The 56,418-nt window shown below is 51.0% G+C and carries 54 protein-coding genes, 3 tRNA genes and 7 pseudogenes; 10 read left to right on the top strand and 54 right to left on the bottom strand.

Translation table 11 applies throughout. From position 1 onward, the window contains the following. Positions 1-258 precede the first annotated feature (258 nt). The 10 genes and pseudogenes from QWV57_RS08510 to QWV57_RS08465 form a co-directional block, all read right to left on the bottom strand. On the bottom strand, positions 259-681 hold the full coding sequence (locus QWV57_RS08510; RefSeq protein WP_020755373.1) for an NUDIX hydrolase: 423 nt from the start codon (positions 679-681) through the stop codon (positions 259-261). A gap of 29 nt (positions 682-710) precedes the next feature. After that, complete coding sequence (locus tag QWV57_RS08505) at positions 711-956, bottom strand: hypothetical protein (RefSeq protein ID WP_020755374.1); 246 nt, start codon at positions 954-956, stop codon at positions 711-713. A gap of 86 nt (positions 957-1,042) precedes the next feature. Then, on the bottom strand, positions 1,043-1,366 hold the full coding sequence (locus QWV57_RS08500; RefSeq protein ID WP_216367745.1) for a hypothetical protein: 324 nt from the start codon (positions 1,364-1,366) through the stop codon (positions 1,043-1,045). A gap of 619 nt (positions 1,367-1,985) precedes the next feature. Beyond that, positions 1,986-2,738 carry an IS21-like element helper ATPase IstB gene (gene istB, locus QWV57_RS08495; RefSeq protein ID WP_020755377.1) on the bottom strand — a complete coding sequence of 251 codons (753 nt, stop codon included), beginning with the start codon at positions 2,736-2,738 and terminating at the stop codon, positions 1,986-1,988. Next, positions 2,735-4,241 (bottom strand): annotated as a pseudogene (istA, locus tag QWV57_RS08490) (IS21 family transposase). The gene istB and the pseudogene istA overlap by 4 nt, the downstream one beginning before the upstream one ends. A gap of 31 nt (positions 4,242-4,272) precedes the next feature. After that, on the bottom strand, positions 4,273-4,578 hold the full coding sequence (locus QWV57_RS08485) for a LysR substrate-binding domain-containing protein (RefSeq protein WP_020755379.1): 306 nt from the start codon (positions 4,576-4,578) through the stop codon (positions 4,273-4,275). Between the two features lie 130 nt (positions 4,579-4,708). Further along, a pseudogene (locus QWV57_RS08480) lies at positions 4,709-5,585 on the bottom strand (IS982 family transposase). 327 nt (positions 5,586-5,912) lie between these two features. Continuing rightward, the gene (locus QWV57_RS08475) at positions 5,913-6,338 is read right to left on the bottom strand and encodes an NUDIX hydrolase (RefSeq protein WP_015374844.1); all 426 of its coding nucleotides are present in this window, start codon (positions 6,336-6,338) and stop codon (positions 5,913-5,915) included. A 764-nt stretch (positions 6,339-7,102) separates the two neighbouring features. Then, positions 7,103-9,313 (bottom strand): catalase/peroxidase HPI, encoded by a 2,211-nt coding sequence (gene katG / locus QWV57_RS08470; protein WP_081212630.1) that lies wholly within the window; start codon positions 9,311-9,313, stop codon positions 7,103-7,105. A gap of 369 nt (positions 9,314-9,682) precedes the next feature. Further along, positions 9,683-9,883, bottom strand: a pseudogene (locus tag QWV57_RS08465) (short chain dehydrogenase); the annotation flags it as partial. Between the two features lie 589 nt (positions 9,884-10,472). Between QWV57_RS08465 and QWV57_RS08460 the strand changes: the two are divergent. Then, entirely contained in the window at positions 10,473-11,819 is a 1,347-nt protein-coding gene (locus tag QWV57_RS08460; RefSeq protein WP_223810907.1) for an arsenic transporter, read from the top strand. A 276-nt stretch (positions 11,820-12,095) separates the two neighbouring features. On the opposite strand, the gene QWV57_RS08455 is transcribed toward QWV57_RS08460, so the two are convergent. Together QWV57_RS08455 and QWV57_RS08450 are read right to left on the bottom strand one after the other, a co-directional pair. Then, complete coding sequence (locus QWV57_RS08455) at positions 12,096-12,764, bottom strand: DUF2642 domain-containing protein (protein ID WP_301101848.1); 669 nt, start codon at positions 12,762-12,764, stop codon at positions 12,096-12,098. Between the two features lie 46 nt (positions 12,765-12,810). Next, on the bottom strand, positions 12,811-13,980 hold the full coding sequence (locus QWV57_RS08450; protein ID WP_081212632.1) for a hypothetical protein: 1,170 nt from the start codon (positions 13,978-13,980) through the stop codon (positions 12,811-12,813). A 354-nt stretch (positions 13,981-14,334) separates the two neighbouring features. Here QWV57_RS08450 and QWV57_RS08445 point away from each other — a divergent pair, with 354 nt between their 5' ends. Then, positions 14,335-14,817, top strand: a complete 483-nt coding sequence (locus QWV57_RS08445; RefSeq protein ID WP_020753963.1) for a hypothetical protein — start codon at positions 14,335-14,337, stop codon at positions 14,815-14,817. An 81-nt stretch (positions 14,818-14,898) separates the two neighbouring features. On the opposite strand, the gene QWV57_RS08440 is transcribed toward QWV57_RS08445, so the two are convergent. Next, entirely contained in the window at positions 14,899-15,624 is a 726-nt protein-coding gene (locus QWV57_RS08440; protein WP_020753962.1) for a hypothetical protein, read from the bottom strand. Continuing rightward, positions 15,581-16,216, bottom strand: a complete 636-nt coding sequence (locus QWV57_RS08435; protein WP_033004781.1) for a BMQ_0737 family morphogenetic spore coat protein — start codon at positions 16,214-16,216, stop codon at positions 15,581-15,583. Before QWV57_RS08435 ends, QWV57_RS08440 begins: the two co-directional genes overlap by 44 nt. A gap of 201 nt (positions 16,217-16,417) precedes the next feature. Between QWV57_RS08435 and QWV57_RS08430 the strand changes: the two genes are divergently transcribed. Next, a complete protein-coding gene (locus tag QWV57_RS08430; RefSeq protein ID WP_033004780.1) occupies positions 16,418-18,079 on the top strand; it encodes a cytosolic protein in 1,662 nt (553 codons plus the stop codon). Between the two features lie 79 nt (positions 18,080-18,158). Here the strand turns inward: QWV57_RS08430 and QWV57_RS08425 are convergent, their stop codons facing one another. Genes QWV57_RS08425 through QWV57_RS08415 form a run of 3 tightly spaced genes read right to left on the bottom strand, consistent with a single transcriptional unit; the run spans position 18,159 to position 20,201 of the window. Then, positions 18,159-18,290, bottom strand: coding sequence for a hypothetical protein (locus QWV57_RS08425; protein ID WP_317889386.1), 132 nt, complete (start codon positions 18,288-18,290; stop codon positions 18,159-18,161). Continuing rightward, the gene (locus QWV57_RS08420) at positions 18,287-19,729 is read right to left on the bottom strand and encodes a PH domain-containing protein (RefSeq protein ID WP_033004779.1); all 1,443 of its coding nucleotides are present in this window, start codon (positions 19,727-19,729) and stop codon (positions 18,287-18,289) included. Before QWV57_RS08420 ends, QWV57_RS08425 begins: the two co-directional genes overlap by 4 nt. Further along, positions 19,719-20,201: a PH domain-containing protein gene (locus QWV57_RS08415; protein WP_033004777.1), complete on the bottom strand. Its 483-nt coding sequence runs from the start codon at positions 20,199-20,201 to the stop codon at positions 19,719-19,721. Before QWV57_RS08415 ends, QWV57_RS08420 begins: the two co-directional genes overlap by 11 nt. A gap of 93 nt (positions 20,202-20,294) precedes the next feature. Here QWV57_RS08415 and QWV57_RS08410 point away from each other — a divergent pair. Next, a pseudogene (locus QWV57_RS08410) lies at positions 20,295-21,446 on the top strand (amino acid permease); the annotation flags it as partial. A 130-nt stretch (positions 21,447-21,576) separates the two neighbouring features. Here QWV57_RS08410 and QWV57_RS08405 read toward each other — a convergent pair. From QWV57_RS08405 to QWV57_RS08390, 4 genes are all read right to left on the bottom strand, one after another. Then, on the bottom strand, positions 21,577-22,143 hold the full coding sequence (locus QWV57_RS08405; protein WP_025950592.1) for a YdhK family protein: 567 nt from the start codon (positions 22,141-22,143) through the stop codon (positions 21,577-21,579). A 192-nt stretch (positions 22,144-22,335) separates the two neighbouring features. After that, positions 22,336-22,893: a TVP38/TMEM64 family protein gene (locus QWV57_RS08400; RefSeq protein ID WP_033004775.1), complete on the bottom strand. Its 558-nt coding sequence runs from the start codon at positions 22,891-22,893 to the stop codon at positions 22,336-22,338. 31 nt (positions 22,894-22,924) lie between these two features. Beyond that, complete coding sequence (locus QWV57_RS08395; protein ID WP_014195790.1) at positions 22,925-23,605, bottom strand: response regulator transcription factor; 681 nt, start codon at positions 23,603-23,605, stop codon at positions 22,925-22,927. A 2-nt stretch (positions 23,606-23,607) separates the two neighbouring features. Beyond that, the gene (locus QWV57_RS08390) at positions 23,608-24,981 is read right to left on the bottom strand and encodes a sensor histidine kinase (protein WP_301101839.1); all 1,374 of its coding nucleotides are present in this window, start codon (positions 24,979-24,981) and stop codon (positions 23,608-23,610) included. A gap of 215 nt (positions 24,982-25,196) precedes the next feature. On the opposite strand from QWV57_RS08390, the gene QWV57_RS08385 reads away from it, so the two are divergent. From QWV57_RS08385 to QWV57_RS08375, 3 genes are all read left to right on the top strand, one after another. After that, positions 25,197-27,290, top strand: a complete 2,094-nt coding sequence (locus QWV57_RS08385) for a DNA topoisomerase III (RefSeq protein ID WP_033004773.1) — start codon at positions 25,197-25,199, stop codon at positions 27,288-27,290. 120 nt (positions 27,291-27,410) lie between these two features. Then, on the top strand, positions 27,411-27,608 hold the full coding sequence (locus QWV57_RS08380) for a hypothetical protein (protein WP_011231182.1): 198 nt from the start codon (positions 27,411-27,413) through the stop codon (positions 27,606-27,608). Continuing rightward, positions 27,608-28,435, top strand: coding sequence for a serine/threonine protein kinase (locus QWV57_RS08375; RefSeq protein ID WP_033004772.1), 828 nt, complete (start codon positions 27,608-27,610; stop codon positions 28,433-28,435). Before QWV57_RS08380 ends, QWV57_RS08375 begins: the two co-directional genes overlap by 1 nt. 149 nt (positions 28,436-28,584) lie before the next feature. Here QWV57_RS08375 and QWV57_RS08370 read toward each other — a convergent pair whose 3' ends face one another. From QWV57_RS08370 to QWV57_RS08360, 3 genes are all read right to left on the bottom strand, one after another. After that, entirely contained in the window at positions 28,585-29,364 is a 780-nt protein-coding gene (locus tag QWV57_RS08370; RefSeq protein WP_301101833.1) for an enoyl-CoA hydratase/isomerase family protein, read from the bottom strand. Between the two features lie 41 nt (positions 29,365-29,405). After that, positions 29,406-30,176, bottom strand: a complete 771-nt coding sequence (locus QWV57_RS08365; protein ID WP_301101831.1) for an SDR family NAD(P)-dependent oxidoreductase — start codon at positions 30,174-30,176, stop codon at positions 29,406-29,408. A gap of 74 nt (positions 30,177-30,250) precedes the next feature. Further along, positions 30,251-31,003, bottom strand: coding sequence for an SDR family NAD(P)-dependent oxidoreductase (locus QWV57_RS08360; RefSeq protein WP_301101829.1), 753 nt, complete (start codon positions 31,001-31,003; stop codon positions 30,251-30,253). Positions 31,004-31,338: 335 nt separating this feature from the next. Between QWV57_RS08360 and QWV57_RS08355 the strand changes: the two genes are divergently transcribed. Continuing rightward, positions 31,339-31,545: a hypothetical protein gene (locus QWV57_RS08355; protein WP_129447563.1), complete on the top strand. Its 207-nt coding sequence runs from the start codon at positions 31,339-31,341 to the stop codon at positions 31,543-31,545. A gap of 287 nt (positions 31,546-31,832) precedes the next feature. Continuing rightward, positions 31,833-32,983, top strand: a pseudogene (locus tag QWV57_RS08350) (Ger(x)C family spore germination protein). Between the two features lie 90 nt (positions 32,984-33,073). Here QWV57_RS08350 and QWV57_RS08345 read toward each other — a convergent pair. The 7 genes and pseudogenes from QWV57_RS08345 to chrA form a co-directional block, all read right to left on the bottom strand. Continuing rightward, on the bottom strand, positions 33,074-33,856 hold the full coding sequence (locus tag QWV57_RS08345; protein WP_129447562.1) for an ABC transporter ATP-binding protein: 783 nt from the start codon (positions 33,854-33,856) through the stop codon (positions 33,074-33,076). Then, positions 33,853-34,011 (bottom strand): annotated as a pseudogene (locus QWV57_RS18000) (nitric oxide synthase oxygenase); the annotation flags it as partial. The gene QWV57_RS08345 and the pseudogene QWV57_RS18000, both read right to left, overlap by 4 nt. A gap of 15 nt (positions 34,012-34,026) precedes the next feature. Then, positions 34,027-34,290 (bottom strand): annotated as a pseudogene (locus tag QWV57_RS17995) (nitric oxide synthase oxygenase); the annotation flags it as partial. Positions 34,291-34,304: 14 nt separating this feature from the next. Further along, positions 34,305-34,469, bottom strand: coding sequence for a hypothetical protein (locus QWV57_RS08335; RefSeq protein WP_227456637.1), 165 nt, complete (start codon positions 34,467-34,469; stop codon positions 34,305-34,307). Between the two features lie 140 nt (positions 34,470-34,609). After that, positions 34,610-36,727: a YhgE/Pip domain-containing protein gene (locus QWV57_RS08330; protein WP_129447560.1), complete on the bottom strand. Its 2,118-nt coding sequence runs from the start codon at positions 36,725-36,727 to the stop codon at positions 34,610-34,612. Positions 36,728-36,814: 87 nt separating this feature from the next. Continuing rightward, positions 36,815-37,249, bottom strand: coding sequence for a DMT family transporter (locus tag QWV57_RS08325; RefSeq protein WP_081133222.1), 435 nt, complete (start codon positions 37,247-37,249; stop codon positions 36,815-36,817). A gap of 246 nt (positions 37,250-37,495) precedes the next feature. Continuing rightward, the gene (chrA, locus tag QWV57_RS08320) at positions 37,496-38,704 is read right to left on the bottom strand and encodes a chromate efflux transporter (protein ID WP_081133223.1); all 1,209 of its coding nucleotides are present in this window, start codon (positions 38,702-38,704) and stop codon (positions 37,496-37,498) included. Positions 38,705-38,778: 74 nt separating this feature from the next. Between chrA and QWV57_RS08315 the strand changes: the two genes are divergently transcribed. Beyond that, positions 38,779-39,282 (top strand): QueT transporter family protein, encoded by a 504-nt coding sequence (locus tag QWV57_RS08315; RefSeq protein WP_129447559.1) that lies wholly within the window; start codon positions 38,779-38,781, stop codon positions 39,280-39,282. Positions 39,283-39,394: 112 nt separating this feature from the next. On the opposite strand, the gene QWV57_RS08310 is transcribed toward QWV57_RS08315, so the two are convergent. The 23 genes from QWV57_RS08310 to QWV57_RS08200 form a co-directional block, all read right to left on the bottom strand. After that, on the bottom strand, positions 39,395-39,652 hold the full coding sequence (locus QWV57_RS08310; RefSeq protein WP_014195772.1) for a hypothetical protein: 258 nt from the start codon (positions 39,650-39,652) through the stop codon (positions 39,395-39,397). Continuing rightward, positions 39,649-40,650 carry a DMT family transporter gene (locus QWV57_RS08305; RefSeq protein ID WP_014195771.1) on the bottom strand — a complete coding sequence of 334 codons (1,002 nt, stop codon included), beginning with the start codon at positions 40,648-40,650 and terminating at the stop codon, positions 39,649-39,651. The genes QWV57_RS08310 and QWV57_RS08305 overlap by 4 nt, the downstream gene beginning before the upstream one ends. 83 nt (positions 40,651-40,733) lie before the next feature. Next, a complete protein-coding gene (locus QWV57_RS08300; protein WP_129447558.1) occupies positions 40,734-41,081 on the bottom strand; it encodes a hypothetical protein in 348 nt (115 codons plus the stop codon). A 41-nt stretch (positions 41,082-41,122) separates the two neighbouring features. Next, positions 41,123-42,322 (bottom strand): ABC transporter substrate-binding protein, encoded by a 1,200-nt coding sequence (locus QWV57_RS08295; protein ID WP_014195769.1) that lies wholly within the window; start codon positions 42,320-42,322, stop codon positions 41,123-41,125. A 131-nt stretch (positions 42,323-42,453) separates the two neighbouring features. Next, the gene (locus QWV57_RS08290) at positions 42,454-43,161 is read right to left on the bottom strand and encodes an ABC transporter ATP-binding protein (RefSeq protein WP_129447557.1); all 708 of its coding nucleotides are present in this window, start codon (positions 43,159-43,161) and stop codon (positions 42,454-42,456) included. Continuing rightward, positions 43,154-43,918 (bottom strand): ABC transporter ATP-binding protein, encoded by a 765-nt coding sequence (locus tag QWV57_RS08285; RefSeq protein ID WP_013145367.1) that lies wholly within the window; start codon positions 43,916-43,918, stop codon positions 43,154-43,156. The genes QWV57_RS08290 and QWV57_RS08285 overlap by 8 nt, the downstream gene beginning before the upstream one ends. Beyond that, a complete protein-coding gene (locus QWV57_RS08280; protein ID WP_129447556.1) occupies positions 43,918-44,958 on the bottom strand; it encodes a branched-chain amino acid ABC transporter permease in 1,041 nt (346 codons plus the stop codon). The genes QWV57_RS08285 and QWV57_RS08280 overlap by 1 nt, the downstream gene beginning before the upstream one ends. Beyond that, positions 44,958-45,821, bottom strand: coding sequence for a branched-chain amino acid ABC transporter permease (locus QWV57_RS08275; RefSeq protein WP_020279658.1), 864 nt, complete (start codon positions 45,819-45,821; stop codon positions 44,958-44,960). The genes QWV57_RS08280 and QWV57_RS08275 overlap by 1 nt, the downstream gene beginning before the upstream one ends. A 59-nt stretch (positions 45,822-45,880) precedes the next feature. After that, positions 45,881-46,507 carry a TetR/AcrR family transcriptional regulator gene (locus QWV57_RS08270; protein ID WP_129447555.1) on the bottom strand — a complete coding sequence of 209 codons (627 nt, stop codon included), beginning with the start codon at positions 46,505-46,507 and terminating at the stop codon, positions 45,881-45,883. Positions 46,508-46,527: 20 nt separating this feature from the next. After that, positions 46,528-47,697 carry a thiolase family protein gene (locus tag QWV57_RS08265; RefSeq protein WP_015374785.1) on the bottom strand — a complete coding sequence of 390 codons (1,170 nt, stop codon included), beginning with the start codon at positions 47,695-47,697 and terminating at the stop codon, positions 46,528-46,530. 94 nt (positions 47,698-47,791) lie between these two features. Next, the gene (locus tag QWV57_RS08260; RefSeq protein WP_015374784.1) at positions 47,792-48,196 is read right to left on the bottom strand and encodes a MaoC family dehydratase; all 405 of its coding nucleotides are present in this window, start codon (positions 48,194-48,196) and stop codon (positions 47,792-47,794) included. Beyond that, complete coding sequence (locus QWV57_RS08255) at positions 48,193-48,642, bottom strand: MaoC family dehydratase N-terminal domain-containing protein (RefSeq protein ID WP_129447554.1); 450 nt, start codon at positions 48,640-48,642, stop codon at positions 48,193-48,195. Before QWV57_RS08255 ends, QWV57_RS08260 begins: the two co-directional genes overlap by 4 nt. An 18-nt stretch (positions 48,643-48,660) precedes the next feature. Further along, positions 48,661-49,425, bottom strand: coding sequence for a beta-ketoacyl-ACP reductase (locus QWV57_RS08250; protein ID WP_129447553.1), 765 nt, complete (start codon positions 49,423-49,425; stop codon positions 48,661-48,663). A gap of 36 nt (positions 49,426-49,461) precedes the next feature. Continuing rightward, entirely contained in the window at positions 49,462-50,640 is a 1,179-nt protein-coding gene (locus tag QWV57_RS08245; RefSeq protein ID WP_013523725.1) for an acyl-CoA dehydrogenase family protein, read from the bottom strand. A 179-nt stretch (positions 50,641-50,819) separates the two neighbouring features. Further along, positions 50,820-51,563: an NAD-dependent protein deacylase gene (locus QWV57_RS08240; protein ID WP_011231148.1), complete on the bottom strand. Its 744-nt coding sequence runs from the start codon at positions 51,561-51,563 to the stop codon at positions 50,820-50,822. Positions 51,564-51,752: 189 nt separating this feature from the next. Continuing rightward, positions 51,753-52,502: an oxygen-insensitive NADPH nitroreductase gene (gene nfsA / locus QWV57_RS08235; protein WP_021321363.1), complete on the bottom strand. Its 750-nt coding sequence runs from the start codon at positions 52,500-52,502 to the stop codon at positions 51,753-51,755. Between the two features lie 95 nt (positions 52,503-52,597). Further along, positions 52,598-53,431 (bottom strand): pirin family protein, encoded by an 834-nt coding sequence (locus QWV57_RS08230; RefSeq protein ID WP_129447552.1) that lies wholly within the window; start codon positions 53,429-53,431, stop codon positions 52,598-52,600. Positions 53,432-53,886: 455 nt separating this feature from the next. Next, positions 53,887-54,216, bottom strand: coding sequence for a type II toxin-antitoxin system PemK/MazF family toxin (locus tag QWV57_RS08225; protein ID WP_011231143.1), 330 nt, complete (start codon positions 54,214-54,216; stop codon positions 53,887-53,889). Further along, a complete protein-coding gene (locus QWV57_RS08220; protein ID WP_011231142.1) occupies positions 54,216-54,485 on the bottom strand; it encodes an AbrB/MazE/SpoVT family DNA-binding domain-containing protein in 270 nt (89 codons plus the stop codon). The genes QWV57_RS08225 and QWV57_RS08220 overlap by 1 nt, the downstream gene beginning before the upstream one ends. Positions 54,486-54,722: 237 nt before the next feature. Beyond that, a tRNA-Ser gene (locus QWV57_RS08215) sits at positions 54,723-54,812 on the bottom strand. A 9-nt stretch (positions 54,813-54,821) separates the two neighbouring features. Continuing rightward, positions 54,822-54,894: transfer RNA gene (locus QWV57_RS08210), tRNA-Ala, on the bottom strand. 10 nt (positions 54,895-54,904) lie between these two features. Next, positions 54,905-54,978 (bottom strand) — tRNA-Pro (locus QWV57_RS08205). A 330-nt stretch (positions 54,979-55,308) separates the two neighbouring features. Beyond that, on the bottom strand, positions 55,309-56,364 hold the full coding sequence (locus tag QWV57_RS08200; protein WP_011231141.1) for an RNA-guided endonuclease TnpB family protein: 1,056 nt from the start codon (positions 56,362-56,364) through the stop codon (positions 55,309-55,311). Between the last annotated feature and the right edge of the window lie 54 nt (positions 56,365-56,418).

Here is a 56,418-nt window from a genome sequence, read left to right as displayed (position 1 = left end):
TACATCTATTCTAACCAAGGAATCGGGTTCATGTCTCCTTTTTTGTTTAGTTGTCAATTTATGTCAGTGAATTTGCTCATCTACAGTATTTTATTAAGCAATTGGTAGATATGGTTTGTGTGTTGGAAGTTGAGATTGTGACCCGATAAAAAGCACCTGATCTTTTATCAATCCGTCAAACCATCTTGTTTGGATAGCGCGGTCCGCGGATCTTACTCGGCATGAACTGAACTCATTTAGCTATCTTCCATCTCTACTCTATACCCATTCTTCCAACGAAAACACGTCATTTCTTTCAAAGTCGTGAAGAATGGCCGGAGGCAGCAGTTCACGCACTCTCTCTTTAGTCGACCAGCAATAATCGATATGCTCTTCCGAAAGAACAACTTCATGATGATCGCTTTTGCATAAGTATGTAAGAATGACGACTTGCCGCGTTGCGTGCGTTTGAAACGTCGTCGCATATAAAATCCGCTCCACCGTCACATCCAATCCAACTTCTTCTTGGATTTCTCGCAACAGCGCCGCTTCTAAATCTTCTCCAAAGTGTATTTGCCCTCCGACTAACTCCCACGTTCCGCCGCCCACTTCGTCATCATTAGCGCGTTGTACAATTAATACTTTTCCTTCGTGTAAAATAAACCCTTTCAAAACTACAACCATTTCACTGTAGATGAGCATTTTTCATTACACCCGTTAGTTCAAGAAGTTTACTTTTGAAAATCTGCTATATTCCAATTCATTTTAGGATTAACTGTATCCATAAACTTCTTAATTTGTTCTTCACTTAAATCTTTTTCACCAGTCGAATTTTTCGCATATGATACAAGTTCCCAAGTTTCATCATAAGGTTTCTTCGGTGCTTTCCACCTAATGCTAAATGTATAATCAACGCCATCAATCTTTACTTTCATAATCAATATATCGCCAAGAAGTATAAACTTACTCATTTCCATTTTTATATGCCACCTACTTTTGTGTATTTACAGGAGAAAAAGAAAGATTGCAACTACGGGCAGAATCTTTGAATAAGAATATTTTTTTATGGTTCACTAATCCCCATTGCCAATAGCAAAAGAAAAGCAATGGCCAAAACCGCTCCATTTCCTATCAAGCTGATAATTGGCAGAAAGAAACGTTTCGTCATCAACCACGAGAACACAGCGAATAAAATACCAATAATTGATAAGATGCCATAAATTGTGATCACGAAATAAACATCAGCATCTGGACCTCTTTCAACATAGAAAATAATGATACTTATGATTACAGGAAACAAAGACGTGACACCTAATATATTTCCTACTTTTTTCTTGTCTAACACTATTACCCCCACCTTTTTGTTGATAATAACTTTTTGAATCATAGCCACCCATGCTGCATTTCGCGGCACTACAGATGATGGAAGTTCATTCGTTCTTCCATGAGAGACAACCATGCCGCATCTACACGGCACCATCAGAAGAATGAAAATATTAAGAATGATGTCTCTTTTTGATTCCTTTTGTGGCAGAAGTATCAATTCTTTTTTACCTTACTGTTTCTTTCTCAATGTGTGTTAACTTTGATTTAAGATAAGTTCTTGTTCCTCTACATTATTTAACTCTCTTCTAGGAATTATATAGGCACTTACTGAGCTAAAGATAGAAATTATATTTGTCCTCTTTGAAATTTTTGATGCCAGATCAGTCTTTTCATGTTTATACAATTATTTGGACTTAAAATGGAACTCAAACTCTGTATGGTTCACCAATGAGTTCTCGCTTTACTCATGTTGGTGTCCCCCACATTTAACGGTTTGCTTGACCTAAAAGAGATCATTCCAATCATGCTGGTTAAAGAGTGGAATGACAGATTTTTTCATTAGATCAATAAACGCATGTACAGTTGGTGATAGATTGTCACTTTTCCAAGCAAGGTGTTTTTTGCAAGCAAAAAATGCAGAGAAGTGCAAGAAAAAATACATAGGCTTGCCAGCTCAAGACTTAAGGTTCCAGACCGGGGGCAGAGGACGGCTGGATCGCGGAGAGAGCGTTCCGCAGTCGATAGCTCTCTCCCGTGAAGGCCAAGATGTGGGCATGGTGAACCAAGCGATCCACTAACGCTGCCGTCAAACGGTTGTCCCCAAACACCCGATTCCACTGTCCAAATTCTAGATTCGATGTCACCATGACGCTTTTTCGCTCGTAACAGTCGGCGATAATATGAAACAACAGTTCCGATCCTTGCTTTTGAAACGGCACATAGCCGAGTTCATCCAAAATCAACAGTTCGCATGGGTCGAGGCTTCGTTTCAGCCGTCCGAGCGTGCCGTTTTTCAACGCCTCTTCCAGCTGGGCGACAAGATCCGCGACGCGGAAAAACCGAACCTCATGGCCTTGTTGGCACGCCTGAATGCCAAGTGCTGTGGCGAGATGGGTTTTCCCCGTTCCAGGTGAACCTAAAAGCAGAACGTTTTGCTTTCGCTCCAAAAAGCGAAGGTCACACAGTTCCTCCCTCAATGTCGTGGCTGGCCAATGGATATGACCCGACCATTCGTAATCCTTCAGCCATTTCAACTCCCGAAACTTGGCTTTCTTGATCAGCCGAGCCTGTTTCGCTTCTTGGCGGCACGACAGTTCCAGCGCCAATACATCCCGCAAAAACTGTTCTTTCGTTTCGAATCTCACCTCCTCGAATCGATCTGCGATATAGGCCAAATGCAGCGCTTTACAAATCTCTTTCACCTCTGCTCTCATTTCTGGACACTCCCTTCCCGAGCGGGATGAAGACGTTGATCATACACCGTTAAATCCGTTTCATAGTCGATTAGAACGGAAGGGGTGTATGATTCTTCCCACTTGTCCGGGTAATAGGAGTGCTTCGCTTCCATCAACACGCCGATTTCATGAGGAGTCAAGTCCCATCGCTGACTCTCCTCGAGCCACTGGGCGATTTCGTAAAGCGTGTGCCGATCCAACAGCGCTCGCAGTCCTTTTAAACGGGCCACCACCTGGGGCGGGGGGGCCAGCCAGATACATTCGGATCGCCTCCGGCAAGTACGTCCGGTAGCGGGAATGTCCGACAACCCGGGGTTTGGTCTCCCACTCAGCGAAAATCTCTTTCCAAGGGATTTCGCGTTTCACGTTCGTATACGGCCTTGGCGCTTCAAGATGGACGTCTCCATCGGAAGAGAACACAACGAAACGATTCCATTCTTTCTTCACCAACACCCGGTTGGGGACGGACAGGCCATGGACGACGAACGCCTTCCCATCCACCATCACTTCTCCGTATTTATTCACGTAAGCGTGATCGAGGGAGAAGATCGGAAGATCTTGTTCCGGCAACGCCAACAGCTCTGGTTGTTCTTCCTGCCATAGTTCCTCGATCCACCGCCCCTTTTCATAATGAGGACGGTTTCGGTCCTCGACCATCTTGCGATGCAGCCACTCCACCAGCTCCGGATCCGACTCCATCAATGGAGCGGGGATGAAACAAAGGTTGCGAGTGTAATAGACTTTTCGCTCCGCATTTCCTTTCTCATGTCCACTGTATGGATTGCACACTTGTACATCAAACCGATAGTAGAGTTGGAATTTCTCAAAAGCCTCGGTGAATCGGCGTTCTCCCCCTTTTCGAATCGACACAATGGCCGCGGACAAATTGTCAATGCGCAATGCCTTTGGCACTCCCCCAGCCTGACGAAACAGCTGCGTCAACCCGTGGAGGAAGCATTCACTGTTTTCCGCCGGCAGCGGATAAGCAAACGCAGCGTTGCTATAGGGAAAGCTCATGATCAAAACCGATCGCTCTTCTTCCTTCCCCTCCTTCGTCACCACCGTCATCTTCCCGAAATCCACCTGCGCCTCGCCTGGAGGGTGCTCCAGTCGTTCATAGCGCTGTTCTTTCTCGAGCTTGAGCTGCGGTCTTCGTTTTTGCACGTACGCGCAAACGGTGCGATACGAGCCTTGAAATCCATGGTCACGACAAAGCGCTTCAAACATCGTCTTGTTCGTTCGCCGTTGTTTTCTCGGCAGCTTGGCATCCTCCTCCAACCAGTCATCAATGATTTGCCCGTACCCTTCTTCCTCCATCATCCCCTTTTTGCGTTTGATGGTTGGTTGGACAGAAATGTCTTCATCTGCGTATTTCTTGACCGTTCTCCAGTTATATCCCGTTTCACGGGAAATTTCCGCAATCGATAACCCTTTCTTTTCACGCAGTTTTCTGATACGATTAATTTCGGGCATTGCCAGCATCCTTTCGCTCCTCCACTGTTTGGTTATGTGTTCACAACTTCCACAGTAGAGGAAATGTTAGAGGCTGGCAAGCCTTTTTTTCTTTGCCTTCAGCTCTGCACTTTTCGTTGCAGAACTCTGTATTTTTATTTTGCAATAAACAAGCAAGGGCCATCGTAGTGGTAAATGGATTATTCTGAATGTCACGATAAACAACTTTATTTTTGAATACATATTGCATCGAAGCTGGTACAAGAGCTACGCCCATTCCTGCTGAAACAAGAGAGATGACAGTAGGTAATTCTTGTGTTTCTTGTACTACCTTTGGATAGAATCCTGCCTGATAACAACCATTCATCACTGTATCATAATACCAAAATGTAATTCTTCAGCCACTGTTATGAAATATTTCAAATGACGTAGTTCCAACGCGTTGCCTCTCCTTTTTAAACTTATTAATACTTATTACCCGTGGTGCTAGTTGAGCGTTAGAACTCAACTAGCCCTAGTGTGACCAGCGAATAGGCTAACAATATGCCGTCGAGCGCTACTTCAAATCCGATCATGGAATTTGCTCGGATCCCTGTGATCCGGTATTGGTCAACTAGAACCGAGAACACCGTCTCGATCACTTTGCGTTTTTGTTGGATCCATTTCTCCCATGCCTCGGACGAGCAATGTTTCTGGTTTTTTCGAGACGGAGTCCAAAGCGCCATTTGGTACTCTTCGTACAGCCTTTTTTGCAACTCACGGCTAATGAATCCTTTGTCCCCAAAGTTATAGGGATGAGGAATTTGAGTCATCACGCTTTCAGCGGCGATACGATCATGGCAGGATGCTTCCGTTACCACATAGCCCATGGGCAACCCTTGATCGGTCACTTGAAGGTGCAGCTTCAACCCATAGTACCATTGCTTTTTTGAAGCGCAATACCCGATGTCTGCGATCTCTTGAAACCGTTTGACGCGATGCATTCTTGCGGTATGGCACAACGGGAGCGGCAAGCTGTCGACGACGGCATAGGCATGATGTTGGCCGCGTTTTGCTCACGACGGCGATCCATTTGATGGCGAAGCGCAGCGCCCGGCAACGGCGGTTGTACCGGGAACGTTCGAGAAACGAGCCATTTGTGAACAAATTTCCAGTGACAAAGCGATGCCATGCCCGTTCGGATGTCAAACCGAGCAACTTTCCTAAAAGATGAATCGCGATGACCACGGCGTCTTCCTGTTTGACCAAATGGCGGTTGCGACGCTGTAGGTACATCTGAATCGATGACAGTTGGGCAGAGACAAAAAAGAAAATGGCGGCATATTGCTTTTGAATCTTTGCTTGATCTGTAGTAAAATGAAAGTGCTCTTGCATAGGGATTCTCCTTTTCAATGTTTGGTTGCACTTTCATTTTAAGGAGATCCTCATGCAAGGGCTATTTTTATGCTTGTTTGAGTTTATCTAGCACCACGGGTTTATATAAATTAACTCAATTTATTTTTTGGCTACAATTATCATTTTTTTATACGAATTATCAAAGTTTATACCTGATTATTAAGTAAACTTACTGACTTATCATTTTTTTATCCTTCACTTTATATTATGTTAACTTAAGATGGGAAAAAGAGAGAAAGGAACGTCACGATTCCCTCTACTCCCCCCACGACTCGCTGCAACCGCAGCGCAGTGAAAAGCAGAAAACTATATGTAGTTCAATATTTCACGAGGCGCAAAGTTGTCGATTTTCTGCAATTCGTCTTTGCTCCACCATTTGAGTCCTTTCAGTGTGTCTTTTTCGTTCTTTGTCATATGTTCGATAGACAACACCGTATCGGATTGGATCGTAACGTGATAATAAATTTCCCGGCTAATAAAAGAACCTTGTTTTCCTTCAATCCATACATCCAGTTGGAATATGGGGCCACCGAGAAGATCAACCACTATGCCTAGTTCTTCGTATAATTCCCTTTTTAAAGCTTCAGCTGGGGTCTCGTTTTCTTCAATGCCCCCTCCTGGAGTAACCCATAACACTTTGTTCCCTACTACATCCCGAAATTCAAATTGCTGAAGAAGAATTTCGTTTCGCTCATTGATGATCACTGCTCTAGCACATTTGCGTATCCTCATCGGGCGCTCCTTTCCAGATCTATTTTACAGATGAAGCCGGCCATGACTGCCGAACTCGGGTTTCATAAATGGCCCGAATTCGAACGTCCATGATGGGAAAACTCCTTCTTTTCTTTGTGTGTCAAAGATTCATATTTATTGATAAAAAAAACTAACTAAGAGAATCATAAAATAGAATAATTCCTACCCCACCCTTCAATCTGATCCTTGTATCCGATCAGTGTGTTCTTCATGGTATTCGGATAGCCTGCCTTGAGTCTAAGCTCTTTTAGAGGCATCGCTGGATTCTCAATCATGATCTTTTGAATTCGTATTATTTCTTGTGAATCATATGCTGCTTTATAAGCCCATACATAAATTCATTTTGTGTTGACTAAAACATGTTTATACCTTACAATCATAAAAAGAAGGTGTTGTTTTCCCCGCCACCGTCGGGCAGGGCTGAGCTGTCTTTTTATTTTGACGTGAACGTTTGTCCTGTCCCTTTCCCTATGCTATTTGATCTTGATTTGATTCTGCCGCAATCATACTGAAAAACACATAATTTGTCAATAAAATACATACTATTCTCAAAGATTCTCCGAAGGCTCTTTTCTTTCTGCAAATCTCTGACACATAAGCATAAAAACAGGTAATTGAGCGCTCTAGTTTCCTTTCAACGAATCTTTCCCTTTTGATCCACAACAAGTCTAAGAAAGAATCCCTGGATATGAATATAAAAAAGCAGCTTGCCCCTTAAACGGACAAGCTGCTTTTTTTGTTGGTTAAACTGTGACCGACTCTTTGGCTTGTTTCAAATGAATGTCAAAGCGGTCGGCGTTCATGACTTTCACCCAAGCGTTGATAAAGTCGCGGACAAATTTTTCTTGGTTGTCGTCTTGGGCGTAAAATTCGGCGTACGAACGAAGGATCGAGTTGGCTCCGAAAATAAGGTCAACCCGGGTGGCCGTCCACCGCACTTCGCCCGTTTTCCGGTCGCGGATTTCATAAATGCCGCTGTCTGTCGGCACCCATTCATAGTTCATGTCGACTAAGTTGACAAAGAAGTCGTTCGTCAGCACCCCGATGCGGTCGGTGAAGACGCCGTGAGGCAGATCGCGATAGTTCGCGCCTAACACGCGCAAACCGCCAACTAAGACCGTCATTTCTGGGGCGGTCAGCCCAAGGAGCTGCGCTTTGTCAACGAGCAGTTCTTCCGGTGGAACGCTGTACTCTTGCTTTTGATAGTTGCGGAAGCCGTCCGCAAACGGTTCTAATACCGCAAAGCTCTCGACATCGGTTTGTTCTTGTGTCGCATCGCCGCGGCCGGGGGAAAATGGCACTTTGACATCAAAGCCAGCGTCGCGGGCTGCCTTTTCCACCGCAGCGCTGCCGCCAAGGACAATCAAATCGGCGATGCTTACTTTTTTCGGCAGTTCGCGTTGAATGTCCTCATAGATGGACAGCACTTTCGCGAGCCGCTCCGGTTCGTTCACTTCCCACTCGTTTTGCGGTGCAAGACGAATGCGGGCACCGTTGGCTCCGCCGCGCTTATCGGAGTGACGGAACGTGCTGGCCGAGGCCCAAGCTGTTTTCACAAGTTCACTGACCGTCAGCCCGGAGTTCAAAATTTTGGCTTTGATTTCTTCAATTTCCGCTTCTGTCAATTCGTAATTGACTTCTGGAATCGGATCTTGCCAGATGAAATCTTCTTTCGGAACTTCCGGGCCGAGATATCTCGTTTTCGGTCCCATATCTCTATGGGTAAGCTTGAACCATGCCCGGGCAAACGCCTCCGCAAATTCTTCTGGATTTTGATGGAAACGGCGGGCGATTTTTTCGTATTCTGGGTCAAACCGCAGCGCCAAGTCGGTCGTCATCATCATCGTCGGCACTTTCTTCGACGGATCCTCGGCATCAGGCGCCAAATCCTTTTCATTCGGATCGACCGCCATCCATTGCCATGCCCCGGCTGGGCTCTTCGTCAGCCACCAGTCATAGCCAAACAGCATGTCGAAATACGACATATCCCATTGAGTTGGCGTCGGCGTCCAGGCACCTTCAATGCCGCTTGTGATCGTGTCGCTTCCTTTCCCTTTTCCGTAAGAACTCATCCACCCTAACCCTTGGGCTTCAATCGGTGCGGCTTCCGGCTCAGGACCGACGTGTGTGGCAGGACCGGCGCCATGCGCCTTGCCGAATGTATGGCCGCCGGCGATCAAGGCGACCGTTTCTTCATCGTTCATCCCCATGCGACGGAACGTCTCGCGAATATCACGCGCCGCTGCTTTCGGATCCGGCTTGCCGTCCGGCCCTTCTGGATTGACATAGATTAACCCCATGACTGACGCGGCGAGCGGATGTTCAAGCTCACCATCGTCGGAATGGCGTTCAGAGGCGAGCCACTCTTTTTCCGCTCCCCAGTAAATATCTTCTTCCGGATGCCAGACATCGACACGACCGCCGCCAAACCCTATCGTTTTTCCGCCCATCGATTCAATGGCGACATTGCCGGCCAAAATCATCAAGTCAGCCCAAGAAATTTTGTTGCCGTATTTTTTCTTGATCGGCCACAGCAACCGCCGCGCTTTATCCAAGTTGGCGTTATCCGGCCAGCTGTTTAACGGGGCAAAGCGCTGCGTGCCGGTCGAACCGCCGCCGCGGCCGTCGCCGATGCGGTACGTTCCCGCCGAATGCCACGCCATGCGGATGAACAGCGGGCCGTAATGGCCATAATCGGCCGGCCACCAATCTTGGCTTTCGGTCATCAGTTTGCGCAAATCTTCTTTGAGCGCCCAATAGTCGAGTTTTTGAAACTCCTCGGCATAATTGAACTCTTCATCATGAGGATTTGTTTTTCGGTCGTGTTGATGGAGAATGCTTAAGTTCAGCTGGTTCGGCCACCAGTCTTTATTGGTTGTTCGATTTGAGTTGTAGCTTGTGACGCTGCCGTGATACGGGCATTTGGAAGTGTTGTGTTGGTTTTGGTTTTTCATTTCCTCTTCCCCTTTCCATATTCAAATATCACCATTATCTTTCTAGTTGCTTTTTCTGCCAACTAGAATTGATAATGATTCGTACATTAAAATTATAATAAATTAATATTTAGTAGTAAAGGATAAAAAATATTTTTTACATACAATATTTGTTTGCGACTGGCGCTTGGCCAACGAAAAAGGAGCAGAGGTCAAATAAGCATGGAAACGGGTTCATTTCATAAAAAGGAGGATATACAACTGCTATGACAGCAACCAGTCCATCCATCCATGGGTTCGCTTTTGCGAAACCGCTTTATTCAAACGATTATGACGGCCGGGTTATTCATTCAAATCGACATTTGGATTCGCAACTTTGCGATTTTATTCATTCGGTCCATAAAAATCAGGAAAATGGCAAATAAGAGTTGGCACTCCTCTCTGATGCGCTTCTATAAGCATCCTATTCAGCTGCAAGCGAATTTTTCCTTTCTTGGTATGGGGGTTTTTCGGCGTATCCTCTGTTACCTTTCTCCCTGGGCTGCGCCCATAAACATAAATGTTGTCGACGAACACAACCTTTGCCCCATTCCCTTCCAAATGCGGCACGAGATCAGCCTGCCGCCTTTTTTTGTTAAAGCGCTCTTTTCAGGTTAGAATCAACGACCATCACTTTTTATTTACATATAACACGGGCTTTGTACTCTAACATCTGACGGAGTTGATGGAAAGATCATGCCACTGTTTCATATCGGTCATGGATGCGCACACGTCCCGTTTTTTCACGCCTTTTTTGGTTCAGACGAAGCTTCGATGCGTCCTTCTTAACGTATGGACAGAAAACATGAACAGGCATATGACCTGCCGAGACATTTGCCTCTCGTTTTACTGTACTTTGCCTTTGTCAGCTTTTATTCACGCAAGCTCTATTGCTTGGCTGAGAAACGTTTGTTCATCCCATGCTTGAAATAATGCTGCTGTCTTTCTCCTGTACGTCCACTTTCCTTGGACTATCAACTTTGGCGAACAAATGCGGATTTTGCAGAAATTGCACGAATAGCACAGGACAAGATGATTTTAGGACACATATATATACAGTACAAACAAGCTATATAGACATATATAGACAATGGAAAGAGATGAACGGAACAAAAGAAATCGGAAAAACGCGAAAGGAGTGATGTCTATTACACCAGCTATGGTCCTCTTTGCCTTTTTCTTTACGATCATGCTCATTTACTGGCGCCCTAAAGGAATGAATGAGGCCATTCCCGCAACCATCGGTGCGCTAATCGTCATCGCCAGCGGAGCGGTGAACGCGTCTCATCTCATGGATATTAGCATCAAAGTAAGCGGGGCGGCCATGACCATCATTTCAACTCTTGTCATGGCACTTGTGCTCGAAAGCATCGGTTTTTTTCATTGGATCGCTTCTCTTCTTGCCCAGCGTTCCAATGGGTCAGGGATCCGGTTATTTTGGTACACCAACGCTCTTTGTTTTCTGATGACGCTTTTTTTTAACAATGACGGCAGCATCATGATCACGACGCCGATTTTACTGTTGCTTTTAAACAGCTTTCAGCTAAAAAAACATCAGAAATTACCGTATCTCATCAGCGGAGCGTTGATTGCCACCGCCTCGAGCGCCCCGATCGGCGTAAGCAACATGGTCAATTTAATTTCATTAAAAATCATCGATATGAACTTATACATGCAGACAGCGATGATGTTTGTTCCCTCAGTGCTTGGGCTGTTGTTTTTGCTGGGGTTGTTGTTTCTCGTTTTTTATCACGATATCCCGAAAACATTGCCACCAATGGCGGTTCCTATTACTCCCCTCTCGTTTTTTCATCATCCTTTGCAGAACCGTTCCGCCTACGATGAGATGAAAGTATCGGAAAACAAAATGAAGATGATTCTTCTGTTCGTGCTAACCATCCGGTTGAGCCTGTTTGCCGCTTCATACATGCATATTCCCATTGAAGTGGTCGCGCTCACAGGATCATGTGTACTATTAGGATGGCGATGGTATGCTTTAAAGATGAGCCCGTACGATGTATTGAGAAAAGCACCTTGGCACATCCTTGTGTTTGCTTTCGGGATGTATGTCATCATTTACGGTCTGAACCACATCGGGTTGAGCCATTATGTGACAAAGCTGTCGGGATTGCACGCGTCGGATATGTTTCCCTCGATGTTTGTCATGGGATCGATGCTGTCTGTCTTATCCAATCTATTTAATAACCATCCTGCCCTCATGATTGGAACCTTGTCGTTGACAGAAATGAGCATGGATCCGCTTATTGCCAAGGCCGCTTACGCCTCGATGATCATCGGCAGCGATATCGGTTCGCTCCTTTTGCCGACGGGAACGCTCGCTACCTTGCTATGGATGCATATTTTACATCAACATCGCTGTCCCGTTTCATGGACAGCCTATATCAAAATTACCTTGCTCGTCATTCCACCGACTGTTGTCTTTACGCTTGCTATGCTATATAGTTGGATTTCCATTCTATTTATGTAAACCCATAAAAAATCCCTCCTTTTGCTTCATGATGCTAGGAGGGATTTTTTGCATGCCAACACAGTAGTGAAACGCTTCTCAGTCGAATGTGCCACGCGCCATCCTGTCAACCCGTTTCTGTTTGGAATAGGGAGAAAGTCGGTGATGCGCATGTAAATCTCCGGTTCATTGTACAGCCTTGTTCGCTCCATTCTCTTGCAGCGTCCTCCTTCTTTATGGATCATCCTGATCGAGAAAACCCGCCCTTCTTAAACGAAGAAACCGTAAGGAGGGGGGTCAAGATGGAGAATGGATGGTCTTTAAATGAATCACCTTCCAATAAATCGAATCTCCACCCGCTGTGACAAGTTCGGCAATATTGTTTTGTACGCGTTTTAACAGGCCGATTTTCATCGGGTGATCACCCAAATCGAAAACGACTAATTGTCCTTCCATCTTTTTGAGCTGTTCCTCCAAGGACCGTTGCAGCGAAAGCGAAGTTGGCTGCACCGGCAGCACATCGTTTCCTAATGTGTAAGGCGTGATATTTTTCTGGTAAGGAGTCAACCATTTTAAATGATTCAGCGAAATGAGCATGGCTTTATAAACCGGTGAATAAAAAACGAAGTAATCATTGAACACATTGGTAATATAGCCATGGATTGATTTATTTCCAATGACATAAATTTCAACAAATCGACCTTTGGCATTTAATAACGTTTTTCGATAAGAGATTCCCGATTCTTCCTGCAACGGGACTTCTGGAAAAGGACTAGCGATTTCGAAAGAGGGATTGGTGTGGCGTTTAATGTAATGAATATGCAAATGGGGGACATACAAATATTCTTTTCCTGTATAGATCACCACAATATCCAACCCAAAGTCGACAAGAACCCCTTGAACCGTTGTCCCCCCGGAAATCTCCATTTTCACATGTTTTCCTAACAGTGTTTTTAATGGATCCATTGCCTCTCATCCTTTTTGATTTCAGGTGAATGCCGCCTGTTGCACGTTAGTCATGTTTGTGGTTTTGATCCTCTTTTTTCGGCTTCTCCTCATCTTTTTTCTTTGATTTTTCATGAGGGTCGCCTTTTTTCTCTTTATTCTTGTCTTCCTCGTGTTTTTTCATCTTGTGGTTTTCTTCCTTTCCTTTCTTCTCCTTTTCACTCTTCTCTTCTTTTGTCTCAGCGGAATCTGTTTTCTTGTCGTCTTTGGCCTTTTCCTCCCCCTTCTTTTTCTTTTCTTTCTCCTTCTTATGCTGTTCGTCTTCCTTTTCCCCTTTTTTCTCCTGGTGGGATGCTTGCGACTCCTGCTGTTTTTGTTCTCCCTGGTTCTCGCCGTCTCCTTGGCGTTCTCCCGCCGTCACCGCTTGAAATGCTCCCTTGGGGCCGCAACTGATGCTTTTGATGTGATGAGGATGAACTCGAATAATTTCATTTCCATTGACAATCGTATAATATCCGCTGCCGCCGGGAACAAGAATCCCTTCAATCGCTTCAGGTCCTCCTCGGTTTATGGCCACCCATGTATGCGTTAAATGGGCTAATAAATCCGACAAATTTTGTGCGTTGACATATGGAGGAGGAGAGAGCGTTTCCTGATGTTTAGAGGCGTCCTCTGGTGATGGAGAAACATGATCTGCCGATGATGGAGAAACGTTGTCCGCCGCTTCGTTTGCTGATGAGCCGGCTTCTGGTGTGGTTTCTTCACGTTTGATAAGCAGGCTGATACTTTTAATATGCTGAAGATGATAAAACACCACCCCATCATCCTGGGTGAACAGGACAATATGGTCGTCATTGACGCCTAATAATGTCCCTTGTTTAGATTCAGGCCCACCTTGATTGACTTGAATATAAGCATCGACCAAATGTTGTAACAGTTCATGAAAGCAACTGAACCTCGCAGGGATCTCCGTATCGGGCAGGTTGGCCAAATCGGAAGCAGAAGGGATCGAATTCTGTTTGGCGTTTTCGGTGATGCTTTGAACATGGTGCAGTGCATAATAAATGACGGATGACCCGTCCATAAGGGAAAGATAGTCGGATTGGGCATCAAGCAATTTACCGGTTTTGGATTCCGGACCTCCACGATAAATAGTGACGGTCTTCCCAATTAACGGCGCCAATTCATCGTTGGAGCGCGAAGGGATGGAATGGTCATTCATGCCATATAACGTCATATCTCAATAACGCCTCCCTGTTTTTTTATCCATAAGGGGTGTTCATACTGTATATATACGTATCCTGTAAACATTATGCATAGGTCCATCGCCTAATATGAAAAAATAAGAACCTAACATCACTCTCCGGAAATCGGTCTTGATCATGCATCCAAGCTAAAAGTAATTAACCTGATTTCTTTTAAAGCGTGGTGCCAAAAGGCTGACGTCCCGTTGCTCGTCATACCCACCCTCTTACATCATGGATGATTACACCATTTTATAGAAAAATAGTTATTAATCTTAATCATTTTTTTAAACATTATCATTTAATACAGTAGTACCAAATCTAAACTAGGAAAGGATGATAGACGAATGGTTTGTGTGTGCAATGGTGGATTGTTTCCCCAATTGTTCTTTACGCAGTCTTCAACGGATTTGCCCATTACCATTCCTCTGACCGGAACTGCCGTCACGGAAGTGCTTCGTTTGCAGCCGATTACGACCCTCAGCGGCGACCGCGTCAAGCTCGATTCGATGGTTGAGTTGGAACTGGCTGTTTTAGCCCTTCTATCCGGCGCTACTTTGACAGGGATCACCTATAGGCTGGAACGGTCAACAAACGGAGGAGCTTTTGTCCCAATTGCGTCACTTGATGTCGAATCCCTTCTACCCGTACTCTCACTCGCTGCGAATACAACACTTTTCCCGAACTTGACATGGGTCGACGCACCGGGCGTAGGGACGCATGTCTATCGCATTGTCATTGAAACGAACGGTGGGATTTTATCCACCTTGCTAAGCGGCATCACAGCAGAAACTCGCGCCTTGAACGCTCTTGTTGTTCGCAGCGTATAACCCAGCAAAACCGGCTCAGCGAAAGGCGATTGCCCTCTGAGCCGGTTGTTTTTGCTTTATGGCGCGTAGGTCTTCAGGCTGTCAAGCATGGACGACAATATGGTTCAATGCTCGCACTCCATTAGGCAGCTGTTGGCAGAAAAAAAATCCGTCCGCTTTGTAAGTGGTCGAGATTTCACGCTTACCGACTTGAAATTGGAAATTAGAAAAAGAGAGCGTTTGCCCTGGCTCAATGCGTGACACATGAACCGGCTTTAGCCAAAATTCTCCCTTCTCTTCCGCGATGTTCTCTGCCTCCTCATTCATATATTGCCAAGCTTCCATGACAAGCGGATTGAGACGGCGATCGTATTGAATGCCGCCTCCTAACTTTGCCGATAACGCCACGTGTTCTTTTGGGGAAACCCGCAGGCAAATATAGGGGTTCTCCAAAGGAGAAGATCCCATATTGCGGATCACAAAGTTCCCGGCAATGATCCCTTTTTGCCCGCCTGCCTTCGGAAGCAATAAGGAATAGGTGAAGTAGCAAATCACACAAATTTCATCTGATAAGACTTGTTTCGGCAACTGTCTCATTTCCGTTACGGCTTGTTTAACAGCGCGAAGTTCTTTCTCAATCGATTGTATTTTCTGTTCCAACTCGAGAATCGAATCCATCATCTTTCCCCCTCTTATGACGTCACTTTTCCATTTCTTAAATGTATATGTATGAAAAAAAGAGGAGAACATCTCCTCTTTTTTTCCGCAACTAGAGACGTGTTTTTTACATTGCAGGAAACACAGCGGGGCATTGCGGCGGAAAGACATCCACCGGGCATTCTTCTTCGCAGATGATTTCCGGGCGGGGTTGGCAGAACCGTGCAGCGACTTCCAAAATAACTTCAAAGGTCACGACAATGCTTTGGCAAATGCGGATCGAAATATTCGCCGTAATGCTGTTTCCGCTTTGCGTAAACGCCCCGACCCGGCAACTATTAAAGGTGTTTTGTACAGCGTTGCAGCACACCGTTGTGCCTTCTGGAGCGCAAAGGATGACTTCCTCGCTGGTTGTGATTAACGCGGGGTTGCTGACGACGGTCACTTGAGCGCCCGTTGCGTTCGTTCCCGTTACCTCCAACACGACTTGAATCGTTTTGCTTAAGGTGACGGCTTGCAGCGTCACAATTTGATTGCCGACCGTGCACTCAATATCCCGGCGAGGGGCGTCTTCCCCACACTCCAACAATGTGACCGAACAGCTGACTTGGGAAACCGTGACTCCATCCAACGAACCGCTTGGGAATGTGAATGTGATGTCTTGCGCCAGCTGTACAACGTGTGTCGTCCAGTCATAGACTTTGCACACTTGAATGCACTCTGGATCAAATTGTTGAGCAAATTGCTCTAAATTGATAGGCATAGAACCAATCCTTTCTTTCATGAATTTTTGTCAGGCTACTCTATAGTATGATGGGGAGAAATACAAGTTATAGTAAAAACAACTATTTTTATTCATTTTTGAAAACAAAAATGATATGGTTCATGCATGAGCAAGCAGGGCACCCGTTTTTCAATATCTGCATATAATGGCTACCATGACATGCGGAAAAAGGTGATGGACATGAGCAAGGAGCAAAAAACCACCCAATTGCAGCAAAAAATCATCCATCTGAAATCAGAATTGGACAAATACAAAACACTGCTCGCTTCATTAGGCTCTCAAGAAGAATGGGAGCGTCTTCACATGGAAAAGGATGAACTCCAGGCGAAGCATGATGAACTCATCGGACAATGCCGCCGTTATGAAGAGCTGCTGTCCGAGCAAAAGAATGAGATCGAGCGCTTATCGGAAGCATTGAAAACAATGGAGGAAGAAAAAGAATGGCTGCGGCAGGAGATGGAGCAATGGAAAACAACATGCGCCTACTGGCAAGAACAAGCGGAAGCCAATCAAAAACACATCCAGTCTTTAGAAGCGACACTGAAGGCGTTTCAACAAAAGGAAACGGAATGGAATGAAGAACGAAAAAAAACAAAAGAAAAAAATCGACTGCGAAAGGACGGGACCCTTTCGTTTATGAACGAATCGATCGATTCATGGGCATCTTGGCTAGAGCGACTAGAAAAAGATTACAATACGATGAAGGGACAAATAGAGAAAATGGCCAAAGATGTTTCCAACCTGCAAAACAATGTAAGCAACATCCCGAAAATTGAAGCATTGGAAAAAGACATCGGAGTGTTTACGAAGCAAATGCAACAAATCCAAGACAAACTATCCAAAATCGAGATCGAACGACAAAAAGACTCCTTGACGCTGCAAAAACATATTTTCACCCAACAAATGGAGCTGGAGTTGATGATGGAAAAGGTCACGAGTTTTGCCAGTGAGATCAAACATCTCTCGAACCAAATCGCCGACTTAACCCGATCGCGGAATGACCCACCCAAGGAATCGCCAAATGACGATACAATTGAATTGAAGGAGATGCTGTCCCGACTCATGGAGCGGTTAACGGCATCCTCTGATGAGAAATCGAAAGAACCGGCAACATCACCGATCCAATCAGCTAATCCCTTTTCAACAAACATGCAAACGGAAAAGGCGCCGCCACCCCCTAACAGTTTTTTAAAATTACAGGAGTTTATGGATGGAACCAACCAACCCATTGTTGTCTCACCTGTGAAACGCAAAGAAACTCATGCATCCCATCTATATTCACAAAAATCGATCCCAATCAAACGCGTCCGAATGGAACATCCATCTTCCCATCATCGCCACCCATCCCAGCATTCATCACCACCTGCAGAGGATGAGGACAATCGATTGAATATCAGCGTTCAGAACGATCATACTGATCCAAATCCAGGAAAACGCTCAGACGCTTCAAGGCTGGAACAGAAAAAGGACCACCAATTGTTTACACAGACAGATGAAGTAAGGTTTGAAAGCACTCATAAAGCAGCGGACCCGTTAAAAAACGAGGATGAACGACCTAACAAAACAGACCCAAACATGGAAATCAAAGAGAAGCAGGAATCTCTAGTTTCTCCCGGCAGCCAAGAGGCGGTGACGCAAGATCCAACATCGGCATCCGACATTTCAGCCGACGGGCAGCAATCAGATTCCGAAACCTATGAAGCGACGGCATTCCTTCCTTCCGCCTCCGTTTTGATCCAAGATGACGCCATCATTCATGGAGAAGACTCTTTTATGGGGGAAGGGAAACCGTCAAAATGGGGATTATGGTCTCTATTCAAAAAGACGAAAACCTCTCAATAGCGAAGAGGCGGGAGTGTTCCCGCCTCTTCGCTTTGGATTCAAGGGAGTAAAATCCACAACGCATCACACAACGACGCGGTCAGCACCGCCGGCAAGGCGTGCCGTCAACGCCGCTGGATCGTCCTTGGGTCCAAATGAACACGTTTTGCACCCCCAGCGGCAACATGAGCCCAAACGCAAGGATGATCCCATGAAAAGAGGCTCTCATCATGTTTGCTTCCTCCTTTTCCCTTGCAGCCAGCGGTAGACCGAAGCCGCATCCGCTTCATCCACATCCACGACGCGGACGCGGGTGCCAAGCGGCATGACGGCAATGGAAATGGTCGCCAGCCGTTTTCGCTTTTGCCACCACGTCGCTGATGTTTCAAGCGATTGAACGTGACGTTTCAAGATATACGTCGTCGTTTGCCGAAACCATCCGCTTCGAAGCGCCAGCTGCTTCGACGAAAGCGACCATCCCGCGATTTGAAAGCGACGGATGCCGATCCATGCCCCGAGCGGCAACACCACCAACACAGCCGCCCCCCATGGGCGTTCTATATATGCCGCCAAGATGGCGGGAATCACGAGCCAAACAAGCGGACGAAGCATGTAACGGCGTTTCGCGCGCTTGGGCAATGGAGAAAAAGGAACGCCGAGATCGTACTCGGGCAAACAAGCTTGAATGATCGACGCAACTCTCCTCTTTTCGACAAACGGACAAAGAACAACATCCCCTGCTCCGCCGCCATCGAGCCTCCCACCGGCATGAATCAAGGACACAGAGGCGTACCCAAACAAACGGCGCAGCCAATTCTCATGAATCACGACACCTTGGACGCGGGCAACTGGGACGGACACCGCTTTTCGTTCCAGCCATCCGCGGGCAATGACAATCGTGTCTTCTTGTTTCCGCACGACAAACGAAGCGTACCGGATCATGTTTTGTACGATAGCTACTCCATAAGCGGCCAAGAGAAGCGACAAGATGAATAGGGCAATATACCATCCTCCATGTCCGTTCCATGTCGACTGAAGATCACGGATGAGCGCCTCATATGGAATGAAGTCGCCTAATTGTGACAAAAACGCACATAACGCGGCAACCACGCCAAGCGTGCCGCCGCTTGTCAACGAAGCCATCCATACTTCTTTCATCGATAAGGTAAACAGAGCAGGATGTGGGCGGTTCGCGGATGGTTCCGGATGGGCGGCGTTTTCCGCCTTGTTTTTCGCCTGTTCCACGCATCGTTGCAGGCGGCGGGCTTCTTCCTTTGATATGGCCCGAAGCGTCACTTCTGCTTCACCGAGGGCATCGCCCGCCGCCTCAACATGTACTTGAACCACTCCCGCCATCCGTTGCCATATGCCCTCTGTCACCGAAATCCCATGGATGCGCTCGAACGGAATCGAACGTCTTTTGCGGACAAACACGCCTTCTTCCACGAGCAAGCGGTCTTCATCCCAAGCGTACGTAAAGCGGATCCAAGAAAGAACACCCATCACCACCGTGTATACGACAGCCGCCAGCGGCACGATGAAATCCCTCCAAGAGAAGCGGTTGCGGCTGCCAGCCACCATGATCACAAGGAGCGGAATGACCATATTTTTCAGCTCTTTTCCGACTCCCGCCATAATCGCAACAGGATGAAGGCGGCGTCTAGGCGTCATCGTCATCCGCCACCTTCGCCCACTCGGCAATCAAGCGGCAAAGCTGCTCCGCTTCTTCCATCGGAAGAGCGGGAATTTCATGGGCAGCCGCCGCTGTGAACACCGCGATGGAAGCCAACCCGTACCGCTTGAGAAGCGGACCTTGTCGCACATCGACGTACTGAACGCGAGCCATCGGGATCAAAGTCCGTCTCGTAGACCAGACTCCTCGCTGAATGTCAATCTCTTCTTCGCGAATGCCATAGCGCCAACGTCTTTGGCGCAACGGCGGGAGCCAGACGACCCATACAATGGCTTGCACCACCCAAACGCCGACCAACACTATCAATAACCAAGGAGGAGCATGGAACTGCGAGAGCAACCACATGACTCCCCCGATCGCCACGCCAGAAGCCAATGCCCCAAGCGCCCCAGTGAGGCGCCACACGATGACTGCTTTTGATGAAATGGGTTTGCCTCTATGAGGAAGCATTCTCTTAATCTCCTTTTTGCACATCATTTCTATTTCCAGTATAACGAAACATTTCCATGTTGGCGATGCCTTTTTTCGACAATCGTTGACAGAGGTTCGAACGTTCAACATTTGATCCGCCGGGCGTTTGGCTTTCGCCTGTCATGGATCGTCGGCTGGCTGTATTGGATCAATTGGACGTTGGTCACTGTTGTCGAACTGCTGGCTGCCGGCAGTTTCCTGAGCTATTGGTTTCCGTCTGCGCCGTTATGGCTGCTTGCCCTCCTGTGCGCGTGTCTGATCATGGGGTTGAATCTTTTCCCTGTGAAGTATTACGGGGAAGCGGAATTTTGGCTGGCCGGCCTGAAAGTGGCGGCGCTAGTGGTGTTTATCGTGCTCGGGGCGGGCGTATGGGCTGGCGTGATCCCAAGCGGCATAAGCGGCTCGTTTCCGTCTGCCGGCGACGGCGGATGGTTTCCGCACGGGTTTGCCGGAACGCTCAGCGCCTTGCTTATCGTGATGTTTTCCTATGGCGGAGCGGAGCTGATCGGGGTGGCGGTGACGGAGATGAAAGACGCCGAGCAGGTGCTGCCGCGCGTCATTCGCACCACAATCTGGCGGGTTGTCGGCTTTTATCTTTTGCCAATGGCCATCATTTGCGGCATTATGCCATGGAACACCGTTTCGGAAACGAACAGCCCCTTTGTCCAAGTGTTGGAAGCGATCGGGTTGCCCGGCGCGGCCCATGTCATGAACGCGGTGTTGCTCATTGCCGTCTTATCGGCGGCCAATACAGGCGTCTATGCGACTTCTCGGTTGCTGTACACCATGGCTGAACAAGGAGAAGCAAGCCGCCGCTTGCAGCGGACGACGAAACACGGGGTTCCGCTGTACGGGATGGGCATGGTCGCCATCTGCATCGCCGCTGGCGTGATCGGCGCCTACTTGGCGCCCGGGCGGATCATCGGGGAATTGATGACGATTCCTGGGTTTACGGTGCTCATCGTTTGGATGATGATCGGCGCCGCTCAGCTGAAGCTGCGGCCGCACTACAAAACGAAGCCGTTTTTCCGAACGAAAGGGTTTCCGTACACAACGATGGCGGCGGTCGGGGCGCTCGGGGCGATTTGGCTTGGCTTTTTGCTTCAAAGAGAGCATCGAATCGGTTCGCTTCTCTGCGTGGCCGTCTTGGTTCTCTTATTCATCTATTCCACTGTCAAAGAAAAGCAGCATCAAGCAACAAAAGCGCCCGGGCGAACGGCGTAACCAAACCGCCTCTTTTCGCTCGGGCGACAGCTAGAGACGGGCGTCCTTTCATCATAGACGGCGCCCGTCTTCCTTTTTCCGCTCCAAGGGAAATGGCTGTGCGTTTTGCGGAAACACCGATGATGATTCGTTAGTTGGCCGGCGACAGCTCATCTTCGGTCACCCACTTATGGTTGGTCACTTTTTGACCAGTTTCCGTATCGACGTAATCGACCATATACACCGTCGTTTGTTTCGCCGAATCAATGATTGCTTTGGCGCCTTTCATCCCTTCCATGTGATCGGCATTCAAGACAACTTCGTCGCCCGGCTGGAACGGTTTGTCACCGGCGTTTTCGATTTCCTCGTGGATGACCCATTTATGGTTTTTCACTGGTTTCCCGCCTGTGGTTGGGGTATATGTGACCGTATAGACGATCGTGTCAAAGGCACCAGTGACAGTCGCCTTGGCTCCATCCATCCCCGGCATATGGTCGGCGTGGATGATGACTTGGCTTCCGACCGGATACTTTGGATGTTTCGCTTCCTTCAATCCGGCCGGCACCTCTTTGGAGCCCGAGTGATTCATTCCTTCATGCCCGGTGTGAGAAGCCGTATGTTCCTTTGGCGCTTTGTTGTCGTTTGCACCGGTGCAGGCAGATAACAAGAGCGCTGCCATGACCGAAGTTGTACCTAACAACATTTTCCAGTTTTTCATCGTTTTCACCCTCCTTGCCTTGTTAGCATACCCGACATTTGTGCAGATTTTGTGGAGAAACCGCTTTTGTTTCCATTCCCCGCCATCGCGGCGGGCGCACAAGTCGTGACGATCATGCCGACGGCGTCCGGCCATTTGCCGCTAAAGGCCGTATGGCGCCTAGGCTGACTGTCCTTTTGGGCGGGGGCTGTTTCACCCCGCTGCTTTTTGCCCTATCTTTCGCCAGACGAACCACAAAAGAACGATCGATGCAACAGCGAGCATCAGTTTGCCCGCCCAGGCGGCCTCGAGGAATTGATGGACGGCATACGCTTCCATCCATAAAGCCGGGAGCTTGCCGAGCGAGCTAGCCGTTGCAAACACAGAAAGAGACGTGCGGCCGACAGCAGCAACGAACGTCACCGCCCCGGATGGCACAAACGGCAACAGTCGAAGCGCGAAAATAAGCCCAAACGCCTCCTTGCCACTTGCATGAAGCAACGGCTTCACCTTGGGATGGGAAAGCCATGTCGTCTCGCTCCATCGGCGAAGTCCTTTTCGATACAAGACAAACGAGACGACCGCTCCGATCGCCTCGCCGGCAAACGACACCCAAAAGCCGGGCCAAAATCCGAAAACGGTCAAATTGGCGGCAGTTAAAAAGGCGCTTGGGACGACTCCGAGCACGCTGATCACCACATTGCAGGCTAGACTCAAGAAGTACGCCGCTCCGCCGTATGCTTGAAGGAACTCAATCATCCGTTCTTCCATTTGACCCAAACGCCTCTCTTTCCGAAAATGGTTATGACTTGCGCCCTTCCCATTTGTAGCCGACGCCCCAGACCGTCTGCAAATATTCGTCCACTGGGAACCCCGCTTTCCGCAATTTTTCGCGGATGTTTTTCATGTGGGAGTCAACGGTCCTCTCTTCCGTATCAGCGAGATAGCCCCATAGCGATGCGATGATTTGCCCGCGGCTGAACACCTGATTCGGGTGCTTTAACAGCAGCCCCAAAATGGCAAATTCTTTCGGCGTCAACGCAATCGGCTTATCTTCGTAGCGGACCGTATGTTCCTCTTCGTCCCATACAAGCCCGGCCGCGCGAATGGCGGAACGACCGCCAGCTGTACGGCGCAGCACCGCTTCAATGCGAGCAAGCAGTTCCGCCTCGTCAAACGGTTTCGTCACATAATCGTCCGCTCCGATTTTCAATCCTTGGACAATATCCGCCGTCTCATCGCGAGCGGTGACCATCATGATCGGCACATTCGAAAACGAACGGATGCGGCGGCACGTTTCCCATCCGTCGAGTTCTGGCATCATGACATCAAGCAGCACCAAATCGGCGTGATGGCGCCGCAAATAGTCAATGGCTTCCGCCCCTGAACGCCGTTTCACGCAACGGTAGCCGTTCGGCGCTAAATACAATTCCAATAAATCGAGCATCCGCTCTTCATCATCAACCAACAGCAAGGTATACATCATTATCCCTCCGGCAGCGTAATGAGGATGGTCGTTCCTTTTCCTTGTTCGCTTCGAGCAGCGATCGTTCCCCCGTGCGCCTCGACGATTTCTTTGGCAATCGCCAAACCGAGTCCGGTCCCGCCGCTTGTCCGCGACCGCGATTTGTCAACCCGATAAAACCGCTCGAAAATCCGGGGCACATCTTCCGGCGGAATGCCGGTTCCTTCATCGGATACGGCAATGACGATTCCTTGCTTTTGAAGGTGAACGGCGACGGCCACCGTCGTGCCAGAAAACGCGTACTTTCGTGCATTGTCAAGCACATTGATCATCACTTGCTCGAACCGCTGCCGATCAATCGCAGCCATGACCGAACCGGGGCACTGGCACACAAGCGACAACGATTTTTCCTGAAACGCGGGGCGCAGTTTTTCACACAATTTTGTCAAAAACGAACAAAGATTTGTCGGTTGCTTTTCAATCTGGAACGAGTGTTGCTCCAGTTTGGCTAATTCAAACAAATCTTTGACCATCTTTTCGATCTTTTCCGCTTCTTCGTAAATGATCGCCATATAGTTCGCCCGTTGTTCCTCAGACAGATGCGGACGTCGGGCAATGTCGGCGTATCCTTTCACATACGTCAGCGGCGTGCGCAATTCGTGAGAGATGCTCGCTAAAAATTCGCTCCGCTCTTGTTTCAAATACGCCAAATCGTTGGCCAGCGTTTGAATGGCGTTGCCTAACTGCGCCAGCTCATCGTCTCCTTTCACTTCGACGCGCACGGAAAAATCGCCTTGGCTGAGCGCTTCGGTCGCTCGCTTCATGCGAAGAAGCGGCATCGTAATGGCGCGGGAGAAAAAGGCGATCGTCATCATCGTAATCGCCACGGACAACATACCGACGACAACAAAATGATGTTTCAATTTATACACCATCGTCCGGATCGAGCGGGTGTCTTGAAACATATACACATATCCCCTTGTTCCACCCCTGATTTGAATCGGGCTGACGGCAGCAATATGTGACGCCCGCTTCCAGTCGGTTTCAACCATCATTCCCCGGCGGGGAATATGGCGGCCGTTCGTTAAAGGAATGAGGCGCTTGGCAAACGGAACAATGCCGCTAGACGCCGATACAATCCGGCGCCGGGCGTCCGTAATGGCGACATCGGTTTCCGCCTCTGATTCCATCATCACGACATGCGCCAACGTCGTTCGATCGTAATTTTTTTCCAATACATTGCGGTGGCTGTTTCCCCGCGCTATAAGTTGCGCGAATTCTTCCTCGATGCGCGCATGGACGAGCGTAGCGTAGAGGGAAACGAACAGCGCCATTTCAATGGCCAAGACAAAGGCAAAAAACAGCATTCCGAGTTTCCATGACAGTTTTCGCACGGATTCCTCTCCTCATCCAGCAAGCCCGAGTGTCATTTCAATTTTACTATTTTATTTGACAAATGTGCAGAAATTGTGGAGATGCGGCTTTGCGCCGCGCCAAGGCGTCTTGTCCTGCCAAGGAGACAAACCTTGGCGGATGCGTCTTTTTCCTTCTTCCTTTATACTAAGAAGCAGACTGTGCTCATGTGGAGACGACAGAAAGGGGTTTATCGATGAAATCGCTCGTGTTAGCGGAAAAGCCGAGCGTCGCTCGCGACATCGCCCGCGTGCTCGGCTGCAAGCAAGCGCATAAACATTATTTTGAAGGAAAGCAGCATATTGTCACCTGGGCGCTCGGCCATTTAGTGGAGCTGAAGATGCCGGAAGACTACGACCGGAAATACGAAACATGGCGGCTGGAGGACTTGCCGATCATCCCAAAGAAAATGGGCTTGAAAGTCATCCGGCAAACGAGCCACCAGTTTCGCGCCATTGAACGGTTGGCGAAACGACCGGATGTGAAAGATGTCATCATCGCGACCGACGCGGGCCGCGAGGGGGAACTGGTGGCGCGCTGGATTTTAGAGATGATCGGTTGGACGAAGCCGATTTGGCGGCTATGGATCTCCTCGCAAACCGACCGCGCCATCCGCGACGGCTTCCGCCAACTCAAGCCCGGGGCGCAGTTTGACCGGCTGTATCAATCGGCCGTCTGCCGCGCCGAAGCCGACTGGCTGATCGGGTTAAACGTCTCGCGCGCCTTGACGACCAAATACAACGATCCGCTTTCCGCCGGGCGCGTGCAGACGCCAACGCTCGCGATGATCATCGAGCGCGAACGCGAGATCCAATCGTTCGTTCCCGTGCCATATTGGACGATTCGGGCCAAGATCGGTTCCATCACGGCCGTATGGAAGCGGCATGGAGGACATCGTCTGTTTGACCAAGACGAAGCGAAGCAGCTGCTCGCCCGCCTTGACGGTCAGCCGGCGCGCGTCGTGTCCGTCAAGCGGAAACGAAAAAGCGAGCCCGCCCCGCTGCCGTATGATTTAACCGAGCTGCAGCGGGACGCGAACAAGCGGTTTGGCTTTTCGGCGAAAAAGACGCTCTCGGTGTTGCAGCGGCTGTATGAACAACACAAACTCGTCACGTACCCGCGCACCGATTCGCGTTATTTGCCAAGCGATATGGAAGCGACGATGACCGAGCGGTTGTTGGCGATGAAATCCGGTTATGAGGACGTCATCGCTCCGCTCCTTGCCAAAGGCAAAGCCAAAGCAGCCAAGCGGGTATTTAACGATGACAAAGTGACCGATCATCACGCCATCGTTCCAACGGATGAGCGGCTCAACCTTAGCAGGCTGTCGACTGATGAGCGCAAGCTGTATGATCTCATCGCCCGTCGCTTTTTGGCGCTGTTTTTCCCGCCGTATGAATCCGAAACAACGACAGCTGTCTTTGACATCGGCGGCGAAATGTTTGTCGCCAAGGAGACGGCGGTTGTGAACTTCGGATTTAAAGCGGTTCTCGGCAAAGAAGAAACGGATGCCAAACCGACGTTGTCACACCTCGCAGAAGGTCAGACGCTCCCATCGGTGCAGCTTGAGAGGGAACAATCGTTCACCGAACCGCCCGCTCGTTATTCGGAAGCCGATTTGCTCGCGCAAATGGAAAAATACGGGCTCGGCACGCCAGCGACAAGGGCGGACATCATCGAACGGCTGGTCGAAACCGAAGTGGTCGAGCGAAAAGACGGACGGTTTTATCCGACGAAAAAAGGGAAACAGCTGATTGAGCTCGTCAATAAAGAGCTGAAATCGCCGGAATTGACCGCCCGCTGGGAGCGGGAGCTGGAGGCGATCGCCCGCGGGAAAGGAAATCCACAACAATTTTTGGCCAACATCCGCCGGCAAACGCAGCAACTCGTTGCCGAAATCAAGCAAAGCGAGCAGGTATACAAAGCGCCAAACCTCACGAATCTCACATGCCCAGAATGCGGTGCGCTTTTAAAAGAGCGGAAAACGAAAGACGGACGGATGCTTGTCTGCTCGAACTTAGCGTGCCGCTACCGCCGCCGGCGCGACCCGAAACTGTCGAACCGCCGTTGCCCGCAATGCCACCGGCGTATGGAAATGCATGAAGGAAAAGCAGGACTTTATTTCCAATGCCGCCCGTGCAATATTGTCGAAAAAGCGGACGAGACCAAACGCATCGCCGCAAAAGGAAGCGAACGGGCGCTGCTGAAAAAATACAGCCCGGCCAACGAATCGTTTGGCACGAGTTTAGGGGAGCTCTTCAAGCAGGCGTTGAACGAAAAAAAGGAATGAGGTTGCCGCACCGCGCTAGGGGCTAATGCCCCTGGCGGTTTCTTTTTCATCTTTGAATCTGAAACCTCCCTCTCATTGCCTCGTATATATAGATAAATCTATCGCAAAGGAGCGATCACGATGTTGAAAAAATGGCTAAAATCCCTTTTCGGCCATCCCCATCATCCGTCGCACTACCATAAACATTACAGCAGCAGCGACCACCATTATTACAACCCGACGTATCATTCGCACCACCACCCGTCCCAGTACGGGCATCATCACTACAAAAAGAAACATCATAGCGGCAGCTTCTTCTCAAGCTTTTTCGGCAGCTGATGAAACGGTTTTTTGAACGCCATCCGTTCGTTTCCCGCTGGGTTGATCGGCCGCATCGGGGCGGGAAGGTGCTTTTGGGCCGCTATGAAATCATCGAAGAGCTTGGGATGGGAAGCTACGGCATCGCCTACAAAGGGCGCGATCACCTGACAGGCCGTCTTGTCGTCATCAAACAAGCGCGGCGGACAAAAGGCGAAGACGGCCGCCGCTTGCTTCAGCGCGAAGCTGACGTGCTCGCCCACCTGCGCCACCCGCAAATTCCGAGGCTGTATGATCGGTTTGTGGAGCGCGGACAGCCGCATCTCGTGATGGAGTATATCGACGGAGAAACGGTGGAAGACCAGATTTTCAAGCTGGAAGCCAAGTACACGGAACAAGAGGCGTTTCGATTGTTAAAGAAGGTGCTTGAGGTCGTCCGGCACGTCCATGCTTTCGGCATCGTCCACCGCGATTTGCGCATCCCGAACATCATTTGGCGCGATGGAACGGCGGCGATCATCGATTTCGGCTTGGCCTGCCGCATCGGCGAACCGGTGGATTTCCGCGATGACGACCCGCTTGAGAAGCGGCTGCGGCGCGAACCGCATCCACGAAGCGATTTCTATGCCCTTGGACACTTCACCTTGTTTTTATTGTATTCTGCCTATGAACCGACCAGTGACGAGGAAAAAAGCTGGGAAGAAGAGCTCGATTTATCGCCAAACGCTCGTCGGATCTTGCGGAAAATGCTGCAGCTGGATGCGCCGTATGACCATGTTGACGAGTTGATCGACGACGTGGATCAGTTGCTCGCAGAACCCATCCGGAATCAAGCAGGGGCGCTTTGACGTTTGATCGCACCGTTCCCCGACCAGCCACCCCTTTTCCCCATTTGGAAAGGGGGCTGTTTCATTTGAGGCGAAGTGAAAACAAAATACGCCCCGTTTCTCGCTGATGGAGAAACAGGGCGCAGCGCTCTTTTGGCACTGCCGCTCGCTTATTTTCCTTGGAACACCGGGCTCCGTTTCTCTTTAAACGCCGCCACCCCTTCGCGATGGTCTTCGGTTTCCACCATCAGCCCTTGAACGAGACGCTCTTCTTCGAGAATCTCCTCGAGTGTCGCGGTCAGCGCGTGCTCAATCAGCCGTTTTTGTTTTCCGATGGCTTTCGTGGGCCCGCACGCCAGCTTCGAGGCGAGCGATTCTGTCGCCTCGCGCAGTTTCTCAGCTGGGACGACCTCGCTTAGGACGCCCAATTCATACAGGCGACGGGCTGGAATCGGATCGGCGGTGAAGAAAAACTGTTTCGCCAAATGCGGACCGACAAGCCGCGGGAGCCAATACGACCCGCCACCGTCGGAGACAAGGCCGACTTTCGCAAAGCTCAAAATGAATTGACTGTCTTCGGCCGCGAGGATCAAATCACACGCCAGCGCGAGGTTAAATCCCGCCCCGGCAGCGAATCCGTGCACCGCGGCCATGATCGGTTTTTCGCATCGTTGCATAGTCAGAATGAGCCGATTCAGTCGGCCGATATGCTCATACGCCTGCGGGGCGCTCGACTGCCCCATCGTTTTCACATCCCCGCCGGCGCAAAACGCCCGCCCAGCGCCGGATAAGACGATGACGCGGACGGCATCATCCGCCGCGGCCCGTTCGATTTCATCCGTCAGTCCGGCAATCATCTCCGGGCTGAAGGCATTGAGCCGCTCCGGGCGATTCAGCGTCAACCATAATACAGAACCGGATTGTTCCACAAGCAAATGCGAGGTTTCCATATTCCTTCCCTCTCCTTTTCCATTTTTTGGGCTTTTCAATTTCATTTGATGAGCCATCCGCCATCGACCAACACATCAGAGCCGGTCATGTACGACGCTTCCGAAGAGGCAAGAAACGCAATGACGTTGGCGATCTCTTCCGGCGCTCCCACCCGGCCTAAGGCGGTGTTGCGCTCGATGGCTTTCACAAACCGCTCGTTTTGCAGTCCGCGCTCGGTAAGCGGCGTCTCGACAAAACCGGGCGAGACGGAATTGACGCGGATGCCATACGGCGCCAGCTCCAAAGCGAGCGATTTGGTCAAGTTGATGACCCCTGCTTTCGCCGCGCTGTAGTGCGGAATTTCCGCCCCGGCCTGATGGCCGGACAATGACGCTACGTTCACAATCGCCCGATTGGCGCGCTCGCGTTTTGCCCCTTCGATCATCAGCGGAGCGAGCGCCTGCGACACAAGAAACACACTTTTGATGTTGATGCGTTGGACGTCATCCCACTCTTGTTCCGTCAACTCCAGCCATCTCGCATGAGTGGAGATGCCGGCGTTATTGACAAGCACATGCAAGTCGCCGTACCGCTGTCGGACATACTCGGCCAATGCTTGCACTTGTTCGCGGTCGGTGACATCCGCCGCAAACCGGTCAACGCCCCCCGGCGTCCCGAGACGTGCGATTTCTTCTGCAGCCTCCTCCAGTTTCGCTGCTGTACGGCCGACAAGCACGACTGTGGCGCCTTCTTTCGCCAAACGGAGAGCCGCCGCCTTGCCGATTCCGCTGCCTCCTCCGGTGACCACGGCCACGGTATTCAAAAAACGCATCGTTTTCCTCTCCCCTCATTTCTGTTGCTAGCCTAGCGGTTAGGGCGTGCCCTTCTCTTTTCAAACTTCGGCCGCTAAAACGTCAGCCCGCCGCCGTCGACCGACAATATCGCGCCGGTGATAAACGACGCTTCATCGGACGCCAAAAACATCACCGCGTTCGCCACTTCCTCTGGCGTCCCGATGCGGCCGAGGGCGTTCGCCTTCGAGATGATCGGCCATTTGCGCTCATCTTGTTTCCACGGAGTAATGATGTTCGTATCAATGACCCCCGGCGCAATGGCGTTGACGCGAATGTTAAATTTCCCATATTCCAATGCGGCATTTTGAGTTAACAAAATGACACCTGCTTTTGATGCGTTGTAGGCGGCTTGATATTTTTTTCCCTTCAGCCCGAGCAGGCTGGCCGTGTTGACAATCGCCCCACCCCCGGATGCTTTCAGTGCCGGCACCGCATATTTGATGCCAAGAAACACGCCTTTTAAGTTGACATCGATGACCCGGTCCCACTCTTCTTCAGACAAGTCGGTGCTCCGCACTTCCGAATGGCCGATGCCGGCATTGTTAAAGAGAATATGTAGGCCGCCAAAGACATCAACCGCCGTTTGGACAAGGCGGCTCACTTGCTTGGAATCGGCGACATCCGTCTGGACAAAAATCGCCTCCCCTCCTTTTTCCCGAATCAGGCGGACCGTTTCTTCCCCTCCTTCCTCATTAATGTCGCTCACCGCCACTTTGGCGCCTTCTTCCGCAAAGCGGATCGCCGTCGCCCGGCCGATGCCGCTCGCGCCGCCGGTGACAATCGCCGCTTTTCCTTGTAGCCTCATGATTTTCCCTCCTTTCGATCGGATTCTGAATCCGTTTTCAAAAGATGATATACCAACCGGTTGGTATGTTACTTCTTTTATTATACATCATAGTTAGAATATTTGAAACATTTTTTATGACCCGTTCGAAAAAGATTGCACGTCCAAACAAAGACGAAGCCAACGACAATCGAGCCTGCTTCCCCTCATGATGCGTCTCCTTCCTTCAATGAACATTCCCCCCTTAAGTTAAGGAAAAACAGAGCTCCATAAAAGAAAGTTAGCAGGAAAAGATGTAATTTCGATTTATACAGTTCCCATGAATGTCCATACTAAAAACATGGAGGTGTTGATCCATGAGAGAGCCTTGGGAAGAAACTGGCGCCGCTTCCAGCCTGCCGCGCTATACGCCAGGGATCGGCGTTCCTGATGAAATGAGCCCGATTCGCGACATCGCCCGCGGTTTTGAAAACGGTCGGCCGCCGGTGATCGAAGTGACGCCAGCTGACAGCCGTCAAGAGGCGGATGGCATCCATCTTCCGCTTGTTGACCGAACATTTTGAGGCGCTAAGAAGTGGAACGCTCTCCCACCTACGCAAAGGCGGAAAGGTGGGAGATTCTGGGGAACACCTGTCCCACGGCAAGCTGCCCGCCTAGCCATTCCCTCGTCTCATGGTTGGATTGTTTGACTTACAAAGACGGCCAATCCAGCCTTCGTGAGAATCTATTCTAGGAGGGCTTATGGCGATCCTCTTTCTCCCACTTGCGCTCATTCATGGAAGATGGGGGCCTTCTCGGTTCAAAATGATAAAATGGATCAATGTGAAAAATGGGAGGAGGACCGTTTTCTATGTACCTCCGTCTTGTTGCCGTGGGGCTGATGATGTTGTTGCTCAGCGGCTGTTGGAGAAACCGGAATATTGACCAAATCGTCTATATTCACTCAATCGGCATTGACTATGATCATCGCCAATTCGTCTTGTACGTACAGCTCATCAGCTTCACTGGATTGGCAAAAGCAGAGTATGGCGGCGGAAGGCAGACCGAAACCGTGGTCATTGGACGGTCAGCAGGAGAAACACCGGAAATCGCCGCCCATGAACTTTACACGTCCATCCAGCAAATGGTCTCGTGGGGACACGTCAAAAGCATCGTGTTTACGAAACGGGCGCTGAAAAAGGAAGTGGTGCGAGGAGTCATCGATTTATTAACAAGGTATCATGAGATCCGCCACACCATTTGGGTTTACGCGACCGACGCTCCTTTGAGCGATTTGTTTCAAGCGACTCCATTATTGCATGCTTCTTCGTACTTTTCCATGCTGGCGAATCCTGAAGAACTATTCAGGCAAAGCTCCTTTATTCGCCCGCTTCGATTTAACCGTCTGATTGCGATCAGTGATGAACATAGCGCAACGCTTCGAATTCCGTATATGACTCTTGACCCTTCCAGATGGGCAGAGGATGGAAAAAAAAGAAAATGTTGTCCCTCAGCGGTGTCTGTTTTTTGCATGATTACAAACTCCAACAATGCACGGACCGTGAGAAGCTGTTAGGCGTTCGTTGGACAGAACGGGATGTGATCCGAACGCCCATTTACGTGAAAAAAGGGCAGCAAACAGTTGCTTCTCTCGTCGTTCGTCATCCAAAAGCGAAGTGGTCGGTTCTTTCGACCAAAGATGGCCCTGCGTTTCAGTTGACCATCCAAGCTCAAGGAAGCCTGATCGAGCTGCGCCGGCCGCTGTCAAGAGAACAGTTGGCCAAGCTGGCGGCGCAAACGGTGAAACAGGAAATTCAACAAGCCTATGAATGGGGAGTCAATCGAAACATTGACGTGTTGAATGTATCAGACCAATTATACCGCTACAACGTCCATCAATGGAGACAATGGGAACAAAACGGCATCATCCCATTGAAAACGAATACCATTCGAAACATTTCCGTCCATCTTTCCATCGGCTCTTCTGGCAAGGAAAAACTGGATTATCGTGCAGGCGGCTAGATGGTTGTGACATGCTTTTGCGCATTTTTACGGTTGGAAGGGCTCCCGGTATGGTTTTCGCACCTTAGGGAGCCGGTAGTCCATCCGTCTTCAACGTCCAATCGACACCCACGGCCGGCCGTCTTCCCAATGAACGCGGATCGGAAGGCGAAACGCTTCTGAAAGCCGCTCGTCGGTTAACACTTCCTCTTTTTGGCCAGCCGCAAGGATGCGCCCGTCTTGCAAAAGCAAGACATGGGTAATGGAGTCGACGATTTCTTCGATATAATGGGTGACGTATAAGAGATGGCACGGCTGAGTGACGATCTGTCCGATCAATGCTAAAATTTCTTCGCGGGCCAATAAGTCAAGGCCGACCGTCGGCTCGTCCAAAATGAGCAGCTTCGGATTCGCCATCAGCGCCCGGGCGATCAACGTTTTCCGTTTTTCCCCCTGCGACAGCGTCGCGTATCGCTTCCCTTTCACCGCTTGCAGGCGGAACGATTCCATCAATGCCTCCGCTTGATCCCGGTCCTCGCGGGTTACCGCATCATACAGGCCAATCGTCGCAAACTTGCCGCTTACGATCACATCTTCAACCGTCTCGGTTTGCAGCGTGTCGTGAAACTGATCGAGCGCGCTGCTGACAAATCCGATGTGCCGGCGCATCTCCGGCAAACTCGCTTGCCCAAACCGATACCCCAACACCTCGACCTCGCCGCGCGTCGGGTACTGATAGCCGGTGACGATATTGAGAAGCGATGTTTTCCCGGAGCCGTTTAGGCCAAGAATCGCCCATTGCTCGCCTTCTTTCACCTCCCAGTTGATATCACGCAAAATCATGCGCCCTCCTCTTGCCCATGACACATCGCGCATGCGGATGATGACGGTCATTGTTCCTCTCCCCTTTGTCGTTCGTATGGACGGTCCTGATAGAAAAAGTTGGGCAACATGGTCGTGTTGTCATAAGTTCGGTGAAAAATGTGCGTTGTCGCCGGAGAAAGAGGCGGAATCAGCCATGTCCAATCGCCGGTGACATGGCGGCCGGCTACGGTAACCGCCTCTCTCGCATCGATGACATGGAGCGATTGCCAAAACAAGCGGCCGATGCAACGGTTGCTGTGGCGCCAAGCCATCTTCGCCCCATAGCTTAACTCTTCGTACGTATGGCGGTACGTGCCGGTTTGTTCCACTTCCCAACGGATTTCGTTCAACCGCCGCCTCATTTCTTGCTCACTTTTTCCAAGCTCCCGATAGCTTGCCATGATAAACTGTTCTGCTTTTGTCATCAACTGCCCATCATGCTGTCTGACCCTTGTTTGATTCATATCACTCTCGATGTTTACCATATATGCTTCTTTTTCCTCCACTTTCGATCGATTGGACTTTTCGCCGTCATTCCAATTCCAATCAAGAGGCAAATTCCCCCGACCCACCACATTTGCTCGATAAACATCGAAATCGCTAAAAAAATGAGCGCAAAACCAAGCAGTCGACGGATCGACATGATTCTCTCCCCTTTTCCCCGCCATTCGTTCTCTCATCTCGCAAAACGAGAAGCATGCATCCTACGGGGCCATTGAACAGGAAGCAACGCTCTCGTCCTTATTGTAGCAGATGCTTCCAAAAGAAAATAGAGCAAATGTTTCAATGAAACAACCCGCTTAGGGCGGCTTTCTCTTTCAGCACGCGCATCCATGGGCTTAACGGGCCTTTCAACACAAGCCCGGCCAAAAGGGCGGAAACGGCAAACAAGAGAAGCCGCTTGACATCATGCTCAACACGTTCCCATACGATCCCGCCGACCGCCTCGCGCATGATGTCAATGGCGTAGGTGAACGGCAACCAAGGGTTTAATTGCTGAAAGAACGGAGGGATCAGCTCAATCGGATACGTGCCTCCCGCTCCGGCAATTTGCAAGACAAGCAGCACAATCGCCATCGCTTTTCCGACATTGCCGAACAAAGAAACAAGCGAAAAAACCACTGCCATAAAGACAAAGCTGCACAAAAGGCCGAACGTCATGAACCATCCCGGCTCACGGACGAAAATATTCGGCAAGATGAAAGCCGCTCCAGCCGTCACGACCATCGCCTGCAAAGCATTCAGCGTCCAAAAGGTCAACAGCCGTCCGGCATATCGTTCCCGCTCATTCGCTTCCGAAAACGAAGAAGGATCGGTCGACAAGACGGAAACAAGCAACAAACATCCTACCCATATGGCCAGCACCGTGTAAAATGGATTCATGCCTGAACCATAGTTCGGCAGCGGGAAAAGGCGGAACGTTTTGACGTCAACCGGATGGGCCAAAAAGGCGCCTTTCGCCTGTGGATCTTGTTTCAACAAGCGAATCAGTTCGTCGATGTTGGTTTCTCTTTTGATTTTCGATAGGAAGGCGGCCAGCTCGCGGACCTGGCGGGCAAGAAAGGGATATTGCGCCAGCGCGGTCTTTAGCGCTTGTTGCGCGGCCGCTAAATCACGATCTGTGTTTGACAACCATTGCTCTGCCTCATTTAACGCTTGATTCATGTGAAGAAGCGTTTGTTTCGCTTGTCGCACCTGTTCCCCTGTTTGATTCCATTTTGCCCGCAGCATAGGCAGCAGCCGTTGGCGATATGCTTGATCAAGTTGCTGCGCCTGTGCGTCCAATAAGGCCATTTGTTCACGCAGGTGAGTGATCTTCCCTTCGACGCCTGTTGGATGTTGTTTCACTAGCGCCGCTGTTTCTTGAATAGACGCTAGCGTCTGCTCGATACGGCTGATGGTGCGCTGCACAGCTTGAAGCGAAGAGGAATCAATCGTCCCCTCCCATGTTCTCAACGTTCGGCGCAATTGCTGAACCAATGGGCTCGCGTCTGTTGCAGCCTGTTGGATGAGAGTCGCCCAACGCGCTTGCTTTTCCGGTGTATCGAGAGACTCTGGCGTCTGCTCTGCAAAGGAATAGAGCGCATGAACCACCATTTCCACCGGCTTTTCCCATAAGTGCGATGAAGCATTGACTTGCATGAACAACTTCTCAACGCGGCCTGTCCATTCTAAACCGCGCCGCACCGTTGCTCTGGCAGCCGGCAGAAGCTCGCGGCCTGTACGAACTAGTGATCTTGCCTCTCCCACATCGCGATCTAGGGCTTTCAATTGTCGTTGAATCGTTGGCAATTCGTTTTCCAAACGAAACACGAACGCTTCAACGCGGCGAATGGTGGGAAGCTGCTGTTCGAGCGTCACTCCCGCTTGGTGGAACAAGGAAAACAATGCGGTATTGACCACCCTCACAAACTCATCGCTGACTCGCGCTGACAATGTACTTGCTCCGCGCTCCGTGATTTTGGGAGCGATGGCGTTCCGTTTGTCGTTTTCATAATAGTAAATAACCGCCCTTTTCGGACGTTTCTGCACTACAGTGGCTAATTTAGCCGAGAAATCAGCCGGAATGACGATCGTCGCAAAGTAGTCTCCCCTCCGAACGCCTTCCATTCCTTTTTTCCGCGTGACAAATCGCCATCCCAACTGGTGGTTGTTTTTTAAGGTCTTGACGATCTCATCGCCGGCGTGAAACCGGTGACCGGTCAACTCCGCCCCTCGGTCTTCGTTCACGACGCCGACCGGTAAATCCTCTGTATGGGCATAAGGGTCAATCGAAGCCTCTACATTGATCCAAGCGTAAAGCGATGGAAGAACGATCAGACCGAGAGCCAATATGGATGCGGCCCAGTTGGTCGTGAGATGTTTCAAATCGCTCATATAAATGCGCCATGCCTGTTTCACTTTGATCCGCTTCCTTTCAAGTCGATCATGCTGTTGTTAGTATGAGCGGATCACGGAAAACTAAACCAACTTGGCCAGTCCTGTTGTTCATTTGCGGAAAAAAAGCCAAAGCGCCAAAAACAAACAGGCTATAGCAACGAGGCGCGTCATGTCAAACGGAATGCGCTGTCCCCCGAATAACCCGAAGTGATCAATGATCGAGCTCATGACGAGCTGGCCGGCGATCACGGCTGCCAGAGAGTTGGCGACGCCGACTTTCGGAACGATCAGCACCATGACAAACACATAAAAAGCGCCGAGAATGCCGCCCGTCAGCTGCCATTTCGGCACAGAAAACATGGCCAGCAATTCTCCTTTTCCGAAAAACAATTGCACTAAAAATAAGACGATCGTTCCGATTAAAAACGACACGAACGCCCCTTCCAACACACCAATCCGCTTGCCGAGGCCGCCGTTCACTCCTGCCTGTACGGAGACAGCCATCCCGGCCGTTAGAGCGAGCAGCATCCATACCCACTTCATCGGCTCCCCCTCCTTTTGCCTATATACGCCTGCGGATCAGGCGGCGAGCTTTCCTTTCAGCGCACAGCCCTATGCCATGCCGGCGCTCTTTTGTTTCTGCCGCCTCGGTATCGCTTTCACGCAAACGAAAACCATTTGATCAAGCCATCTATTTGCATCTGCCGGCTATTGCAACGGCAAAGCCAAACACGTCGTTGTCCATTTTCGGACGATCATGAAAAGCCGCCATCATGGTGCTTAGGGCGATCAGCTGAGCCAAGCGCGCAGCCATCCGCCGACGAATGAAACAAGGACGACCGCCCATGCTGGCCACTTCCACACAACAAGAAGAAGAAAAGCCCCAAGGGAAAGCGCCAAATCGGCCGGTCCCTTCACCGCTTTCGTCCAAATCGGGTCATACAGCGCTGCAAGCAAAATCCCGACCACAGCGGCGTTAATGCCGGCAAGCGCCGCTTGAAAGCGTGGATGACGGCGAAGCCAGTGCCAAAACGGAAACGCGCCAAGAACGAGCAAAAAGGATGGAAGAAAAATGGCTGTGGTAGCCACTAGCGCTCCCTTCCAGCCCAACGCCGCCATTCCAATATACGCGGCAAACGTAAACAGCGGCCCAGGGACGGCTTGGGCGGCGCTGTAGCCGGCTAAAAACTGATTGGCGGTGACCCACCCTTGCGGCACCACTTCCGCCTCCAAGAGCGGCAACACCACATGACCGCCGCCAAACACGAGCGCCCCAGCGCGGTAAAAGCTGTCAAACAGCGCCAAAAGCGGTGAATGGATCCAAGTGCGAATGAGCGGCAGCGCAACAAGCAACACGGCAAACAATGAAAGCAACGCCAAACCGGTGGAACGACGAATGGAAGGCGGGATGCCTGCCGCAGACGAAGAAGGTGCGACGTTTTTTCGCAATCCAACAGCGCCAATGCCCCCCGCTGCGGCGATGACGGCTACTTGGCTCCACGCGCCCGGCGCAAGAAGCACGGCGGCCGCCGCTATGATGGCGACCGTTGCCTCGAGGCGGCTAGAGGCGAATTTGCGCGCCATCTCCCATACGGCTTGTGCCACGACCGCCACGGCCGCCAACAGCAAGCCGTGCATCCAGCCGGCGTCACCCCAAGAATGGTGTTGCAACCAAACAGCAACCAGGCTGAGGGCGACCGCTGACGGCAGCGTAAAACCAAGCCAAGCTGCCAACGCCCCCCAAACGCCGGCGCGCATAAATCCGATGCCGATGCCGACTTGGCTGCTCGCTGGACCAGGGAGGAATTGGCATAAAGCGACCAAATCGGCATACGTTTTCTCGTCAATCCATTTTTTTCGTTTGACGTACTCTTCGTAAAAATAGCCGAGATGAGCGACCGGACCACCAAATGACGTTAAACCGAGGAGAAGCGCTGTTTTTCCGACTTCCCAAACCGATCGCCGCCGGCTTGTTGCTTGTTGATCCGTCAAGGTCAACGAGATTCACTTCCTTTCGTTCACTCGTTTGTCATGCTACAATCATATTATCATCAATGCGAGGAGAGGACGTTATGAACATTCGGATCATAGCGGCAAATGGCTTGATCGCCGCCGTGTATATCGCGGTGACGGCGCTCATTCAGCCGTTTGGCTTTACGAATATTCAGTTTCGCGTGTCAGAAATATTGAATCACTTGGTCGTGTTCCGCAAAACATACGCCATCGGCATTGTGCTTGGCGTCTTTTTCGCCAACTGGTTTTTCTCGCCGATCGTCGCGTATGACCTCGTATTTGGCGTCGGCCAGTCGGTGTTGGCGCTGCTCATCACGATCGTCTCTATGCGGTATGTCCGAAACGTTTGGGCGCGCATGACCGTCAATACGCTGTCATTTACTGTGACTATGGCCATTATCGCCTTCGAATTGAAACTGGCGCTCGGCTTTCCGTTTTGGCTCACATGGCTGACGACGGCCATCAGCGAGTTGGTCGTCATGGCCCTCGGTGCGCCGATCATGTATGCGGTTGGCCGCCGCTTGGCGCCGAAGATGTTCGATTCCGCCCATCGAAGCCGTTAGCAGCCCTCTTTCGCCTTAGGCAAGGGGTTCGCTTCATTCTAAAGGCGCATTTCCCGTACGCCCACACGGGAAGTTCTTGATCAATCGTACGGGCTTTCAACATCTATTTTGACTACGGCATCGAACAAACCGCCCATTCAATGATCAGCGACATCACAGCAAGCAAGATGACTCCCGCCGTCGTCATCTTCAGCGCCCTCCGCCATCTTGGCGATAGGTACCGCCCCGTCCGAAGAACAACAAGGCCGACTGCGATTCCGCCCACCCACATGCAAAGACCCACCGGGGTGACAAGCTGACGCCAATCGCTGATCCAATAGTAGATGACGAACGTCTGGCAGGCAAGCAGGATGCACACGATGATTCTCATCGTTCCCCCCCTATGCGTTTGAGGCGCCGATCTGTGGAAATGGGCAGCGATGAGTGTTTCACTGTTCTTGTCGATTCGAAGCTATGCCAGCAAATCCCGATGATGATGACGGCCAAGCCAACGAATGCCCATCCGTTCGGAAGCGGAGCGGACAAGAACAGCACTTCGCCGATAACAGCAAAAATCACTTCCCCGGATTGCGTCGCTTCCACAGCGGCGAGTTTCCGTTCGTTCCCTTTTGCCCGATCGGTCGCGATAAAAAACAACGTCGTTGCGATGACCCCGGAACTAATGGCCACGATGAACGACTGCATCATTTGCCCCGCGGACGGCGCACCTGCTGTCAGCCAGCCAATCAACGCGACAATCAGCCAAAACGGCAGGCTGGCCATCGTCATTCCCCATACGCGTTGAAACGCATCAAGGCGCCCGGCGCAATGTTCGATCATTTTCCGGTTGCCAAGCGGGTACGCAAACGCGGCCATCAGCACGGGAAAGATCCCCAACCCGATTTCTTTCCAAGTGAGGTGGCTTGCTTGCTGGAACTGGATAAGCACGACGCCGGACAAAATCAACATGGAAATCAAGAGCGCCCGCTTTTCAATCGGACGGCGCACCAATACCGTTCCGTTTTTCGTTTCTCTTCGTTCTGTAAAGAGCGGGCTAAGCAGAACGCCGGCCACAATCGTGCACTGCCATGTCCCGGCCACCAGCCATCCGGGTCCGTAGGCGGCCGCGTAGGTGAGCGGCGCGTAAAACAAGCCGAACCCGACCGTCCCCCAGGTGATCCATGTCCACGGATGGCATTTCATGTCATGCCAAACCGGACCGAGGTTGCGGCGTGCCAAAAGAATGGCAAACAACAGCGGAACCATAAAGAAAAAACGAAGCGACGAACTCCACGCCCAGCTTCCACCCGCCAGCTCCATTGAGCGGTTCAATATGAATGTAACAGCAAAGAAGAATGAGGCGGCAAGGCCGAGGGCCATTTCCCTCATAATTCCCATCCCCTTTCCAATGTCACAGAACAGTTCTATTGTATCTTATTATTCGAAATTTTTCTATTTGTTTTATTGATTATTTAGAACATAGTTTTATTTAATAGAATAACGGTTATTTTGCTCATTTTTCTCAGCAGCAAGCCATAAAAAAGGCGCCCACGCAAGAAAGTGGGCGCGCGTTGATTATAGTTTGTTGGCAAACACCAGCGGGACGCCGTCATTTTAGCTCCAAATCGCCGGGAAGTATTTGAGCGGCACCGGACGCTCACCGACATACGGCGCAACTCCGATCGTAAATCCCGGCCGTTTGAAGCGCAGGACAAACCAGTCTTTATCGCTGCCGCCGCTCGGATTTTTTTTTGCGGTTTGGCCAGCGCATACCGTGTCATTTTCGAAACAAGGAGCGCCAGCTGATAGTCGCACTTCATCCGTGCGGCGTCCTGACGGAAATGCCAGTAAATAGATCGACTTATTTCTTTAGCTCGATCGGCACAACTTTGCCATTTTCCACTGCTGCAACGATAATTTTTGATTCAAAGCCGCCGTCCTCACCAACCTTCGGAACGACATACACTTGCTTGTCTTTCGGGATGTTTTTCAACCCTTCATTCATATGTTCGCGAATGGCGGCCGGATCATCAACCGTTCCGGCTGCCTTCATCGCTTCGACAAAGGCGTAAAGAGCCAAGTAGTTATAGGCAGACTCCGAGCTCGCTTCGGCATTGTACTTCGCCCGATAGTTTTCCACAAACTGCGGGGCTCCCGGCTCTTTGGACTCGACGAGCGGCATGACGCCGATCGCGCCCTCAAGCATCTCGTAAGAGCCGACGACCCGCTTCATTTCATCCAACTTCGCCTGGTCCATGACAATAAAGCCGCCTTTAAAGCCGAGTTCGCGCGCCTGTTTCGCCACTTTCGCCGTCGGCTCCGACGGTCCGCCGATAAACAAGACATCCGGCTTTTCTTTTAACGCGTTCGTGATGATCGTGAAGAAATCGGTGTCTTTAGTGAAATCAATCGATGTGTTATAGACAACTTCTCCGCCTTGCTTTTCCCAATATGGCAACAGTTTTTCCGTCCAGTCTTTCCCGTATTGCGTCGCCGTCGGCAAGGCAGCCAGCTTTTTGCCAAACCGCTTCATCACATAATCGGTAAATGTCGGAATGTAGCCATCATAACGCGGCGGGATGCGGATTGTCAGCTTGTTTCCCGCCTGCGTGATTTTCGGCTCACTCGTATAGGCCGCGATAAGGAAATTGTCCGTTTGGTTGAACACTTGCAACGCCATGACCCCACCGCTGTGCGGAGTGAAAATGATCGGCGTATGATGTTCTTGGACAAGCCGTTTCGCATTGGCGGCTGTTTCATTTGGCAAATATTTATCATCTAACGACACAACATTGATTTGATAGGTCTTTCCATTGACTTCAAACCCGCCGTTTTTATTGATTTCGTCCGCCGCCATCTTCACGCCGTTTAACGTCCGTTCCCCGTAGTAGGCGGCCGGACCGCTTAGCGGTCCGCTGTAACCGATATTGACGACGTTGTCGCCTCCACCTCCATTACCGCTTTTGGCATTATTGTTTGTTGTCGGGCTGTTGCATGCCGCAAGCATCAACGCCATGACGGCCGTCATCATGGCCGCGATCGGCCATTTTCTTTTTTTCATTCCGCTCCCCCCTATTTTTATTCTAAAATATATTTGGATGAATAAGTGCCGCGACCGTGGTTCACCTCCTTTCAATGCAGGCGCATCGCTTGCTTTCGCCCGCGAAATACGCCATTCGCGGCAATCGCTTGTCATGTTCCAATGTACGCCTTGCGGACATCGTCGTTGGCGAGCAGCTCCTCCGCTGTTCCTGAAGCAACGATCGTTCCATTTTCAAACACATAGCCGTGATGAGCGATGGACAACGCCGCATGGGCGTTTTGTTCGGCGAGCAAAATCGTCGTCCCTTCCTGATTGATTTGCTTAATCGTCGCAAACATCTGCTCGACAATGAGCGGAGCGAGTCCAACCGACGGTTCATCAAGCAAGAGCACCGCAGGACGTGACATTAAGGCGCGTCCGATGGCGAGCATTTGCTGCTGGCCGCCGCTTAACGACCCGGCTGGCGCGTTTTGCTTGTCGCGCAAAATCGGAAACAGTTCGTATACATGTTCAATCGAGCGGCGGATGCCTTCTTTGTCCTTCCGATGGACGTAAGCGCCCATCAGCAAGTTTTCGTATACACTCATGCGCGGAAACAGTTTGCGCCCTTCCGCGCATTGCACGACGCCGCGCTCGACGATGCGGTCAGGAGGCAGCGAATCAATGCGCTCGCCATCGAGGCGGATTTCCCCCCGCATTGGTTTGTGCAGTCCACTGATCGTGCGAAACAATGTGCTTTTCCCGGCCCCGTTGGCGCCAAGCAAAACGGCGATCTCCCCTCGCTTGACGGAAAACGTCACATCGCGAATGGCCGTAAAACTCCCGTAGCGGACGGATACGTTCGCAACTTCAAGCAATGGCGCTCCCTCCTAAATACGCTTGAATGACCGCCTCGTTGTTTCGCACTTCCTCGGGCGTTCCTTCCGCGATTTTTTCTCCGTAGTTTAACACCATAATGCGGTCGGCAATTTTCATGATCATCGACATTTTGTGCTCAATCAGGCAAACAGTCAGGCCGCCTTCTACCATTTTGACGATCAACTCCTCAAGCCCTTCCGTTTCATCCGGGTTGATGCCGGCTGCCGGTTCATCAAGCAGCACGAGCTCCGGATCGGTCGCCAAGGCAAGCGCGAACGCCACCCGCTTTTTCTGCTCCTGCGACAAGTTGGCCACCATCCGATCTGCCACATGGGTTAGACCGACAAAGTCGAGCACTTCCATCGCTTTTTCTTTGCATGCCTGTTCCTCGCGGCGGTGCCGTTTCGTGCGCAAAATGGCATCAAATAAGTTGGATGACGTGCGGAGACGATGGCCGATGATGACGTTGTCGATCACCGTCGCCTGTTCAAACAAGTGAGTCGTTTGAAACGTGCGGGCGATGCCGAGCTTCGCCCGTTCGTTTGCCGGCAGGCGGGTAATATCGCGCCCTTTGAACGTAATCGTCCCTGACGTCGGCCGGTACAAGCCGCTGATTAAATTGAAAAACGTCGATTTGCCGGCTCCGTTTGGACCGATGATGGCGTTGATCTTCCCTTGCTCGACGGAAAAGGTGACATCGTTGACCGCCAGAAGCCCGCCAAACCGCTTCGTCAACCGTTCAACGTGCAAAAGCATCATGATCCCTCCTCTGCGTGCCGCTCGCCTCGTCCTTGGCTCGAGACGGCCAGTTCCGCAGCAACTCGGTTCGCTTCTGGATCGAGACGGCGCGCTTCTTCACGCTTTGCTTTCAAACGGATGACCCCCCCGGCAATGCCGTGTGGGTAAAAGATGATGAGCAACGTCAGCACCGGACCGAAAATCAACATCCGGTAATCTTGCAAAAACTGCAATTGTTGGGACAGAAACGTAACGAGCAACGTCCCGACGACCGGGCCGGCGAGCGTGCCAATCCCACCGACAAGCAAATACGTTAAAAAGTCGAACATGACGCTGACGTACGCAATGTCCGGGCCAAGAAAGCGGATGAACGATGCGTACAGCGCTCCGGCAAGCGATGTAAAAAAGACCGAGAGAACAAACGAGGCGAGTTTGTTTTTCATCGTCGAGATGCCAAGCGTCAACGCGAGCTCCTCACTGTTGCGAATGGCGATGTACGTCCGTCCGGTCAACGAATAGACAAGGCGGTACATGGTGAAGATGACTGCAACCAAGAAGCATAACACCAAATAATATTGGGCGACGGGCGTTTGAAACGAGAGCGGACCGATGTCAGCCGGCGCCGGGATGCCGATAAACCCGCGCACTCCGCCGGTTAAACTGTCCCATTTGTCAATGATCAAATAGATAATATAGCCCACACAAAGCGTATAAATGGCGAAAAAGTGCTCTTTCGTCCGCAGCGCAACAAGCCCGATGACGGCCCCAAGCAACGTGGTGAACAAACAAGCAAGCACGAAAGCCAGCCAAAACGGCACGCCCGCTTTCACCGTCAAAATGCCAAGCGCATACGCGCCAATCGCAAAAAACCCGGCGTGGGCAAGCGACAAATAACCAGTATAGCCAGCAAATAAATTCAGACCGTAAACAGCGATCATCCAAATGAAGGAGATCGTCATCATGTGCAAGTAATAGCTGTTGGTGACAAGCAACGGAAAGGCAAGCGCCAGCGCCGCAAGAACGGCGATCCATAAGCGCCGGTTGGCGAATACAGCCATCAATGTCCCTCCTTGGCAAACAGTCCGTTCGGTTTGACCGTTAAAATGATGACGAGGATGGCAAAAGCGATAATGTCTTTGTAGTCGTTCGACACATACGTCGCTCCCAAGCTTTCGCTGAATCCCAAAATATAGCCGCCGACAATGGCGCCTGGAATGCTTCCCATGCCGCCGAGAATGATGATGACAAACGCTTTCAAGATGACAAGATGGCCCATGCCGGGAAACACGAGGTTGATCGGCGAAGCGAGCGACGCGGCGAGCGCTGCCAAACTGCCGGAAAGGAAAAACGTCAGCATGGCGACTTTATTCGTGTTAATGCCGACCAAATTCGCCCCTTCGCGGTTTTGCGCCATCGCGATGATGGAAGCCCCGATGAACGTCTTTTTCAAGAAGAGGTAAAGCAAGATCATGATGATGACAGCGGATGCGATGATGAGGATGCGTTGAACCGTCAAGGTCAAGCCGAAAATGCTGACAACGTCGCCGTATGGGGTCGGCATCGTCTGGTAGTCCGCCCCCCAGACGAACTGGGCGAATGCCTCCAAAAACAACAAAATGCCAATCGCCGCAATTTTGTCATGGAGCGGCGGTGCGTCGCGAAGCGGATAAAACACAAGCCGTTCCATCAATACACCGAGCATCCCGACCGCGGCCATCGACACGACAACGGCCAACCCGTACGGCAGCCCGGCTTTCGTCATCGCAGTGAGCGTGACATAACCACCCATCATATATAACGCGCCGTGGGCAAAGTTTGGAATGTGCAAAATGCCGTAAACAAGCGTCAAACCTAACGCGACAAGACTGTAAACGCTTCCAACTGTCAGCCCGTTTAACAGCTGCTGGATGAATAGCTCCATCCCGATCCCCCTTTTTGTGTGCCGTTTAGCCAGACCATCAAAGCGGCGCGGCCGATCTTTCATTCGGTCTGACCGCCCGAATTGCCTGGCTCCGCCTCATTTCGACCGCTTTCTCCAGCTCTTGGCGCCTTTATGCCGTGCAAAATGAAATCAACGAAAATGTCCGTCAGTTCTTCTTCAGAGATGCCTTCGTCAGGCCGGAACCAATAATAGCTCCAGTTGGTGATGCCAAGCAGGCCAAACGTAATCATTTCTGCATGAAGCGATGGCTTGAATTCCCCGCGAGCGATCCCTTCTCGAACCAGCTGTTCATACCGCTTGCGAAACAACCGCCGCTTGGCGCGGATTTCCGCCAAATGGTCATCAGCCAAATGCCGCATTTCGCGGAAGAAAATGCGGGCGCTTTTCTTCCGTGTGCGGATATTGCAGATGACCATATGGACGATGGCCCGCAATTTCTCCGTGCAGCTTTTCTCGGGCTCTTGGACAATGCAGGCTTGCTGCCGAAGCAAATCGTCCAGATAGGAAACACAAATATCACATAGCAACTCCTCTTTGCTTTTGTAATAGTAGTAAAAGGCCCCCTTCGTTGCCCCAACCGCTTCGACGATTTCCTGCACCGACGTTTCTTTGAACCCTTTCCGTTCGAACAACTCAATGGCGGCTTCTCTTAGCTTGTCTTTCATTCCCTATAGTCTCCGTTGCCTCATTCTCGTTCAATAATCGTCGCAATGCCTTGGCCGCCGCCGATGCACGCGGTAATGAGCGCGTATTTCCCTCCACGGCGCTTCAGTTCATACACCGCTTTTGTGATCAAAATCGCTCCCGTCGCGCCAAGCGGATGGCCGTGGGCAATGGCGCCGCCGTTGACATTCACTTTTTCCGGGTCCATCTCGAGCTCGCGGTCGCAGGCGATCACCTGGGCGGCGAAAGCTTCATTGATTTCGATGATGTCCATATCATCGAGCGTAAGCCCGACTTTTTCGAGCACTTTTCTTGTCGCCGGCACCGGGCCGATGCCCATGATGTTCGGGTCGACCCCGGCAACCGCATGGGCGCGGATGACGGCAAGCGGCTTTACGCCAAGCTCCTCTGCTTTTTCCCGCGACATGATGACGAGCGCAGAAGCGGCATCGTTCAGCCCTGAGCTGTTTCCGGCCGTCACCGTTCCCCCTTCCAAAAACGCCGGCGGCAGCTTCGACAGCGCTTCCATCGTCGTATTCGGGCGCGGATGTTCATCCGTATCGAAGACGAACGGCTCGCCTTTTTTCACCGGGACGGTGATCGGCACGATTTGTTCGTCAAACCGCCCTTCCTGCATGGCGCGCGCCATGCGCTGCTGGCTGCGCAAGGCGAATGCGTCTTGTTCTTCACGGCTGATGCCATACTTTTTCGCCAAGTTTTCCGCCGTAATCCCCATCGGCGGATCGCCGATTTCTTTCGGCGATAGCTGCGATTTGCGGAAGCTTGGCGGTGTTGAGCTGTACGGTTTTTCCGGGCGGTCCATCAAATACGGCGCGCGGCTCATGCTTTCCACGCCGCCGGCGATATACACGTCTCCGTCGCCGGCCCAAATGGCTTGCGCCGCTAAATTGACGGCGTTAATGCCCGAACCGCATTGGCGGTCAACGGTCAAACCTGTCAACTCTAGAGATAAGCCGGTTTGCAGCGCCGTCAGTCGGGCGATGTTGCCGCCGCCGCTTAGGACGTTGCCCATAATGACATCATCGACATGCTCCGGGCCGATATTCGCCCGCCGCATCGCTTCTTTGATCACTTCCGCGCCGTAAATATGCGCCGGCATCGTCGCCAAAGCGCCTCCTTGGCGGGCGATGGCTGTTCGTACGGCCGACACAATGACGGCATCCCGTTTCATCGTCATTCCCCCTTGTTCGTTGTGAACACATCCCCGCAAACGGGCTGGCCCCTCGCCCCGCTTACGGCTTCAGCTTTGGGGCCGCCCGTCTTTTTCACTCGTAAAGCGCAAAGACCGCTTCACCTTTGACGACTTCTTTGCCATGCTGATTGACGGCCGCGACGTCAAACCGAATCGTCTTGTCGCCTTTTTCCTTCACCGTTGCCTTTAAGGTGATGATATCATTTAAAAACACCATCGATTGAAAGCGGACAAAATAGTCCTGTACGAACCCTTCTTCGTAATACGGCGTAAACAGCTTGGCCAAGTTCCCCATCGTCCACATGCCGTGGGCGATAATGCCTGGAAGCCCTGCCTTTTTCGCCTCGTCGTCGATCGTATGAATCGGGTTGTAGTCGCCTGATGCGCCGGCGTATTTGATTAAATCGAGCCGGGACACCGGTGCGAGCGTTACTTCAGGAAGCGACTCTCCGACTTGCCATTTGCGGATGCTCGTCATACGCTCATCGCCTTTCTAACCGCCTCGTTGATAATGATCGTCGAGGTGGAAGTGAAAATGAGATTTCCGTCAGCGTCCTCGCCGTTGTTGGCGATTACTAAAAAACCGAGCAGGCCCATGCTGCTTTGCTTTTCGAAGTAATCTTTCACTTCCGCATAGCAGTACAGCTCTTCGCCGACAAACAGCGGGCGCTCATAATGGAAGTGCTGTTCGCCATGGATGAGCCCTTTGGCTGGCAGCTTCAGCCCTTCAATGACGCCGTAGTCAAACACGCGCGGAAACGTCGGCGGCGCAATGTTGCGCCCGTAGCGCGACCGTTTCCCCGTCTCTTCGTCCCAATAAATCGGGTTTGGATCGCCGATCGCCTCCGCAAACTTTTTCACCGCTCCGCGCTCAACGACATTTTTCACTTTCGCTGACCGTTTCCCGATGTCATGTTGGTACATGCCCCGTCCTCCTCGTTTTCAGCATTTCGGACCGCCGGCGACATACAGCACTTGGCCGTTGACAAACGACGACCGCTCATCGGCGAAAAAGGCGACCGCATGAGCGATGTCTTCCGGACGGCCGCTGCGCCCGACCGGGATGTTGGCGACGCTCGCTTGGATGAGCTGCTCAAACGAAATGCCAAGCCGCTCGGCCGTCGCTTTCGTCATATCGGTTTCAATAAACCCAGGGGCGACGGCATTCGTCGTGATGCCGAATTTGCCAAGCTCAATCGCCAGCGTTTTCGTAAATCCTTGGATGCCGGCTTTCGCCGCCGAATAGTTCGCCTGGCCGCGGTTGCCGAGCGCGGATGTCGACGAAATGTTGATGATGCGCCCGTACCCTTTTTCGACCATATATTTTTGCGCGGCGCGGGCGCAGTAAAACGCGCCTTTTAAATGGACGTCCATCACCGTTTGCCAGTCGTCATCGGTCATTTTAAACAGCAAATTGTCGCGGATGACGCCGGCGTTGTTGACGAGAATATCGAGCGAACCGAACCGATCGACCACTTCTTTGATCGTCGCTTCTACTTGTTCGCGGTCGGTGACGCTCGCCACCTTGGCGTAAACGTCATACCCTTTTTCCCGCAGCTCCGCAGCCGTCGCTTCAAGGGCTTCTGCGTTTAAATCAATGAACGCCACTTTCGCTCCTTCTTCCGCGAAGCGGGTGACAATCGCCTTGCCAATGCCGCGGCTTCCTCCGGTCACAAACGCCACTCTTCCTGCAAACCGTTGGCTCATCGTGTTCTCCTCCCTTTCGATAACGCTTTCATTTTTTTAGATGAACTGTCCAAGCTTGACGTGCCCTTTGATCAAATTGCGGGCGATAATGAGGCGCTGAATTTCATCCGTGCCGTCGTAAATGCGCCACAATCTCGCTTCACGATACCAGCGCTCGATCGGCATTTCTTTCGTGTAGCCCATGCCGCCGTGGATTTGCATGACGCGGTCGACGACGCGGTTGCCCATGTTCGCGCCAAACAGCTTCGCCATCGAGGCTAAATGGCGGTTGTCCTCCCCTTGGTCAAGCGTAAAGGCCGCGTTTAACACAAGCCATTTCGCCGCTTCGATTTCTACCGCCGAATCGGCAATCATCCATTGGATCGCCTGCCGCTCGGCGATCGGTTTGCCGAATGTGACACGCTCCTTCGCATAGTCAATGGCCATTTGCAAAAGCCGCTCGGCCGCTCCGACCGCACGAGCGCCTACGACCCAGCGGGCGTAGCCGATCCACTCAAGCCCAAGCTTATAGCCGTGATGCAGCTCGCCTAAAATGTTTTCTTCCGGCACGCGCACGTTTTCGAAAATTAAGCTGGCTGGAGTGGAAGGTCCCATCGTATGTATCGGTTCCGAACGCCAGCCCATCTCGCGGTCGACGATAAAACACGTCACCCCTTCACGCCCGTTCGAGGCTTGGTGACGCTCTTTGTCGGTGATGGCGATCACCATGACAAAATCAGCGTCGTTGCCGCCGGTAATGAATGTCTTCTCCCCGTTTAACACCCACTCGTCGCCGTCTTTCACCGCCGTCATTTTAATGTTGCGCGTATCTGATCCTGCTCCCGGCTCGGTCATGGCAAAGCACGATTTTTTCTCGCCGTTGATCGTCGGGATCAAATATTTTTTCTTTTGCTCTTCATTCGCGTAATACAAAATGTTGTCCGCCGATCCGCCAAACTGGAACGGAACAAGCGTTTTCGACACTTCCATCAACACAATCGCCTGCATGACATGGCCCAAATTCGCGCCGCCGTATTCCTCCGGCGTGTTGATCCCCCAAAACCCCGCTTCCTTCGCTTTGAGCTGCAGCTCTTTTAATTTTTCGGGCGGGAGCCCAGGCTTCCCTTCGCGCTCATTGCGCAATACTTCATTTTCGAGCGGCATCAATTCTTTTTCGACAAACTTGCGGATCGCTTTTTGCACCATGCGCTGCTCGTCCGTTAAGCGCAAATACATGATGGTCCCCTCCCTTTTCCGTTACGCCTTTATGCTCGACTCCACTCATCAAAATACCAACCGGTTGGTATGTTATCTTTATTATATTCGAATGTTCTGAAAAGTACAATACCTTTTTTGATTTTCGTCCAACGGGAAAACGCCATATGCGTTCTCCCGTTGGCATGGAATCTATCGATCTATTCCGCCTGTATTTGCTTGCGCACGCTAGCGACCGTTTTCCCGATTCCGCCATAAATGACAAGGTCAAACATCCCGTCCATTCTTGTCGCTGTTTTGTTGATCAATACTTTCCTTGTTGCCGGCGATTCGGCGGCGACATAAAACGGGATTTGATTCACGGGCGCCACTTCCAAACTTGTTCCCATCGCCAGAAGCAAGTCGCTGGCGGCCGCCGCAGCAAACGCTTCTTCCATGCGCGGCACGAGCCCGCCAAACAAAACGACATCCGGTTTGACAATCGTCTGGCACTTTTCACAGCGCGGCACCTCGTGACGGTTGATAAACGACAGATCATACTTGTTGCCGCATGACGGGCATGTCGCCGTCTGCAGCGTGCCGTGCAGCTCAATGACATTCGTGCTTCCTGCTTTCGTATGCAGCCCGTCAATATTTTGCGTCAAAATCGTCACCGTCTTGCCCATCTCCTCAAGCCAGCGGAGAAACCGATGCCCGTCATTCGGGGCAAAGCCGCCCATCATTTTTAATGAAAACATCCGCTTGAATCGACGCCAAAAATCAACCGGATCTTTTTTGTAATAATACTCTGACAAATAATATTCGACATTGTCCTCTTGGGCGTAAAGGCCGTTTTCGCTGCGAAAATCAGGAATGCCGGATTCCGTGCTCATCCCCGCCCCGGTCAGGACGGCGATCGTATTCGCCTCTTTGATCCATTGCGCCAGTTGCCGGATTTGGTCCATCCTCGTTCTCTCCTTTCCTACGAACCTCTTGGTTTTGCCAGTCTCGCCTTCGGTTCTTTTCGAGGCCATAACGTATAGCTGAAACTCCAGACAAAATCAATCACCAAAACCAATGTCCAACGGGCTGGCATAGTTTTCTCACAAATGGAATCGCCTGCAAGAAAAACCCCTCTTCCGAACGAAGAGAGGCTACCGTAAATTGAACCCTTTCCCTTCCACAAACTCCTTCATGTACATCCGGACTTGGCGGCTGAGCGTATCGGCCATCTGCCCGGTCCATGTGTCGCGGCGGCGGCCGTTTGTCCGCTGCTCATAATACGCCGAAACCGTTTCGTTGTAGCGTTGCAATTGTTCGAGGAATCGGGCGCGGTCTTGGTTGTATTCGTCCTCATGATAAACGTGTTCAAACGGCAGCCGCGGCTTTGGATCCGGCGTTTGCGCAGGATAGCCGACGGCAAGCCCGAACAGCGGAATGACCCGTTTCGGTATGTTAAGCAGTTGGCATACTTCCGGCAGGTTGTTGCGCAGCCCGCCAATGTAGCAGATGCCAAGCCCCATCGACTCCGCGGCAATGGCGGCGTTTTGCGCCGCAAGCGCCGTGTCAATCAGCGCAACCATAAACTTTTCCGTACTCTCAAGCGATGGAAGCACGTCTTTTCCTTCTAGCTCGCCAATGAGCTCATGGCGGTGAAAATCAGCGCAAAAGACAAAGAAATGGCCGTTATGCTCGACATAGGATTGATTTCCCGCCAGCTCGGCGAGCTTCCGTTTTTTCTCCGGATCTTTCACCCCGATGATCGAGTACGCTTGAACATAGCTTGAAGTCGATGCCGCCTGGGCGCATTCGACGATCGTGCGGATTTGTTCATCCGTGAGCGGCCTGTCTTCAAACCGGCGGATCGAACGGTGCTGGAGAATCGTTTCGATGACTTGGTTCATGACTATGTCCTCCTTGAACAGCCCAACGGCTTCTTTTTGTGAACATGATAACAAAAAAGAAAGAGCCATACAACGAATCGGCTCTTTCCCTTCCATTATCGCCCAAACCGCCCTTCCTGGTAATCGCGAATCGCCTCGCGGATTTGTTCCGGCGTGTTCATGACGAACGGCCCGTAGGCGACGACCGGTTCGTTCACCGGCTCGCCGGCATAAAGAAGAAGGCGGAGTTTTTCGCGGGCGGTCACGTTTAGCTCCGTTTCCTCGCTGCGGTTGTGGCGGCTGAAAAACAGCGCTTGCCCGGCTTTTCCTTCGATGTTGTCGGCACCGAACACGCCACTCCCCTCAAGAATGTACAAAAACCCATTGTAATGCCCCGGCAAATCTTGCACGACCGTTGTTCCCGGTTCGACAATCATTTCCACCATCGTGACGGGAACGATGTTTTTCGTCGGCGCTTTGACGCCTTTCGATGACCCGGAAAAGACCCGGATCGTCGCTCCCTCTTCCTTGCGCACGGGCATGTCTTTGGAGCGCAAGTTTTGGTAGCGCGGCTCGGTCATTTTGTACGCGCTCGGCAAGTTGACCCATAGCTGAAGGCTGTGCACGGTTGAACCGGACGCCGGGTCTTCCTTATGGACGACGCCGCGGCCGGCCGTCATCCATTGCACATCTCCAGGCCCGAGCGTGCTGTGGCCGGCTTTGCTGTCGAAATGTTCAAGCTCGCCGCTGATCACATACGTGACCGTCTCAATGCCGCGGTGCGGATGGACGTCAAACGTTCCTCGCTCAAAAATGTCTTCCATCAGCAACAAAAACGGATCATACTCTTGCCAGTTCCCGGGCTCAAGCACCGAACCGCTCTGATGAATCGGGCTGTTGGTCGTCATTTGCACGGTTTTCACGCGACGAATGCGGCGTTGAATCGCCATAACCTCTCCTCCCTTATGTTGCGCAATCCCGGCCGTTGCCGGAAGGAGTGCAGCTCAATCGGCAAACCGCTCCCCCCTTCATCGTACCGGATTCAACGAAAAACAGGCAAGCCATCCGCCTGAAAAATGGCGGCCATACCGCTCGCAAAAAACAAAAAACCTGCCGGCACTCGGCAGGTGGACGTTGGAAGAGGGATTCCAATCCCACCATAAAACGATTGATATTTCAAGGATGAATGGACATGCTCGTTCATCACGTGCAAAATTTGTGCAAAATAATCTCCAGTGTGTCAATCCATGCAAAAAAGCGGGACGATCCGCCTTCTTTTCGTTGCTCAATTCTGCCTTTTTCACAAAATATCCGAAGGAAGTCTCCCGCCTCAAGGAGCGTGAAGGGCAAAAATGTACGCAAAAAGTATGCTAAAAGTGAACAAAAGGCCAACATAAATGGCCTTTCACGAAAGAAAAGTATGAATCAGATCCAAGCAATCCGAAACAACTTCATTGGGCGCCCGTCCTACTATTTGAAGCTGTCGGGCGCGCCAATCTAAACTTTTGACCTGATCGGTTAAAATCACGCCTTCAACGGCCAAGCCTGATGGCAATTCCACTTCAAATGGATATCCTTTTTGTTGCCGAGTGATCGGGCAAAGCACCGCAAACCCTGTCAATTGATTGAACCGCTTTGGTGATAGAACGATGCCGGGCCTTTTTCCTGCCTGCTCATGCCCTGCTTGTGGATTGAAATTGACGTAAACAAGATCCCCACGATCCGGCGCTTGCATCAGAACAATTCATTCCCTTCTGTTCCAAAATCAATTTCAGCATGGCGATTTTCCGGCGTGATTTTAGCCAAAAGTTCCTCCAATGTCGGCTTCTTCTTTTTCGGGATCAACTTGATCGCTTGGTTCTCAACGATCATCTCCACTTCTGATCCTTGATGAAGCGCTAAACGTTCAGCAATCACGCTTGGGATACGAACCGCAAGGCTGTTTCCCCATTTTTGAACGGTTATTGTCATGATTGACACTCCTTTCTGTTTGTTTAATTCCATTATACCTCTCTCCTTTCATTTCGTATATACATAGTATATACATAAATTCAAAAAAAGATGCCATCGAGACGGTGTTTTCGATTCGAAACGAACGATTACGATTGATGATAAGACGCTGAACATGTTAAAGGATTTGAAGAAAAGTCAAAAGGATTCCCAAAAAATGAAAAACGACTGCCAACGCAGTCGTATCAAGGGTTTCATGATTTACAATTTGACAGGATCGGATATTAGAAATGGAGGAAGAGGGATTCGAACCCCCGCGGGCTGTGACACCCCTAGCGGTTTTCGAAACCGCCCCCTTCAGCCAGACTTGGGTATTCCTCCGTATGAAAATGGAGCCTATCGGATTCGAACCGATGACCTCCTGCGTGCGGGGCAGGCGCTCTCCCAGCTGAGCTAAGGCCCCAAATTAATGATCGGGAAGACAGGATTTGAACCTGCGACCTCACGGACCCGAACCGTGTGCTCTACCAAGCTGAGCTACTTCCCGACATAAGCTGGTTTACCTTGCGACAATTTATATTCTATATGAACCTCAAAGGAAAGTCAATAGTTTTTTTATCTTTTTTCGCCATAACGGATGAAAATTTATCTTTTTTCTGAAACGACCTGCGTAGCTGCCGCTCCTTTTTTCCTATACTAAAAACACAGCAACCGTTTGACACTCCACACGCCTAAAGGGCGTGGGATTCTTGGGTCGTTTGCGTCCTCATCCATTTCTGGTTCAGACAACGCCCAAGTTCAGGGGTGTGTCATCACCCCGTCCCATCGGGTTAGGATGTACCCCCATGGGCGGCGCACCTGTGACCAGTGCGCTAGGTTAGGCGACAAAGCCCGAAATCGCTTTGGCGATGTTGATGGCGCCATTCAAGTCGGCGTGGAGGGTGTATCCACACCTTTGGCATCGGAAGTGGATGCCGTTTCGGTTCGCTTTCTCTCGATAACCACATTTACACGTTTGGCTCGTGTAGGTTGGATCCACCCACTCCACCCGAATGCCCGCCATTTCCGCTTTATAGGCGATCATCGTTTGCAGTTGATGAAACGCCCATGAATGAAGGCTTCGCCCCGCTTCTTTGGCCAATTTGGCCCGTTTCCGAATCCCCGTCAACGCTTCCATCCGAATCACGCCAACACCGTTGGCGAGCGCAACATTCACGATTTGACGGCTGATTTTGTGATTTTGGTCCTTCATCCAGCGGGATTCTTTACGGCCGATTTTGCGAATCATATGAAGCTTCTTCTCTTTGCCCAACGTTCGCCGCAAAGCCGCATAGCGTCGGCGCACAAAAGCGCATTGGTTCCCTTTGAAAAACAACGATTTCGTTCCCACGCTGGCCACGGCGAGATAGCGAAGCCCAAGGTCAACCCCCATCACCTTTGTTTCGTGCCGCGGCTTGACTTCAAAGGTGATCGCGATCGCCAAATACCATTTCGTTCGCTTTTTGTAGAGTTTGGCGGCCCCTTGTTTGACGGTTCCATCGAGCAGCCGCTTCAGCCACGCTTCTTGGTAGGGGCGCGCAACCACTGGCACGCCAATTCGCTTCTCCAGTGTGGGGAAGGAAACCGTGTAGAACGCTCCTTTCTTTTCCACCTTCACGTTTTGATTGTTAAAGCAGCACCAGAATGTTCGAAACTTCTTTGCCTTTTGGCTTTTCTTTTGAGACTTCACTTCTCGAATCGTCTGATTCACGACGGCGGAAGGAAACCGCTGCGACGAAAACTCTTTAAATAATTTGCTCGTCGCTTGATTCAGCTTGGGATGATTCAACAGCCAATTGGCAAACGAGGTATTCACTTCTGTCATCCGTTCGTACATGTCCTGTTTGACTTTCGTTGGGTTGTGCAGCTCCAGCTTTAGTGTGATGGTCGGCATGGATTCACCTCCTTGCAACAATGACAGGATGCCATTTCCATATGAAGAAAACGA

The sequence above is a fragment of the Geobacillus zalihae genome (assembly GCF_030414215.1).
GTDB classification, from domain to species: Bacteria; Bacillota; Bacilli; order Bacillales; family Anoxybacillaceae; genus Geobacillus; species Geobacillus zalihae.
Note: the sequence above shows the minus strand (reverse complement) of the source record. Positions and strands in the feature narration are given on the sequence as shown.

Coding starts and splice junctions, on each gene's coding strand:
- QWV57_RS08450 (WP_081212632.1), bottom strand. CDS start 13,980: ATGACGTTATATGGCATGAATGACCATTCCATCCCTTCGCGCTCCAAC.
- QWV57_RS08300 (WP_129447558.1), bottom strand. CDS start 41,081: ATGAAGTGCGACTATCAGCTGGCGCTCCTTGTTTCGAAAATGACACGG.
- QWV57_RS08375 (WP_033004772.1), top strand. CDS start 27,608: ATGAAACGGTTTTTTGAACGCCATCCGTTCGTTTCCCGCTGGGTTGAT.
- QWV57_RS08225 (WP_011231143.1), bottom strand. CDS start 54,216: ATGCAAGCGCCGGATCGTGGGGATCTTGTTTACGTCAATTTCAATCCA.
- QWV57_RS08365 (WP_301101831.1), bottom strand. CDS start 30,176: ATGCGTTTTTTGAATACCGTGGCCGTGGTCACCGGAGGAGGCAGCGGA.
- QWV57_RS08345 (WP_129447562.1), bottom strand. CDS start 33,856: ATGACCGTCATCATCCGCATGCGCGATGTGTCATGGGCAAGAGGAGGG.
- QWV57_RS08335 (WP_227456637.1), bottom strand. CDS start 34,469: ATGTCGATCCGTCGACTGCTTGGTTTTGCGCTCATTTTTTTAGCGATT.
- QWV57_RS08505 (WP_020755374.1), bottom strand. CDS start 956: ATGGAAATGAGTAAGTTTATACTTCTTGGCGATATATTGATTATGAAA.
- QWV57_RS08435 (WP_033004781.1), bottom strand. CDS start 16,216: ATGCCTATCAATTTAGAGCAATTTGCTCAACAATTTGATCCAGAGTGC.
- QWV57_RS08355 (WP_129447563.1), top strand. CDS start 31,339: ATGAGAGAGCCTTGGGAAGAAACTGGCGCCGCTTCCAGCCTGCCGCGC.
- QWV57_RS08270 (WP_129447555.1), bottom strand. CDS start 46,507: ATGAAAGACAAGCTAAGAGAAGCCGCCATTGAGTTGTTCGAACGGAAA.
- QWV57_RS08310 (WP_014195772.1), bottom strand. CDS start 39,652: ATGAGAATCATCGTGTGCATCCTGCTTGCCTGCCAGACGTTCGTCATC.
- QWV57_RS08455 (WP_301101848.1), bottom strand. CDS start 12,764: ATGGATCCATTAAAAACACTGTTAGGAAAACATGTGAAAATGGAGATT.
- QWV57_RS08325 (WP_081133222.1), bottom strand. CDS start 37,249: ATGAAGTGGGTATGGATGCTGCTCGCTCTAACGGCCGGGATGGCTGTC.
- QWV57_RS08280 (WP_129447556.1), bottom strand. CDS start 44,958: ATGGCTGTATTCGCCAACCGGCGCTTATGGATCGCCGTTCTTGCGGCG.
- QWV57_RS08485 (WP_020755379.1), bottom strand. CDS start 4,578: ATGAATGGTTGTTATCAGGCAGGATTCTATCCAAAGGTAGTACAAGAA.
- QWV57_RS08275 (WP_020279658.1), bottom strand. CDS start 45,821: ATGGAGCTATTCATCCAGCAGCTGTTAAACGGGCTGACAGTTGGAAGC.
- QWV57_RS08260 (WP_015374784.1), bottom strand. CDS start 48,196: ATGACGAGCATCCGCAAATGGCAAGTCGGAGAGTCGCTTCCTGAAGTA.
- QWV57_RS08420 (WP_033004779.1), bottom strand. CDS start 19,729: ATGACGCCTAGACGCCGCCTTCATCCTGTTGCGATTATGGCGGGAGTC.
- QWV57_RS08500 (WP_216367745.1), bottom strand. CDS start 1,366: ATGATTCAAAAAGTTATTATCAACAAAAAGGTGGGGGTAATAGTGTTA.
- QWV57_RS08475 (WP_015374844.1), bottom strand. CDS start 6,338: ATGAGGATACGCAAATGTGCTAGAGCAGTGATCATCAATGAGCGAAAC.
- QWV57_RS08395 (WP_014195790.1), bottom strand. CDS start 23,605: ATGTATACCTTGCTGTTGGTTGATGATGAAGAGCGGATGCTCGATTTA.
- katG (WP_081212630.1), bottom strand. CDS start 9,313: ATGAAAAACCAAAACCAACACAACACTTCCAAATGCCCGTATCACGGC.
- QWV57_RS08265 (WP_015374785.1), bottom strand. CDS start 47,697: ATGAAACGGGATGCCGTCATTGTGTCGGCCGTACGAACAGCCATCGCC.
- QWV57_RS08445 (WP_020753963.1), top strand. CDS start 14,335: ATGGTTTGTGTGTGCAATGGTGGATTGTTTCCCCAATTGTTCTTTACG.
- QWV57_RS08400 (WP_033004775.1), bottom strand. CDS start 22,893: ATGGAAGAACGGATGATTGAGTTCCTTCAAGCATACGGCGGAGCGGCG.
- QWV57_RS08200 (WP_011231141.1), bottom strand. CDS start 56,364: ATGCCGACCATCACACTAAAGCTGGAGCTGCACAACCCAACGAAAGTC.
- QWV57_RS08405 (WP_025950592.1), bottom strand. CDS start 22,143: ATGAAAAACTGGAAAATGTTGTTAGGTACAACTTCGGTCATGGCAGCG.
- QWV57_RS08305 (WP_014195771.1), bottom strand. CDS start 40,650: ATGAGGGAAATGGCCCTCGGCCTTGCCGCCTCATTCTTCTTTGCTGTT.
- QWV57_RS08440 (WP_020753962.1), bottom strand. CDS start 15,624: ATGTCTTTCCGCCGCAATGCCCCGCTGTGTTTCCTGCAATGTAAAAAA.
- QWV57_RS08430 (WP_033004780.1), top strand. CDS start 16,418: ATGAGCAAGGAGCAAAAAACCACCCAATTGCAGCAAAAAATCATCCAT.
- QWV57_RS08240 (WP_011231148.1), bottom strand. CDS start 51,563: ATGGACCAAATCCGGCAACTGGCGCAATGGATCAAAGAGGCGAATACG.
- QWV57_RS08315 (WP_129447559.1), top strand. CDS start 38,779: ATGAACATTCGGATCATAGCGGCAAATGGCTTGATCGCCGCCGTGTAT.
- QWV57_RS08380 (WP_011231182.1), top strand. CDS start 27,411: ATGTTGAAAAAATGGCTAAAATCCCTTTTCGGCCATCCCCATCATCCG.
- QWV57_RS08230 (WP_129447552.1), bottom strand. CDS start 53,431: ATGGCGATTCAACGCCGCATTCGTCGCGTGAAAACCGTGCAAATGACG.
- QWV57_RS08220 (WP_011231142.1), bottom strand. CDS start 54,485: ATGGAATTAAACAAACAGAAAGGAGTGTCAATCATGACAATAACCGTT.
- nfsA (WP_021321363.1), bottom strand. CDS start 52,502: ATGAACCAAGTCATCGAAACGATTCTCCAGCACCGTTCGATCCGCCGG.
- QWV57_RS08510 (WP_020755373.1), bottom strand. CDS start 681: ATGCTCATCTACAGTGAAATGGTTGTAGTTTTGAAAGGGTTTATTTTA.
- QWV57_RS08360 (WP_301101829.1), bottom strand. CDS start 31,003: ATGAGGCTACAAGGAAAAGCGGCGATTGTCACCGGCGGCGCGAGCGGC.
- QWV57_RS08460 (WP_223810907.1), top strand. CDS start 10,473: ATGTCTATTACACCAGCTATGGTCCTCTTTGCCTTTTTCTTTACGATC.
- QWV57_RS08285 (WP_013145367.1), bottom strand. CDS start 43,918: ATGCTTTTGCACGTTGAACGGTTGACGAAGCGGTTTGGCGGGCTTCTG.
- QWV57_RS08370 (WP_301101833.1), bottom strand. CDS start 29,364: ATGGAAACCTCGCATTTGCTTGTGGAACAATCCGGTTCTGTATTATGG.
- QWV57_RS08295 (WP_014195769.1), bottom strand. CDS start 42,322: ATGAAAAAAAGAAAATGGCCGATCGCGGCCATGATGACGGCCGTCATG.
- QWV57_RS08425 (WP_317889386.1), bottom strand. CDS start 18,290: ATGATGAGAGCCTCTTTTCATGGGATCATCCTTGCGTTTGGGCTCATG.
- istB (WP_020755377.1), bottom strand. CDS start 2,738: ATGAGAGCAGAGGTGAAAGAGATTTGTAAAGCGCTGCATTTGGCCTAT.
- QWV57_RS08385 (WP_033004773.1), top strand. CDS start 25,197: ATGAAATCGCTCGTGTTAGCGGAAAAGCCGAGCGTCGCTCGCGACATC.
- QWV57_RS08250 (WP_129447553.1), bottom strand. CDS start 49,425: ATGAGCCAACGGTTTGCAGGAAGAGTGGCGTTTGTGACCGGAGGAAGC.
- QWV57_RS08245 (WP_013523725.1), bottom strand. CDS start 50,640: ATGTATTTGCGCTTAACGGACGAGCAGCGCATGGTGCAAAAAGCGATC.
- QWV57_RS08415 (WP_033004777.1), bottom strand. CDS start 20,201: ATGCTTCCTCATAGAGGCAAACCCATTTCATCAAAAGCAGTCATCGTG.
- QWV57_RS08255 (WP_129447554.1), bottom strand. CDS start 48,642: ATGTACCAACATGACATCGGGAAACGGTCAGCGAAAGTGAAAAATGTC.